The sequence below is a fragment of the Trinickia diaoshuihuensis genome (assembly GCF_003390925.1).
Classification (GTDB): domain Bacteria; phylum Pseudomonadota; class Gammaproteobacteria; order Burkholderiales; family Burkholderiaceae; genus Trinickia; species Trinickia diaoshuihuensis.
In genome coordinates this window covers 168,547-224,597 of sequence record NZ_QUBS01000087.1, presented here as the reverse complement: position 1 = coordinate 224,597, position 56,051 = coordinate 168,547, and the positions used below count along the sequence as shown (strand labels likewise).

Sequence of the window (56,051 nt, the reverse complement as noted above, 5' to 3'; positions counted from 1 at the left end):
AGCAACGGTAAGCAAGCGCGGCTCGACGGCGCCTACGTGGATTACGCGACCTCGGCGGTGACGTGGGGCGAGCCCGGCACGAACGGCCAGCACGCGTTCTTCCAGATGCTGCATCAGGGGCCGACGATCGTGCCGATCGACTTCATCGCCGTGCTCACGCCCGAGCATCCGCTCGTTGCCCACCATCCGAAGCTGCTCGCCAATTGCTTCGCGCAAAGCGAGGCGTTGATGCTGGGCCGCACCGAGGAGGAAGCGCGCAAGGTCGCGGGTCCAGACAAGCCCGAACTCGTCCCGCACCTCGTGTTCCCCGGCAACCGGCCGTCGACGACCCTGCTGCTCGATTCCTTGACCGCCCGCTCACTGGGTGCGCTGATCGCGTTGTACGAGCATAAGGTCCTCGTACAAGCCGCGGTTTGGAACATCAACCCGTTCGATCAATGGGGCGTCGAGCTTGGGAAGATTCTCGGCAAAGTCGTCGAAGCGGATTTGACGAACCCGGCGTTCGACGCCAAGCGGCACGACTCCTCCACCTCGGCGCTCATCGAGCGCGCGCGCAAGGCCGCGGGCCGCGGCTAAGCACCCTGCCGGCCGGGTCCGACGACGCGGCCGGCTTCGATCGTGATCCGGCGCGCGCAGCGGCGCGCAAGCTCGATATCATGCGTGACGAGGACGAGCGTCGCGCCATGCGCCGCGTTCAGCTCGAACATCAAGTCGATGACGGCATGTCCCGTGGCGGCGTCGAGACTGCCCGTGGGCTCGTCCGCGAAAAGAATCGCGGGCCGCGTGACGAACGCGCGCGCCAACGCGACGCGTTGTTGCTCGCCGCCCGAGAGTAGCTTCGGGTAGTGCTGCATGCGCCCGCCCAAGCCCACGCGTTCGAGCAGCTCACCCGCGCGCGCGGTTGCCTCGTGCGCATCGACGCCGCCTTGCAATTCCAGCGGCAAGCGCACGTTTTCTAGCGCGGTCAGATGCGGCATCAATTGGAACGACTGAAAGACGAAGCCGATCGAGCCGTTTCTAAGCCGCGCGCGCTCGTCCTCCGACAATGCCGACAGGTCATGCCCGAGTAGGCGAACCGAACCCGACGTGGCATTGTCCAAGCCCGCGAGCAAGCCGAGCAGCGTCGACTTGCCCGACCCGGATGCCCCGACGATCGCCACGCTCGTCCCGGCGGCGACGTCGAATTCGATATCGTCGAGTATCGTCAGCTCGCCCGTTGCATCCTTGACCCGCTTGCATAAACTGCGCACTTCGATAACGGCATTGGTATTTTCTGGCATGAACAAGCGTCGCTGGATTTTCGGTACTGCGGCCTCGGCCGCGCTGGTGGCTTCAAGCCTCTTCGCGTTGACATCGACATCGCTGAGCGCCACGCCCGCGCGCGGCGCCGAAACGACTCGCCCCGTCATCGTCGTGCTGGGCGACAGCATCTCGGCCGAATACGGGCTGCCTCGCGACACGGGGTGGGTCGCGCTGCTGCGCAAACGACTCGCGCAGGAGCGGATCGATTATAGCGTTGCGAACGCAAGCATCAGCGGCGATACGACTAGCGGGGGACGGGCACGGATGCCCGAGTTGATGGAACGGCTCAAACCATCGATCGTGATCGTCGAGCTCGGCGCGAACGATGCGCTGCGCGGCGTGCCGCTCGCGACGAGCGAGGACAACTTGCGCACGATCGTCGAGCAGGCGCAGCAAGGCCATGCCAAGGTCGTGCTGGTGGGGATGTATGTGCCGTCGAACTATGGACCGGCTTATACGCAGCGCTTTCACGCCATGTATGCCTCGGTCGCGCACGAAATGAATGTGCGCCTCGTGCCGTTCTTGCTGGCCGGCATCGAAAACCGGCCCGAAATGTTCCAATCCGATCAGATGCATCCGGCACAGCAAGCGCAGCCGGCATTGCTCGAGAACGTCTGGCCCGTGCTGGCGCCGTTACTGCGCAAATAACCGGTCGCCGCGTGCCGGCGACCGGTTATGTCCGGTCATTGCGAATCGGACTGCGACGACTCGAGCGAGCCGTACAACTTCACCTTCGAGCGCTGGCGCAGCGATGCCACGTATGCTTCCAGTTGCGTCTGCGCATCGACCTGCGCGAGCTCGCGCTCGGCCGCCGCGAGGCGCGGCGCGTCGATCGGCGCCGGCGGCACGACGGCGTTCACGCGATACACCGCGTAGCCGTCCTTGCCAAGATCGACGCCGACATAGGCCGGCAGTTTGGCGTCATCGGCCTTGAAAATCGCGCTCAGCGCGAGCGGCGACACGCCTTGCGGGTCGGTGCGCGACACCTTCTGCTCGGCGCCGAAACCGGCTGTCGATTTCGATTTTTGCAAGTCGGCCAGCTTGGCCTCGCCATCCTTGCGCGCGAGTTCGGCCGCTTGCTCGGCGACGTACTTCGCGCGCACGGCATCCTTGATCGAAGCGAGCGGCGGCGTCGCCGCGGGCTTGTAGTCGTTCACGTGCGCCGCGATCAGCGTGCTGTTTCCGACATCGATCGCCTGCGTGTTATTGCGATTCTTGATCGAATCGTCGGCGAAGACCGCGGCCAGGAACTTCGGATTGTTGAGCGGGCTATCCGGCGGCAGCGCGGGGTTCGGATTCGGCGTCACCGTGGCCGTTTGCACCGTCAACTTGTACTTGTCGGCGGCCGGCTTCAGGCTCTTGGCCTGTTCGTAGACGGTCGAGGTAAAGCCGTCGGCATCCTCGCTGAAGGCCTTGGCCGCAAACTGCGTCTTCAAGTCCTTGACGATCGCGTCCTTCACTTCGGCGAACGGTTTGGTCGCGGCGGGCTTGACGTCGGTTGCCTCGATGATGTGGTAGCCGAACGACGAATGCACGAGCGCGCCGACCTCGCCCTTGTTCAACGCCATGGCCGCCGTATCGAACGACTTTTCGCCGGTCAGCACGCCGCTCGTCGACCAGCCCAAATCACCGCCCTTCGCTGCGGAACCAGGGTCTTGCGACTCCTTTTGCGCGATCTGGGCAAATTGGTCGGGGTGCGCCTTGACCTCGGCCAGCACCGACTCGGCCTTGGCTTTCGCCTTGGCGTCGTCCGCGGGGCTCGCCGTCTTTGGGGAGGCGATCAGAATCTGGCTCACGCGAACTTCGCGCGGCGTGGTGTAGCGCACAACGTTTTCGTCGTAATACTTCTTCGCGTCCGCATCGCTCGGGGCGGCGCCCGTGGCGAGCGTGGCCGGCGACAAGACGAGATAGTCGATCGTCGCCGTGGCGGGCGTCGCGAAATCGGCGCCATGAGCCGCGTAGTAGGTCGCGAGCTGCGCATCGGTCGGCTGTACCTTCGATGCATAGTCGCTCGCGCGCAGCACGAGCGGCTGGACGGTGCGCTGCGCTTCGGCCAGTTGGGCGATGCGCTCGGCCAGCGACTTCGGCGTGAACGCCGTCGTCTCGATGCTTTGCGGAATTTGGTCGATCGCGAGCCCGTAACGCACGCGCTCGTCATACTGCTCGGGCGTCATGCCCTGCATGGCCAGCAGTTGCTTGTAGCGATCGACGTCGATCGAACCGTCGGGCTTGCGCAGCGAGGCGATCACGGGATCGGAGAGCAGCGCGCGGCGCACCGCGTCGTCGGACGCCGTCAGATAGGCGCGCTGCGTTTCATCGGCCAGCGCGCGTTGCTGAATCAGGTTATCGAGCAAGTCGCGGCGGCGAGCCGGCGTATCGAGGGTCTTGGCGTCGAACTTCGCGCCGAGAAACTGGCGTGCCTGGTCGAGCTGCTGCCGCATCGCGCTGTCGAACTCGGTGCGGGTGATCTTGTGTCCGTTGACGCTCGCGACGTTCGCACTTTCATCGAAAAAGCCGCGAAAGCCTTGTATGCCGAGAACGCCCAGCCCCGGCACGATGACCAGGACGAGTATGAGCATCATCAAGCGCTGATGGTTGCGAAAGAAATCGAGCATGCGTGACCGGTTACGTTGGACAAAACGCACAATAGTACAACAGGTGCGCATCGACTCGGCAATTTGAACCTGGGGCTGGCGCCGTTGACCGAGATCAACCCCGTCCGAGCCCGGTCCGCTATTGTCGAGGCATGGGCCCGCGCCCGAGCGGCGTGACCCGTTCGAGGGAGAAACGCCATGACCGCAACACCTTGGCTCACCTACGCGCCATCCGGCAAAGCGCCGATGCGGCCCGCGGGGAGCGAGCCGCGCGCCGCGATCGATCTGCCGCGGCCCGACCTGCGCTCGGGCGCCTCGTTGATGACGGCGCTCTCGTTTCGCGCGAGTACGCGCGAATTTCTGCCCCGCCCGCTCTCGCTCGCGACACTGGGCGAGTTGCTGTGGGCGGCCGACGGCTTGAACCGGCCGCTTTCGGGCGGGCGTACCGCGCCGTCGCCGCACAACGCGCAAGAGATCGATATCTACGCGGCGCTGCCTCAAGGGGTCTACCGGTACGACGCGCCCACGCATCGGCTCGTGCTCAAACGCGCCGTCGATGCGCGCGGGATGACCGGCTATCAGGACTTCGTCGGCGAGGCGCCGCTCGATCTCATCTACGTGGTGCGCGGCTCGAAACTGCTCGAGATGCCGGCCTCGCAGCGCGATACCTTCTCGGCCGTCACCGCCGGCGCCATCGCGCAAAACGTATCGCTTTACTGCGCTTCGGCGGGGCTCGCGACGGTCGTGCGAGGCTGGCTCGATCACAGGCTGCTGGCCGACGCCTTGAGCCTGAACGAGGATGAGACCCCTATCCTCGCGCAAACGGTAGGCTTGCCAGTCGATACCGGCGCTGCGCAAAATAGCTGAACGCGGCCTGCGCCGCACGCGGGGCCGGACCGCTCGCCCGCCGGCGCGTGTCATGCGCCGCGCAACTCTTGCACGCGGCCCTAGGCCCGAGGCGACGATGCTCTATCAATGGCTCGAAACGCAGCGCGCGCTCATGCGCTCGCTCGATGCGTGGACCGCGCTTGCCGCGGCCCCGTGGGGCGCGGCGCCCGCGCCTGCGGCCGAAGCCGAGATAGGCGCGCCCTACCATGGCGACGCGCGCCTGGCCAGCGTCGCGCTGCCCGGGTGCGATTGGATCTACCGGCTGCTGCAGGCCACGCCCGAGCCGCCGCCGTTTCATATCGAATCGGTGCAACTCGGGGAACGGCGGGTTCCGGTCAGCGAAGACGTCGTGGATCGCACGCCCTTTTGCGCGCTGCGGCGGTTCGAGCGACGGTTCGCTCCGGCTTGCGCTGACGACCGGTCCCCCGCCGCTCCGGACTCGGACAATCCCCGCCCGCGCGGCACGCCGTGCGTTCTACTCGTCACCCCGCTCGCCGGACACCACGCTGTGATGCTGCGCGAGACGGTAGAAACGCTGCTCGAGGACGCGGACGTCTACGTGACCGATTGGGCCAACGCACGCGACGTGCCGCTCGCCGAAGGCCGGTTCGGCTTGAGCGACTACGTGCTCGCCGTCGAGCGTTTCGTCCGCACGCTCGCGCCGCGCGGGCTACACATCGTGGCGATTTGCCAGGCAGCGCCGCCGGCGCTCGCGGCGTCCGCGCTCGCGGCGGCGGCCGATGAAACGTTCGCCCCGCTGACGCTCACCCTGATGGGCGGCCCGATCGACACGCGCCTGCATCCGACGATGATCGATCGCCTCGCGGCCACGCACGACATCGAATGGTTCCGGCATACCGTGATCGACGCCGTCCCGCCGCGCTATGCCGGCGCGGGGCGGCGCATCTATCCCGGCTATGTCCAGCACGCGGCGATCGTGGCCGCGCATCCGCATCGGCAAGTCGCCCTAGAGTCGCGCTATTGGACGAGTCGCCTATCGGGCGACCAAGCAGCCATTGCGGCGAGCCTGCGCTCGCTGAGGGAATACTCGGCCGTACTCGATATGGACGAGGATTATTTCCTCGACACCTTGCGCATCGTCTTTCAAGAGCAGCGCTTGGCGCGCGGCACCTGGTCGGTCGGCGCGCGCCGCGTGCGGCCCGAAGCATTGACCGCAACGGCGTTGTGTACGGTCGAGGGCGACCGCGACGACATTACCGGTGCCGGCCAGACGCATGCGGCGCACGAGATCTGCCAAGGGATTCCCGGTGCCATGCGCAGACGCATGACCGTCGGCGACTGCGACCACTACGACCTGTTCACGGGGCCGCGCTGGCATGAAGTCATTCATCCGGCGCTACGGGAATTCTGGGACGCGGCGTGCGATGCCGGTCACCCCTCGAAGACATAATCGCCCGGCGCATCGGGCAACCGGGCCTCCAGCGCCCTCGCCTTCACCGTCCCGCTCGATCGCTCGCCGAGCCATCGGGTCCAGCACGGCCACCACGAACCGTCGATCGGCGCATTCTCTGCCACGAACGCGTCGGGACTTCGATACGGCGCATCGGGCCATCGCGTCGCCACGCGATAGTGGCGGCCCGGATGCCCCGGCTCGGAGACGATGCCGGCATTGTGGCCGCCCGCCGTCAGCAAGAACGTCAATGCTTGATGCGTGAACAAATGCAGCTTGTAGACGGAACGCCAGGGCGAGACGTGATCGCGTTCGGTACCGACGACGAACAGCGGCGCCTCGATATCGACCAGCGCCAGCGGCCGGCCTTGCACGCAATACCGGCCCTCGGCCAAATCGTTGCCTAGAAACAGTTGCGTCAAGTACTGGCTATGCATGCGATACGGCATGCGCGTGGTGTCGTCGTTCCACGACATGAGGTCGCTCGACTTCGAGCGCCGCCCGAGCAGGTATTCGCTCATCATGCGCGACCAGATCAGATCGCGCGCGTTTAGGAGTTGAAACGCCGCGGCCATTTGCGCGCCGTCGAGATAGCCCTGCTCCCACATCAGCGCATCGAGCGCCGCGAGTTCGCTCGCGTCGATGAAGTTGCCCAACTCTCCGGGCTCGCTGAAATCCGTTTGCGCCGCGAGCAAGGTGACCGAGGCGAACGGATCGTCGACCGTATCGGGCGAGCGCTTCGCATCGCGCGCCAGCGCGGCGGCCCCGATCGACAGGAGCGTGCCGCCCAGGCAGTAGCCGACCGCATGGACACGTTCGCCGCGCGTGCGCTCGCGCGCGGTCCGCAAGGCCGCCATCAACCCTTGCTCCAAATAATCGTTCAAACCGAGATCGCGCGCCGCGCTGCCGGGATTGCGCCACGAGATCATGAAGACGGTATAACCCGCATCGACGAGATAGCGCACGAGCGAATCGTTCGGTTTCAAGTCGAGGATGTAGTACTTCATGATCCAAGCCGGCACGATGAAAACGCTCTCGCGCGCGACTTTCGCCGTCGTCGGCGTATATTGCAGCAACTCGCACAGCGGCCCTTGCCAGACGACCTTGCCCGGCGTCGTGGCCACATCGCGTCCGGGCTTGAACGCCGCTTTCGTCACTCCGCGCACGCCCATGAGCCGCGCGAGCCACTGTCCGTAGTCTTCCAGCCAATTGCGCCCGCCGAACGCGAAGTTGGCGCCGCCCGTCCGTAGTGCGGTCGTGAGCACCACCGGATTGGTCGCCGCGAAGTTGCTCGGTGCGAGCGCATCAAGCCATTGGCGCGCGAAAAACCTCACCAGCCGTTGATGATGCGGCTCCGCTCCGCGCACGTCCGAGCTCGCTTGCTCCCACCACGCCTGTGCCGCTTGAAACGTGTCGCGGTAGACGCTGAACGGCCAAGTACGCCAAGCGGGATCGGCGAAGCGGGGATCGGATCGATCATCGGCCGCGGGCGGGCGCAATGCGGCCACTCCCGGGATCCATTCGGGGCATGTGCGCAGCCCATCTTGCAACGCTTGCACGGCCAGCGCCGCGTTCTTGCCCGGCGAGACCGCCAGGTGCACCGCCCAGTCGATCCATGCCAGCAGCGCCGAAGCCGGCGAAAGCCCACCCGTCGCCGCGGCGATCATCGCGTGCGCGGCGCGATCGAGTGCATCGGCAGGCGTGGGCTGCGCCGCGTCACAGCCGCATACCGGCTCCGGTGGCATCGCGCCCTCGGAACCGGAACGCTCCGAGCGCAGCCGCGCATCCAAATACGCGATCGAGGCGTCGTCGCCATCGGCCTGCGCGATCTCGCGGCTCTCGCGCTCGTGGCGAATCGCCGGTAGGCGCGGCGGCGCGGCTTGTCCGTTCGTCGGTGCGCTCATTGCATGTGCATCCCGCCGTTGACCGCCAAATCCGCGCCGGTGATGAACGCGGCGTCGTCCGAGCACAGAAAGGCGACGAGCGCGGCGACCTCCTCGGGGCGACCCAAGCGCCCGACGGGAATCTGCGGCAACACCTTCTTCTCCATGACGTCTTGGGGCACCGAGGCGAGCATCGCCGTATCGAGATAACCGGGCGAGACCGTGTTGACGGTGACCCCATGGCGCGCGCTCTCGAGTGCGAGCGTACGCGTGAAACCGTGGATACCCGCTTTGGCCGATGCGTAGTTCGCCTGACCGTATGCGCCACGCGAACCGTTCACGGAACCGATATTGACGATGCGCCCGAAGCGGCGCTCCAGCATGCCCGCGAAGAATTGCTTCGTGACGTTGAAGAGCGCGTCGAGGTCGGTGTGCATGACCTCGTCCCAATCGTGCTTCGTCATTTTGGAAAACGTCGCGTCGCGGACGATGCCCGCATTGTTGATCAGTACGTCGACGGGTCCCAACTCTTCGAGCACGCGCCGCGCGCAACGCTCGCACGAATCGAAGTCCGCGACGTTCGATTCATAGGCATGGAAGCGGCGCCCGGCGTCCGCCTCGCGCGTGAGCCACGTCGAGACGTGGTCGTTATGCTCGGAATGCGACATCGCGACGGTCATGCCGGCGTCGTGCAGACGGCGGCTGATCGCGGCACCGAGGCCGCCCATCCCGCCGGTGACGAATGCAATGCGTCGAACTGGAGCGGCCATGGCTGTTCCTTGATGAGATAAGAATATATGCATGACGCGCCGGACCAAAGCGGTTGCCGCATCGGGCGCGCGGGCGATGAAGGGGCGTGCTCCACTCTAGAGGCCCCACACGGCGCGTGAGTTGATCGGCGTCAACGGGACCTGCCGCCGCGCCGACTAAAGTCCGGGCAAGATCGACCTAGACAAGGAGTGAAAAGATGCCCGAGCAGCATGCGGTTCTCGTCCTCAATGCCGGTTCGTCGAGCATCAAATTCGGCTTGTTCGATTGTTCGACGGGCGAAGCGAGCCGGCGCGCGCTCGCCGCCGGAGAAATCGACGGTATCGGCGGCACCGACGGTATCGACGGCCCGATGACGTTTGCGGTCGACGGCGCGGCTCCTCGTGCGCTCGCTCGCGACGAGGGCGACCCCTATCGCGCGGCGCTCGCGCCGGTCATCGACTGGCTTCGCTCGGCGTGGCCCCGCGTGCGCTTGGCCGCCGTCGCCCATCGCGTCGTGCACGGCGGCCAGCACTATTTAGCGTCCGTGTTGGCAAGCGACGAAGTGCTGAACGAACTACGTACGCTGATTCCGCTCGCGCCGCTGCATCAGCCGCACAATATCGACGCCATCGACACGTTGCGCGCGGCCTGTCCCGGAGTGCCGCAAGTGGCCGTGTTCGATACGGCGTTCCATCGCACGTTGCCGCGCGTCGAGCAGTTGCTGCCGTTGCCGCACGCTTGGTTCGACGAGGGCGTGCGGCGCTACGGTTTCCACGGACTGTCGTACGAATACCTGACGATCGCCCTGGCCGAGGCGTTCGGCGAACTGGCTCACGGCCGCGTCATCGCCGCGCATCTAGGCAGCGGCGCAAGCCTATGCGCGTTGCACGGACTCAAGAGCGTCGCGACGACGATGGGCTTCTCCGCGCTCGACGGCTTGATGATGAGCACCCGCTGCGGATCGATCGACCCGGGCGTCGTGCTGCATTTGATCGACGTGCGCGGCTTGTCGCACGAGGCCCTCGGCACGCTGCTCTATCACCATTCGGGACTGCGGGGCGTCTCTGGACTATCGGGCGATCCGCGCGTGCTGCTCGAGCAAGAAGCGCAGGACGTACGCGCAAGGGAAGCACTTGCGCTGTACGTCCATCGTATCGTGCGGGAGACCGGGGCCCTGGCCGCCGCGCTCGGAGGCCTCGACATGCTCGTTTTTACGGCCGGGATCGGCGAGCACAGCGCGCCCGTTCGCGCGCGCATCTGCGGTGCGCTTTCGCTGTTCGGCATCGAACTCGACGACGATGCGAACCGGGCCAACGCGCACGTTATTTCGCGCGCGACGAGCCGCGTGAAGGTCGTCGTCGAACCGACGAACGAAGCATGGATCGCCGCGCGTGCGGCTTGGGCGCTCGTTGGGGGACGCTCGCATCTCGGTTGATGTGGATCAGCACGCCTCGGTGCGTTGCCGCCGATCATGGAAGCATTAGTTCGGAACAAACCAAGAGGCAACCACATGTACACCCGCATTCTTGCGCCGATAGACGGTAGCGAAACCTCCGCGCGCGCATTCGATTCGGCCTTGCGCCTGGCGCGCGAATTCAACGCGCAGTTACTCCCGTTATACGTCGTCGATGTTCCGCTCGTTGGGGCGGACGCGCCGGGCTACGACCCGTCGATCGTGCGCGATGCGCTGTTCGAGGAAGGCTCGCGCGTCAATGCGCAAGCGCTCGTGAAGATGGAGCGTGAAGGCGTAACGGGCACGCCGAGGGTCGTCGAAACGAGCGCGCTCGGCGACGACGTCGCGCATAGCATCTTGCGCGTCGCCAACGAAGCGGGCGCGGATCTCGTCGTCATGGGGACGCACGGACGGCGGGGCTTCCGCCGGTTGATCTTGGGCAGCGTCGCCGAGCGCTTCCTGCGCATCGCATCGCGCCCCGTGCTTCTGATTCCGCCAAGCGACACGACAGCCCAAGCAACAGCCAAATAGACGGCCCAACATTCCGCCGAGTTGCCGCGCGCACCTTGCCGGCGCGCGCGGCTATCCCGCAAACATCAGAGGGTATCGGCCGGCTCGCTCCCTTCCGTATCCGGCGTGTGCCGCACGAGCAACACGGGCGTATGCGCTTTGCGCAGCAACGCTTCGGCGACGCTGCCGAGCAGCACGCGGCGCATCCCGTGCCTGCCATGCGTCCCCATCACGACCAAGTCCGCCTCGCATTCGTCGGCTGCGCGCGCCAGTACGTCGGCGATACCGTCGCCATAAGCGTCGAGCGCCCGTGCGGCGCCTGCCACACCGTGCTCGCGCAACAAGTCACGCGCCTCGTCGAGCGCAGCCGTGGCCGCATCGACTTGGGCCGCATCCGCCCCTTGCTCGGGCATATAGACCGCGCCCACGTCGACGAGCTGCGGCGCATGTTCTACCACGAATACGGCCACGATCTCCGCCCCGGAGGCCTGGGCGATCTTGATCGCTTCGTCGAGGGCCAGACGTGCGCCGCGACTACCGTCCACGGCAGCGAGAATCCGTTTGTACATGAGCTATCCTCCTGGGCCTGCGCCCGCGGTTGTTATGCTGACGGCATACAGTCTGGGGCCCGCGCCGAACGGCGGTCTTGACGGCGATCAACGGCTGCGTTTCCTCCTTTCCCACGCGTTGGTGTAGGACAACGCTTACAAAGCTTCCACAACGCTTACCGCACTTTCATACGCCGCCGATTTCTTTATAGCGTCCGGCCTCCGATACTGCCAATCAAGAGATGGACCTCTCGCGCCGCTTCGCGCTCGCGCGAGCCCCTTTTGAGGAGGTCGTATGCTGAACGAAACCACCTTCGCCGACGATGACGTAGCCACGGCGCCGGTCGCTTGCGGCAATTCGAAGAGCGGCGCACATCGTCCGGCGCAGCACTGCGCGGGCTACTCGATGCGCTCTGCCTGCATGCCGCAGACGCTGAACGCGCAGGAACTCACGCGCTTCGATTCGATCGTCAGCGCCACGCGCCTCATCAAGCGTGGCGATTCTCTCTATCGCGCGAACGATACGTTCCAGAGCATCTACGCGATCCGCTCGGGCTCGTTCAAGACCGTCGTCATGCACCGCGACGGCCGGGAGCAGGTTACGGGTTTTCATCTAGCGGGCGAGGTGCTCGGGCTCGACGGCGTGTGTACCGAACACCACAGCAGCGATGCGATCGCGATCGAAGACAGCAGCGTGTGCATCATTCCCTACGCGCTGCTCGAATCGATGTGCGCCGAATCGAAACGGCTTCAGCAGCAAGTGCTGCGCATGATGAGCGGCGAAATCGTTCGCGAATCGTCGCTCATGATGCTGCTCGGCACGATGAGCGCCGAACAGCGCGTTGCCGCCTTCTTGCTCAATATGTCGAGCCGGATGAAAGCGCGCGGCTACTCGGCCGCCGAGTTCAACTTACGCATGACCCGCGAGGAGATGGGCAACTTTCTCGGGATGAAACTCGAGACCGTGAGCCGCATGTTCTCCAAGTTCCAGCGCGACGGCCTCGTCCAATCGCACGGCAAGCAAATCCGCATCGTCGATCTCGACCAATTGGGGCGCGTATGATCCCCGCCCGCCCCTGCGAACGGATCAATTGCTCACGGCGAGCACCGCCGCGCCTGCGAGCCGCCCTTCTCGCAGGTCGGCCAACGCGCGATTCGCTTCAGCCAGCGGGTAGACCGTGGTCGCGATGTCGAGCGCGATTGCACCGGCGAGTTGCATGAATTGCCGGCCGTCTTCGCGCGTCAAGTTGGCCACGGAGACGATGCGGCGCTCGCCCCACAGCATCGCGTAGGGGAACGACGGAATGTCGCTCATGTGGATGCCGCCGCAGACCACCACCCCGCCCTTGATCACCGCGCGCAATGCCGCGGGCACGAGCGCGCCGACCGGCGCGAAAATAAGCGCGGCGTCGAGCGGTGAAGGAGCCTGTTCGTCACTGCCGCCGGCCCACGTCGCGCCTAGTTTGCGCGCGAGCGCCTGCGCCGCCGTATCGCCCGGACGCGCAAACGCATACACCTCGCGGCCCTCATGACGCGCGACCTGCGCGACGATATGCGCGGCCGCGCCGAAGCCGTAGATGCCGATGCGCTTCGCATCGCCGGCCATCGCCAGCGTTCGATAGCCGATGAGCCCCGCGCAGAGCAGCGGCGCCGCTTCTATATCGGAATAGCGCGCCGGTAGACGAAAGCAATACCGGCTGTCCGCCACCGTACGTTGCGCGTACCCGCCGTCGATCGTGTATCCGGTAAAGCCCGGCGCATCGCACAAGTTCTCCTTGCCGCGGGCGCAAAACGGACAATGGCCGCACGAATGCCCGAGCCAAGGCACGCCGACGCGCTCGCCCAGTGCGAAATCGGTAACGCCCTCGCCCAGTCCCGCCACGACGCCGACCACTTCGTGGCCGGGAATGAGCGGGGTCTTCGGGTACGTCAATTCGCCGTCGACGACGTGCAGGTCGGTACGGCATACGCCGCAGGCGCGCACGTCGATCAGCACCTGCCCTCGCCCCGGCCGCGGCTCGGGCACGTCGCGCAGTTGCAACTGCCGGCTCAGTCCATAGAAGACCATCGCTTGCATCTCGCTGCCTCCTTAACCAAGCGAACCGAGCGGCCGTTTTCCCGCCTCGTCTCGCGTTCGTGGGCTGCCGTTCATTTGAGCGCATTTCGTCTGGCTTGTGTTGACCCAGCGCAAAGCGCCCACGGCATGCTCGCGTCACCATCGATCGTGACCGGTGCGGTGCCATCGCCGCGGCACCCACGACCCGCATTCCTCGAGGAGACATTGCGATGGATACCCAGACTCACGACGCTTGGTCCGTGGATGCGAGCGAGCTCGCCGCGAACGCCACCCCGGCCGAGACGCTGCGCTTCGCCCTGCGTTATGCCGTACTGGCGCCGTCGAGCCATAACACTCAGCCGTGGCGTTTCATCGTCGACGGCGAAACCGTCACGCTGAACGCGGACCGGCTGCGCGCACTGCCCGTGGCCGACCCGTACGACCGGGAGCTCATTATTAGTTGCGGCGCGGCGCTGTTCAATCTACGCGTCGCTCTGAGCCGCTTCGGCCTCGCCTATGCGATCACGCTGTTTCCGTCTCGGGCCGATCCCGACACGCTCGCCACGCTCAAGCTTGTTCCGGGCGGGCATGTCGACACGGGCCTCACGGCCCTGTTCGATGCAATCACGGCGCGCGTAACGACGCGTCTGCCGTTTTCGGATGAACCGATCGCGCCGGAGATCCGCGAACGGCTCATCGAGGCGGTGCAGGCCGAGGGCGCCGAGCTCGCCTGCGTCCATACGCACGAGGCCCGCATGCGACTCGCCGAATGGATCGCCGAAGCCGATCGCCGGCAATTCGACGATCCGCGCTTTCGCCGCGAACTCGCGGGATGGATCCACTCCAGCCGCCGCGACGACGGCATGCCTGCCTATGCCGGCGGCATCAGCACCCTGCTCGACTTCGCGTCGCCGCTCGTCTCGCTCGCGATTCGCACGTTCGATATCGGCGGCGGCGTGGCGGCCGCGCATCAGGCGCTTGCCACCGGCTCGCCGTTGATCGCCTGCATCGCCACGGGCTTTGATGACGCGCCGGCCTGGCTCAGCGCCGGCCAAGCGCTCGAGCGGCTCCTTCTCACGGCCGTGACGCAAGGGTTGACCGCGTCGTATCTGAACCAGCCGATCGAACTGGAAACGATGCGCGAACGGTTGCGCGCCACCATAAATATCGACGGCGCCCCGCAGTTGCTGCTGCGGCTCGGGCGCGGCCCGCGCATCGGCCATGCGCCTCGGCGCGCGCTGACTGACGTTGTTTCCTAAAGCGTCCGCGCCGCGCTTTTCGAAGACCGGCGGTGCCTCGCCCCCGTGCTGGCGCCGTCGCGCCTTACGCGTTGTAGAACCGGAAATAGCCGCTATGCAGCAGCACGGGCTTCTTGCCGATTTCCGCCAAAAGCTCGCGCGCGGCCCGTTCGATTTCGCGACGATGCCGATCGAATGCGGTCAGGAGGTCTTGTTCGCGCAGCGACGCGGCGCCGAAGTGATCCTCGAGCGCCTCGGCAGTGATCGCGCATTGCACGCGTTCGTCGTCGACGATCGCCGGGAACGCGAGCACGAGATCCCGGCCGCAATATTCGGCCGGCTCTTGCGGAAAGCTGATCTGCATGTCTGTCACCTCGAAGAACGCGGCCCGGTTGCGAAGCCGCCGTCGAGTTCAGGATAGTCGATGCGGCGGCCGGCGCGGCTTGACTTGGGTCAACCCGGTCCGCGCGCCGTGCTCCTAGACTGTTTTTAAAGCGATGCACGCGGAGAGTGGAGCAATGAAGGCGTATTTACGCACGGTGGTAGCGGGCGTGGCCGTATGCGCGGGTTGCGCGGCAGCCGCGAGCGGCGCGCTTGCTCAACCGCCCGAACCTACCGCGCTCATCGATCAACAGCATTGCATGTTCTGCCATACGGTCGACAAGCCGTTTCTCGCGCCGTCGTTCCGCCAAATCGCGGACCGGTACCGCGACCGGCCGCACGCGAGCGCGATGCTCGAGGCGAAGCTCAGACATGGCGGCAAAGCGCATTGGGGCGACATGGCGATGCCGCTGCCGGCGGAGCGCGGCGGCCCGCTTTCGGCCGATGATGCGCATACCCTCGTGCAATGGGTGCTGAGTCAGTAAACACTGCAATTTCGATTCAACCGGCCTGATACGCAGTGCAAGAGCGAGGACACTACGATGCGCATCACGATCCATCTCAGCACGTTCGAGGAAACGAATCCCTGCGCCTACGCGATCGTTTGGATCGATCGCGACGCACAACGCTGGTCGAGAGAAAGCCATTTCGGGCTAGAACTTCCCGCATGGGGCGTCGTCCACACGCACCCCAGCGTGACGCTGCTGTGCGGTCCGCATGACGGAGCGCCGCTGTGCGAACTGGACGGGCTCGAACTCGGCGGCGAGGACGGCCCGTTCGAGGGCGAAGCGGGCAGCGCGCGCTTGTGCAGCGACAAGGCGCGCGGCCATTGGCATGTTCAATGCATCGACGAGGAGGCTGCCGTCCCCGAGCACAGCCTATTCGCCGACGAACAGGGGATGTGAGCGCGCTGGCGCGCGTCTTGTCGACCTACTCGGCCTGCACCGTCCGTTGCAGTTGTTCGCCGAGACCGGCGATGCCTAGGCGCATCGTCTGCCCCGCCTTCAAATAGACCGGTGCCGGTTTGATGCCGAGGCCGACGCCCGGCGGCGTACCCGTGGAGATGACGTCGCCCGGTTGCAAACTCATGCAGCGGCTCAGGTAGGCGACAACCTGCGCGACGCCGAAAATCATCGTCCGCGTATTGCCGTTCTGATAGCGGTGGCCGTCCACCTCGAGCCATAAGTCGAGCTGCTGCGGGTCGCTCACCTCGTCGCGCGTGACGAGCCACGGACCGATCGGGCCGAACGTATCGAAGCCCTTGCCCTTGTCCCACTGCCCGCCGCGCTCGATTTGCCACTCGCGCTCTGAAATATCGTTGACGACGCAATAGCCCGCGACGTAATCGAGCGCATCGGCCGCATCCACGTACTTACAGGCTTTGCCGATGACGACGCCGAGTTCGACCTCCCAGTCCGTCTTCGTCGAACCGCGCGGGATTTCGATATCGTCGTTCGGGCCGACGATCGCACTCGTCCATTTATTGAAGACGACGGGCTCCGTCGGTACCGGCAAATTCGATTCGGCCGCATGGTCCGCGTAGTTCAAGCCGATACAGACCATCTTGCCGACGCGCCCCACGCAGGCACCGAGCCGCACGCCCTGGGGCACGCGCGGCAGCGCGGACGTGTCGAGCCCGCGTAGCCGGGCAAGACCCGCCTCGCCCAGCACGTCGCCCGCGATGTCGTCGACGACGGCCGAGAGATCGCGGATCACGCCGTCGGCGTCGAGCAACCCGGGCTTTTCCTGGCCCTTGGGGCCGTATCGAAGAAGTTTCATGCTTTATCGCTCAGTTCCAAAGATAGCTAATCGAAGCACCGGCCATTGCCGGCGCTCCATGACTCAGTTCGACCACCCGCCGTCGATCAGATGAATCTGCCCCGTCGTGAAGCCCGCCTCGTCCGATGCGAGGTAGGCGGCGAGCGCGGCAATTTCCTCGGGCCGGCCGATGCGCCCCATCGGCTGGCGGGCGACGAACGCCGCCTCGACCTCGGCCACCGTTTTGCCCTGCGCCCTCGCTTGTTCCTCGATGCGCGCCGCGAGCGAGGGCGAAGCCACGGTGCCCGGACAGATCGCATTGCACCGTATGCCGCGCGTCACGAAATCGGCGGCCACGGATTTCGTGAGACCGATAACGGCCGCCTTCGTCGTACCGTAGACGAAGCGGTTCGGCACCCCTTTGACGCTCGAGGCCGCCGACGCCAGATTGACGATCGAGCCCGCGCCCCGCTCCAGCATCGCGGGCAGAAACGTCCGTATTGTCCGATACATCGACTTGACGTTCAGATCGAACGAAAAATCCCAATCGGCCTCCTCGCATTCGAGGATACTGCCCGCGTGAACGAAACCCGCGCAATTGACGAGGATGTCGATGGGACCGACGGCCTCGGCCAACGCGGCAATCGCGGCTGCATCGCGTACATCGAGCCGGCGCGATTCGAACGGTGCATCGGCGAGCAACTCGGGGCGCACGTCGGTCGCGATTACGCGCGCGCCCTCCTGCGCCAATCGTTCGGCGCAGGCGCGGCCGATGCCTTGGGCACTGGCGGTGACGAGCGCCGTCTTGCCCAGCAGGCGCGAGCTCGGCGGCTCGGGAAAGTTCGTGGCGGTGGCGGTCATTGCGTGCGGGGCTCCATGAAAAGAACAACCTTCGAATACCGTAAGCCAAAAAATGCCGATGTGGGTCGATCCTGAGCCCGGTTACGCGCCCGGCGTCGGCGCGCGCGGATCCAACAAGCCTTCCTCGCGCAGCGAGCGCCACAGGCCGACCGGAATCGAAGCCGTGAAAGCGGCGGCGTTTTGCTCGAACTCGCGCGCGCTGCTTGCGCCCGTCAATACGCTCGCCACTGCGGAGTGCGCATACGGAAATCGCAGAGCCGCGCTCGGCAGCGCCACGCCGTGGGCGTCACAGACGGCCTCGATCCGTGCGACGCGTTCGACCACGGCAGCCGGCGCCTCGCCGTAATTGAACTTGAGCGCGCTCGATTCCGCGCCCGGCGACTCGCGCAAATGCCGCACGCCGCGGGCGAGAATGCCTGAATTAAACGCGCCGCCCACCAGAAGCGAGACGCCGCGACGCTCGCACTCGGGCAGCAATACATCGAGCGTGTTTTGCTCGAGCAGCGTATAGCGCCCCGCGAGCAGCGCGCAATCGATGTCGAATTCGCGCATCGCGTCGAGTATGGCGGCCTCTTCGTTCACGCCGAGCCCGACAGCTTGCACGGCCCCCGACGCACGCAGCGCATCGAGCGCCTTGAAACCGCCCTCGCTCAGTTGCCGCCAGTAGTGGCTGTTGCGCTCGCCATGGGTCGCTATGCCGATATCGTGTACGAGCAAGATATCGATGCGCGCCACGCCTAGCCGCTGCAGACTATCGTCGAACGAACGCATGATGCCGTCGTACGAGTAGTCGTATTCGGGCGAAAACGGCAACGGATGCGCCCAGCCGTCGCGCGGCGCGCGGGCGCTTTCGCCGCGATCGGGCCGCATGAGCCGGCCTGCTTTGGTCGACAACACGTAGCTCTCGCGCGCGCGTTCCCGCAGCGCCGCGCCGACAACATGCTCGCTCTTCGTATAGCCGTAGTAAGGCGCCGTATCGAAAAACCGGACGCCGGCGTCCCAGGCCGCCTCGAGCGTCGCGCGGGCGTCGGCCTCGGAGACGTCGCGGTACAAACCGCCCAAGCCCGCGGTGCCGAGCCCGAGCGCCGTCGCCTCGAGCGAGGTCCGCCCGATACGGCGCCGCTGCCCCACTTGTACCGCCGCGCCCGCGCTCATGCGCTCACCCGCGCGGTCGTGGCCGGTACGATCGGCAAGCAATCGGGGCCGATCGGATCGAACGCCTTGTAAGTCAATATGAACTCCTGATGGCCGAGCATTTCCGACTTGGACCGCGCGCCGCGCCCCAACGCGAGCGTGAGATGGAAAATTTCGCGGCCGACTTCGTCGAGCGATGCCCGTCCTTCCAAGATTCGCCCCGCATCCACGTCCATGTCGCCCGACAAGTTGCGGTAGGTCGCCGGATTCGCGCAAATCTTGAGGACCGGCGAGACCGCCGATCCGACCACCGAGCCGCGCCCGGTCGTGAATAGGATGAGGTGGCAGCCGCACGCGATGAGTTCGCCGATCTCCGCGTTGTCGCTGATATTCGGGAAACCGAAGCGCGGCTCGCCGTCGGGGACGACATCGAGCAAGTACAAGCCCGCGGTCGGCGGTATGTCTCCCGGTTTGACGATGCCCACGATGGGCGACGCACCGCTTTTGGCATAGGCGCCGAGCGACTTCTCCTCCTGCGTCGTGAGCCCGCCGTCGGCATTGCCCACGGCAAAACTCCCATGGCCCATGATCGTGTAGTAGCGCGCCGCTTTTTCGACGCAGGCGACGATCGCCTCACCCAATCCCGGCCGTGCCGCCCGCGTCTTCATATGATGCTCGCAACCCACGAGTTCGCCGGTTTCCTCGAAGACGCACGCCGCGCCGCGCTCGATCATGGCGTCGAACGCACGCCCGACGGCAGGGTTGGCCGTAATCCCGCTCGTGCTATCGGACCCGCCGCAGACGGTGCCGACGATCAGTTCGTCGAGCCGCATCGGGACGGGGCGCATCCGCGCGAGCTCGGCCCGCGCCGCGCGTACCCAGTCGACGCCGCGCGCGATCGTCGCACGCGTCCCGCCACGCTCCTGAATCGTCAGCACCTCGACCGGCCGGCCGCTCTCGCGCACGATCTCGGCCAGTTGAAGCTTGTTCATGCTCTCGCATCCGAGCGACACGAGGAGCACGGCGCCCACGTTCGGATGCGTCGCGATACGCGCGAGCATCTTTTGCGCATAAGCGTTCGGATAACAGCCGGGAAATCCGATCAGGTGCACCTCGGGCGGCGTATCGTGGGCGTTGCGCTGCTCGAACACGTCGTCCGCCACACCGGCTTCGTCATCGAAATCGGCGAGACGCGGCGCGAACTGCGAGACGATCGCGCTCGCGACGTGATGGGCGCACTCGACGAGATACGCGACGGCAACGACGTTGCGGATGCCTTTGCGCCCATCGCGGCGCGGGTATCCAAGCAGCGGTGCGCTATCGGAGTGAATGTCGTGCATGAACGTGTCGGTGGATAGATCGAGGGGCTCTCAAGGTTTGTCGCGCTTGACGTAGGTATGGCCCGCATCGAGCGTGTACGTCGGCAGATAGTCGCTTTCCAGATTGTGCGTATGCAGGTGCTCGCCTTTGTCGACCGCGCATGTCACGTGGCCGATCGGCGCGCCGTAGCGCAGGACCTTTTCGCCGGCCCGCAATGCGCGCCGCGCGAGCTTGTGCCCCAGCGCGATCGCGCCGGCCAATACGACCGTTTCGCCCTCCACCTCGAGCGCGGTGCCGGCGGCAAGCGTCGTCGCGGCGATGAGGCAATTGTCCTCGGGCGAAAGCAGCAGGAGTCGCGGATCGAGCGTCATCGAGCGTCACTCCTGACTGCCGGCGACGCGCGCAAGCGCTTCGATACGAAATGGATTGAACGAACTGCCCAATGCCCGGCGCGAACCGGTTCGATGCTCGGTGTGATAGTCGTCTCCTGGTCCGAATGGCGCTTTCGCGCGGCTTCGATCTCCATGCTTAGCTGTATTGCGCCGGCAAGACGCAACGGGACGGGCCGATGCGGCCCGATCTTTTCGTCGTCTCCGAGGCGGCTTGGTTATGCTGCTGCTTTTGGCTGAGCAGGTGCCCCGTGGGCTTCGCTCCGCTCGTCCTGCCGGTGCATCGGCGAGAAATATCCTGGATGCACTCGTTCATGGATGAACTTATTATTCATATACGGACATATGACCGTCAAGCATGGCGTTCGCCCGTGTTTTCCCTTAAGTACCCCATGCTACGAGGCTGAGCCCCAGTGAAATCCGCGAAATCTCCTCAATCGGCCGACACCGCCATCGACGCAGCGCTCGATGAAGCGGACCGTTACCGTGCTCCGGCGCTCGACAAAGGGCTCGACATCCTCGAGCTGTTGTCCGAACAAAAGGACGGGCTGACGCGAGCCGAGATCATGAAAGCGCTGGGCCGCAACGCGAGCGAGATCTACCGCATGCTCGAGCGGCTCGTGGCGCGGCAATACGTCGTGCGATCGGCGGGCGGCGACCGCTATTCGCTGAGCTTGAAGCTGTTCGCGCTGGCGCACCGCCATCCCCCGATGAACCGCTTCATTGCGGCGGCGCTGCCCGTCATGCAGGCGTTTGCGGACGAAGCCGAGCAGTCGTGCCACCTGACTGTGTACGACCGCGGCAACTTGCTCGTCATTGCGCAAGTCGACGGCCCCGGAACGTGGGGGCTGTCGATTCGCCTCGGCTCGCACGTGGGATTGATCGATACGGCGTCGGGCCAGGTCATGCTCGCCTTCCAAAGCGAGGCCGAGCGTGCGCATATGCTCGCGGAACACACGAAGGTCAAGGGCGAAATCGCGCTCGACGAACGCGCGCTCGCCGCGACGTTGACCTCCATTCGCACGCGCGGTCATTTGCGCAAGGACAGCGCGCAGACGTTTGGCGTGACCGACGTTACCTTCCCGATCCTCGGCCCGGCCGGTCATGCGATCGCGTCGTTGACGACGCCCTACATGCGGCGCATCGACGAATACGTCGCGCCCTCGCTCGATCAAGTGACGACGATGCTCGAGGCCGCCTCGGGCAAACTGTGCATGCATGAACCGCGCTAGCCGAGTGCGGCAGCCGCGCCGTTTTGCCGCATCGATCGATGCTTCAGTTTCGACGGCGCGCGGCCGTTAATCGAAGCGTAAACTCCCCTCCGGCATCACCGCATCGCAGACGCATATCGCCGATCAGCCCGCTATGAAACCAGCCCCATTGAACGAAGCAGCCGCCCTCGACGCCTCGAGCGTTGCCCCGCTCGACCTGTTCGATCTCACGCCCACCTCGCTGTGGCTCGAGGACTACAGCCGCTTGCGCGCGTTATTCGATACGTGGCGCAACGATGGCGTGAACGACCTGCGCGCGTTTTTACAAGCCGACACACGGCGCGTTGCGCAGTGTTCCGCCTGTATCCGCGTACTCCGGGTCAACCGCCGCACGCTCGATCTGTACGGTGCGCGCGACTTCGAAGAACTGTCGGCGCGCCTGGCCGACGTCCTGCGCGACGACATGCTCGAAGCGCATATCGAAGAGCTCGAACAGATGTGGTCGGGCAGTCTCTCGTTCGAGAGCAAGAGCGTGAACTACCGGCTCGACGGCCGCCGTTTGGACATCATGCTCAAGGGCGTGATCATGCCGGGGCATGAAACGACGTGGGACCGCGTGCTGGTCGCGATCGACGACATCACCGATCTCGAAGACGCGCGCCGGCGCGCCTTGTCCAGTCATCGATATGCGCAAGGGCTCTTCGAGCACGCGCCGGTGTCGTTGTGGATCGAGGATTTTCGCCGCATCAAGGCGCTCATCGACGAAGTGCGCGAGCAAGGCATCACCGATTTCCGCACGTTCACGGACGTGCACCCCGAGTTCGTCGAACGCTGCATGGAAGAAATCGTCGTGCTCGACGTAAACCGCTACACCATCGACTTGTTCAAGGCAGACGATAAGGCCGCGCTGCTCGGCCGCTTGCCCGAGGTCTTTCGCGACGACATGCGGCCTCACTTTCGCGAGCAATTGATCGATCTTTGGGAGGGACGCCTCTTCCAGCAGCGCGAAGTCTTGAACTACTCGCTCGACGGCAGCGAAGTGCATTTGCACTTGCAGTTTTCGGTTTTCCCCGGCCACGAGCACGAATGGGATCTCGTGCTGCTTGCATTGACCGACATCACAGCTCGCAAAAAGGCCGAAGCGTACCTCGAATACCTCGGCAAACACGATGTGCTGACCAAACTGAAGAATCGCTCGTTCTACGTCGACGAATTGAACCGGCTCGAACGCAAGGGCCCGTTCCCCGTCAGCGCGATCATCGTCGATTTGAACGACTTGAAAACGGTCAACGACCAACTCGGCCACGCCGCCGGCGACGGGTTGTTGCGCCGGGCCGGCGAAGTGCTCGCCAAGGCGATTCACAAGCCCTATCAGGCCGCGCGGATCGGGGGAGACGAGTTCGCCGTGTTGCTGCCGGGCGCGAACGAGCGCGAAACCGAGGTCGTCGCCGACGGCATTCGCCAGATCATCGAGCTGAACAACCAGTTCTACTCGGGCCCGACGCTGAGCTTTTCGATGGGCTGGGCCACCTGCGAACGCGGCGACCGGCTCGAAGACATGCTGCGCGAGGCCGACGCGGCTATGTACGAGGACAAACGCCGGCACCACGCACCGGAGACCCAACCCGAGGCTTGACGCGAAGAAAGATGCACGAACCGCTTGACTCTCTACCTACTAGTAGATAAAGTACACCTCATGGAAACGACGAAGACAGTCCGCGAGCAAATCCTCGATCACGCCATCACGCTGATGATGCTGCGTGGCTACAACGGGTTTAGCTATCGCGACCTATCCGATCTCGTCGGCGTGAAGACCTCGAGCATTCATTACTACTTTCCATCGAAAGACGATCTGGTGCTCGAAGCCGTTCAGGTCTATACGCGGGAAGTGCAAGACGCGGTGCAAACGATCGACGCCGGCTTGCCGGCGCAGGCAAAGCTGGCGACATTCGCGAAGATGTTCGGCCGCACGCTCGGCGACGGCGACCATATTTGCCTATGCGGCATGCTGGCCGCCGATATCGAAACGTTGCCGGAGCCCGTGCGTCTGGCGGTGCAGGCGTTTTTCAGGGCCAACGAGAGTTGGCTGACTCAGGTCTTTGCCGAGGGCGCCCGCAACGGCACCCTCGCATCGAGCGCCTCGCCTGAACAAGCGGCGCGCGCGTTTTTCGCGGCGCTGCAGGGCGCCGGGCTCGCCAGCCGATTGTTTCGCAGTAAGAGCCGCCTGGAGGAAGTGGAAGCGTCGTTCAAGTTGTCGAGACCGGCGTAGGAGCGAGAACCTTTGAGAGGGCGTATTCGACGCCCTTTTCGTTGACTCGGATATCTATCTCCTAGTAGATAGATTTGAAGTACGATGACCGTAGTGAAGCAGTTCGCAGCAACCGGCAGTTTTTTAGGAATGGCCTATCCTGAACCGGCTAGGCCGGCCCACCCACCAACAGTCGAATTTTGATAGGAGTTGCACCATGTCGATCGAAAAAGTTCTCTACCGTGCTCATGCTCGTGCCACGGGCGGCCGCGATGGCCGCGCGGTGGTTCCCGATAGCGGTCTCGACCTGCGCTTGACCACGCCGCGCGAATTGGGTGGCGCGGGCGGCGACGGCGCGAACCCCGAGCAATTGTTCGCGGCCGGCTATAGCGCCTGCTTCATCGGCGCCATGAAGTTCGTGGCGGCGCGCGACAAGATTGCTTTGCCGCAAGACGTTTCGATCGAAGGCAGCGTCGGCATCGGCGCAATTCCGAACGGTTTCGGCATCGAAGTGGAATTGAAGATTTCGCTGCCCGGCATGGACCGCGCGAACGCACAAGCGCTCGTCGAAAAAGCGCACCAAGTGTGCCCTTACTCGAATGCGACCCGCAACAACATCGACGTCACGCTGACGCTCGTCTAACGCGCGCATGTAGAAAAAAGCCCAGGCCGCGGTGGCCTGGGCAAACACCACCGGGATACCCAGCGGCTCGGAGAAATTCGGCTACCCTTGCCTGGCTCGCCTATGCGCCGGGCCGTTTGCGTTGGGTGCCGCGCAAATTGGGCGATGCGTGTGAAACGCATCGCCCAATCGCGTTGACCACTGTAAGACCGATCCTTAGTTGTGCTGATAGATCGGCGGCGAGTACGTGCTGACAGCACCGTTCGTCGCACTGTGTCCCGCTTGCGACGTGCCTTCGGTGCTCGGCCCGTAGCCGCTCGTATCGGCCGCGCCTTGACCGGCGCTCACGCGTTGCTCCGCGGCTTGAATGTTTTCCGGGTAATGCTGCCAATCGCGCGGGTTGTATCCGGCTTGTTCCAAACGCACCAAATCCGCGCGCACTTGGTCGCGCGTCAGCGGTTGATTCGATTGTGCGAACGAAGATGCCACAGGAGCGACGAGCGCGACGGCGACGACGAGTTGTTTGATGAGCGTATTCATGATGACAACCTCCGACTACTGTTATAAGGGGCTGCGAACACAGTCGTGTGCAGCGGGTGAATGCAGTGTAGGCTTAGGGTCTTCCCTGATAAAGACGGTTTTCCGGAATTCATTGGTGCCGCTGGGATAACAATCGACAGGCGTGTGCGGAACGCATTGCGCATTGCGCAACGGTCCGATCGATGGCGATTGCGTTGGGATAAAAGAACGATACGAAACGGAGGTAGGTCATGGACCGCTTCTTTGCAATGAAGGTATTTACGCGCGTCGTGGAGTCTCGCAGCTTCGTGAAGGCGGCTGAATCGCTGCAATTGGCGGCGCCGCAGGTCTCGCGTACCGTGCAGGCGCTGGAAGCGCATCTCGGGGCGCGCTTGCTGAATCGCACGACGCGCAGCATCAGCGTCACGGATGACGGCGAGGCCTACTATCAGCGCAGCATTCGCGTGCTCGCCGAGGTGGACGAGATGGAAGCCGAACTCACGCACGCGAAACTCAATCCCAAGGGGCGGCTGAAGGTGAATCTGCCCGCGCTGATTGCGAAGATGATCATCATCCCCGCCCTGCCCGACTTCTTCGAACGCTATCCCGACATCGAAATCGAAATGGGGCTGAGCGATCGGCAAGTCGATATCGTGGAAGAAGGAGTCGATTGCGTGATTCGCACAGGCGAGCTAGAGGACTCCGGGCTCGTCGCCCGCCGTATCGGCAACATGCGCCGCATCACCTGCGCCTCGCCGAGTTATTTGGAAAAATACGGCGAGCCGAAAACGATCGCCGATTTACACAACCACATCGGCGTGAACTACGTCTCGAGCAACACGGGCCGTGTGCGTAGCTGGGACTATCTAGTGGGCGGCGTCGTCGAGACCGTGGACATGCGCGGGTTGATCGCCGTCAACGATGTCGATGCTTATATTTCGTGCGGCCTGCATGGGCTCGGGTTACTCAAGAGCGCCGTCTATCCGCTGGCGCCGCATCTCGAACGCGGCGAGCTGATCGAAATTCTCAAAGACTACTGCTCGCCACCGCGAGCGATCTCGATCATGTATGCGCGCAACCGGCACTTGCCGAGAAAGGTGCGCGTATTCGCGGATTGGGTGGCCGAGGTGTTTGCGCGAGAGCCTCTGATGCAAACCACGGGTCGAACGAAAGCGAGCGTAGGGGCACAGGCGGCATAAGTGTCCGGGCGCGGCTGCCTTACTGCCGGGTGCGGCCGCGCCCAAGCCCGGCAATGCGTCTATATCGTCTGCTCGCGCGACGCCGCGCCTGCCCATTGCCCCAGGAACGCTGCGATCCTTTCTTCGATATGGCTTTCGACGGTCCGCAAGCGGAGCAAGGCAATACCCCCTTTTTCTAGGATGCTGTTCTTTAGCGCGTCGCGCTCGGCTTGCTCCGCGGTGTCATGGGTGCCGCCGTCCACCTCGATTACGCCCAACGGCGTCTTCCCCACCTTGAAATAGACGACGAAATCGCAGCTCGCGCGGTTTTTCATGAATGCGCGTTCGCGCGGCGTGAGCGCGACGTTGGCGGACGAGACCAATTGAATCAGCGGCACCTGCGCGTGGTACGTCATCGACCGATGCGCCTCGATCGAAAGCGCATCACGCAGTAGCTGCGCCGCAATTTGCTCGGACTTGAATTTAGAGTCGCTTGGGCGCAACCCTGCGTTGAGGCGTTCGAGTGATCGATCGTACTCCTTGTAAAGCAGATCGAATGCCGACACGACCGGCGCACGAAGCACGTGCTGCTCGTGTGCGTAATACGCCATGTAGCGCACCAACGCGGCGATATGTCCGTGGTTGCGAGCAAAAACGTCTTCGCCCGTCACCAGCGTAAATGTGTTCTTCGCTCTGGACACAGCCACGTTGACCAAGTGCGGATCGTCGACGAAATCCAAGCGGACCTGGCTCGCGCGTTTCTTGTCCAGTACTGTCGAAAACACGATTTCGTCGCACTCTCTCCCCTGAAACTTGTGGACGGTATGGTTCACGAAATCGTCCGGCAAGTGCTCGCGCGACAGCGCGACTTGCGCGTTGTACGGCGCGATGAATCCCCTGCTGTTCTCGCCGTCCCATACTGTCTCGCCCGATCGGTCGAGCGTCGCCAACAACGAGTCCAATTCGCGCAGGTTTGTGTTGCCTCGCGCGTGATTTCCCTTTGCGGTGACAAGCAGCTTCAACGCCGGTTCACCGGCATCGCGTGTCATCGGGATCAATTCATTGCCGTAGAATTGCTGATTGCAGAACTGAATGATCTTCGGGTGGCAGCGATAGTGTTCTTTCAACAATGTCATCGGGACCGCCCCGTCGAACAGGCTCACACACGAATCGAGCAAACTGTATTTATCGCAGTCGTAGAACTCGCCGGGGGGCTCGATACCTAGCTTTGCCGGAATGTGAGGAAGCTGTTTCCTATCCCCGACGATGATCAGATTCCTCGCGCACCCCAACGCCAACACGCCGGGCACGATATCTTGCTGCGATGCTTCGTCGACGATGATGTAGTCCAGCATGGCGCCGGTGCGAATCGAGTTGACGATAGAGTGCGTGCTGCTGCCGATAACCGGATAACGTTTGAGAAATTCATTGAACTTTTTGCGGTAATTCAGCGAATCGAACACTTTGTCGCCTGCGATATGCCGATGAAGATAGTGCTTCAGATAAAGCATCGACCCGCGCCGGAGTTCGTCCAGTAAAACATCGAAATCACCCTCTTTCAGTGCCTGCTCATGAACCGCCAATGCCGCTCGCTTTTCCCGCAATGCCTTTTCATAGAACTCTAGCTGCAACGCATAGATCGCGGATCTTCGCTGCTCCGCATTGCCGAATGGTTTGGTCCGAAAAATCCCGAAGTTCAAGAGCAAATCGACTCTATCCTTCAGCTTGATCCGATTCTCGGCGAGGTACGTTAGGTAGGCCATCAAGTCCGCGCTTTTACGCGGCGAGAGCCTGTACTTTTCGAGCGAGACAGGCGTGCTCTTCACGTTTTCTCGTTGCCATTGCTGCAAGTACCGGTACTCGACCGTGAGTTCGTCGATCGCCGCTTGCAAGCGCGCCGCCTCGTTCTGCGCCTGCAAAAGGCGTTTCAGCTTATGCAGGACCGATTGAATGGCGCTCGAGCTAGGGGGCGCCTCGGGCGGCTCGACGGGCACCGCGGCCAACTCGGCGAAGAAATCGGCTCGGTTTTCGGCATTGCCCAGTTTGGCGACGAGGTACTCGAGACCTGCCTTCTCGAGTTTTTCATAGACGTTCTCTACCGCCGCATTGTTGTTCGACACGATAGCGACGCACTTGCCGCGCAGGACGATATTGGCGACGATGTTTAATATCGTTTGCGTCTTGCCGGTACCGGGCGGCCCCTCGATTATGCTGATTTGCGATGCGAAAGCCTGCTCGACGGCTCGCAACTGGCTCTCGTTCACGCCGAACGGGTAGATAAGAGAATCGTCCCGCTGTTCGCGCCGTCGATTTTGGAGCGTGCAGTACGCGCTCAGTGCGCTGTCCTCGTGCGGGAGCACCGTCTCTAGTTGCCGCAGGACGTTGGCGGCGATCTCTTTAGCAGCATGGGTTTTCGCCTCCTGCACGCGAGCCGTCGCCACGGCGACAAAGTAGCTGAACGGCGCCTCACGCTTGAATGACGCTTCCCGCATGAGGACCATGCCCTCGGCAGGCATGAGGTAGCTTTTTGGGTTTCCGGGGTACTGGACGACGGCATATTTGCCGCCGTAGATCACCACCTTTTCGACGGCATCAAATACCGAACTCCCTTTCTTTGCGAGGAGTTGGCCTTGCGCCACCTCGGTAGGGATGATTTGGCATTCGCTCAGCGGACGGGAGTATGGCTTTCCGGACGGAAAACGGCATGTCAACATCAACTCACATTTATCGCCCCACCAAAGCTTCCAATCGCTGATTTGATCCGTCTTATCTTTCCCGTCGACATAGATGGATGTGTACCGCCTCTGAACGGGCACCGCTTGATCGATCTGCATGACAGTTTTTTATTTTTCCGGACATTGATACGCCTTGCGCGCGTGGCTTCAATTGGCATCGGTCCTGTCAGCGCGCTTGCGGCATTCCAACTCATCAATAAATTCAAGCCAGCCGTTCGTCAACCTGTCAGGTTTCGCGGGCGCACGGGTATTGGCAATACGGACGACGGATGGAGGGAGCCGCGGCGGCCGCCACCGCGCGAGGCGCAGCGCGAGCGCGTTGATGAAGCGGCACCGGCGGATAGGCGACGAGCACATGCCGCCGCAAAGACGGCGCACAACAAAAAACCCGCGGAGCCATAATGCCCACGCGGGTTTTCGGGTGCTGAGCTAGATCGCGGAGGACCCGGCATGTTTCGCTCGCGAACGATGGTGGGTGCTGAGAGGCTCGAACTCCCGACCTACGCCTTGTAAGGGCGCCGCTCTACCAACTGAGCTAAGCACCCGTTCGCTTGCTGATTTCGCCTGGGTTGAGAACGCTTAGACATCCACAACCAGCGAGCCCGCTAGTTTAGCGCATCTTTCAGCGCTTTACCAGGCTTAAATTTCGGGACCTTCGCCGCCTTGATTTTGATGGCCGCGCCGGTGCGCGGATTGCGGCCGGTGCGCGCCGTGCGCTTGCCGACCGCGAACGTGCCGAAGCCGACCAGCGTAACCGTGCCGCCCTTCTTCAGGGTGCCTTTCACGCCGCCGATCAAGGCGTCCAGCGCGCGTCCCGCCGCCGCCTTCGATAAATCCGCTTGTTCCGCGATGTGGTCGATCAGTTCCGTCTTGTTCATCCGAATCCCCGATGATGATTGTTTCCCAACATCTGAATGGGCCGTTAGCCGGCCGTAAGAAAGCGCAGTCGATGCTGCGCTTGTCCCATTAAAAGTAGCCGAAACGGGAGTGTCAACGGGGGTTGTGCCTGATTCGCGCGTGGCGGGAATCGATAGACGCGAATAAACAAAAGAAAACCGCGAGTAACGCATCACGCATCACTCGCGGCTTTTTACGGCGCCGCTCGAAGGCGGCTGTCAGAACTGATCAATGCTTGACGACTTCGCCCGCTCCCGCGTCCTTCGACGCTTCGGCAACCGGCGCGGCCTTCACTTCTTCCTCGGCCAGCGGCTCGGGCGACCGTTCGAGCGCAAGCTCCAGCACCTTGTCGATCCAGCGAACCGGCACGATCTCGATCGCGTTCTTCACGTTATCGGGGATATCCGCCAAATCCTTGACGTTCTCCTCGGGGATCAGCACGAGCTTGATGCCGCCGCGATGCGCCGCCAGCAACTTCTCCTTCAACCCGCCGATCGGCAACACTTCGCCGCGCAGCGTGATTTCGCCCGTCATCGCCACATCGGCTCGCACGGGAATACCCGTGAGCACCGACACGAGCGCCGTCGTCATCGCGATACCGGCGGACGGACCGTCCTTCGGCGTCGCGCCTTCGGGCACGTGGATGTGGATGTCCTGCTTCTCGAACGCTTCGTCCTTCACGCCAAGACGCCGCGAACGCGAGCGCACGACCGAACGTGCCGCTTCGACGGATTCCTTCATTACGTCGCCGAGCGAACCCGTGCGAATGACGTTGCCCTTGCCCGGCATCACCGCGGCTTCGATCGTCAGCAAATCGCCGCCGACTTCCGTCCATGCGAGGCCCGTAACCTGACCGATCTGGTTTTCCTTCGCGGCCAGACCGAAGTCGTACTTGCGCACGCCGAGGAAGGTATCGAGATTGCCGCCATCCACCTTCACGGCGCCCTCCGCCTTCTTCAGCAGCAACATCTTCACGACCTTGCGGCAGATCTTCGACACTTCACGCTCGAGCGAACGCACGCCCGCCTCACGCGTGTAGTAGCGGATGATGTCGCGAATCGCGGCTTCGGTGACCTCGATCTCGCCGTCGCGCAAACCGTTGTTCTTCTTCTGCTTCGGGAGCAGATAACGTTGCGCGATGCTGACCTTCTCGTCTTCCGTGTAGCCCGACAGCCGGATGACTTCCATCCGGTCGAGCAGCGGCGGCGGGATGTTCAGCGAGTTCGACGTAGCCACGAACATCACATCCGACAGATCGAAATCGACCTCGACGTAGTGATCGGCGAACGTATGGTTCTGCTCCGGATCGAGCACTTCGAGCAGCGCCGACGACGGATCGCCGCGGAAATCCATCCCCATCTTGTCGACTTCGTCGAGCAAGAAGAGCGGATTGCGCACGCCCACCTTCGTGAGACTCTGCAAGATCTTGCCCGGCATCGAACCGATGTAGGTCCGGCGGTGACCGCGGATCTCGGCTTCGTCGCGCACGCCGCCGAGCGCCATACGCACGAACTTGCGATTCGTCGCGCGCGCGATCGACTGACCCAGCGACGTCTTACCGACGCCCGGAGGCCCAACGAGGCACAGAATCGGCGCCTTCACCTTGTCCACGCGCTGTTGCACCGCGAGGTACTCGAGAATGCGCTCCTTGACCTTTTCCAGCCCGAAGTGGTCTTCGTCGAGCACGCGTTCGGCGTTCGACAGGTCGTTGTTGACCTTGCTCTTCTTGCGCCACGGCAAGGCGATCAGCGTGTCGATGTAGTTACGCACGACGGTCGCTTCGGCCGACATCGGCGACATCAGCTTGAGCTTCTTCAGCTCCGAATCGGCCTTCTTCTTGGCTTCCTTCGGCATACGAGCGGCTTCGATGCGCTTCTCGAGCTCCTCGAGATCGGCGCCTTCTTCGCCTTCGCCGAGTTCCTTCTGAATCGCCTTGACCTGCTCGTTCAGGTAGTACTCGCGCTGGCTCTTTTCCATTTGGCGCTTGACGCGGCCACGGATGCGCTTTTCGACCTGAAGAATGTCGATTTCGGCCTCGAGCTGGGCGAGCAAGTGCTCGAGCCGTTCCACGACCGGGAACATCTCGAGGATGTGCTGCTTTTGATCGAGCTTGAGCGGCAGGTGCGCCGCGATCGTGTCGGCCAAACGGCCGGCTTCGTCGATGCCCGCGAGCGACGTGAGAATCTCCGGCGGGATCTTCTTGTTCAGCTTCACGTATTGATCGAACTGAGAGACGATCGCGCGGCGCAGCGCTTCGGTTTCGGCGCTATCCGCGTGGTCGGGCTCGAGCGGCATTACTTCGCAGGAAAACTGCGTTTCCTGCTCTTCGATCGAAAGCGTCTTCGCGCGCTGCAAGCCCTCGACGAGCACCTTCACGGTGCCGTCGGGCAACTTCAGCATCTGTAGGATGTTGGCGATACACCCCACCTCATACATGTCTTTTTCCGTCGGCTCATCCTTGGCCGCGGTCTTTTGTGCGACAAGCATGATGTGCTTGCCGCCCTCCATCGCAACCTCGAGCGCCTTGATGGACTTCGGCCGCCCCACGAAAAGAGGGATCACCATGTGCGGGAAAACGACGACGTCGCGCAATGGCAGCAACGGGAGCGTTATGCGCTCTTGAGGGAGGAGTTGGGTTCCTGACATTTCATTTCCCCATGAGTGGAATCAGTTCGTTCGGTAGTTGAGGCCCGCGGTACGAATTGCAAGCCTGCGCGTGTGGGAAAAGTTCGATGCGTTCAGAAGTAGTCAGTATTACCCACAAGATAAACGAAAAAAGCCGTTCACGTCTCCATGAACGGCCATTCCCGCGAAAGCTTTAGGGCCAATCAATTCGAGCCCGCTACCTTAGGCGCTTCTTCATAGATGAGCAGAGGCTTGCCGTCGCCATCGATGACGTTATCGTCGATGATGACCTTGCTGACCCCTTTCATCGCCGGCAATTCGTACATGACGTCGAGCAACGCCTGTTCCAGAATCGAACGCAGGCCGCGCGCACCCGTCTTACGCCGAATCGCCTTGCGCGCCACGGCTTGCAAGGCTGCCGGGCGAATTTCGAGCTCGACGCGCTCCATCGCGAACAGCTTGTTGTACTGCTTCACGAGGGCGTTCTTCGGCTCGACCAGGATCTTCATCAGCGCCGCTTCATCGAGCTTGCCGAGCGTCGCCACGACGGGCAGACGGCCGATCAGTTCGGGGATCAACCCGAATTTGATCAAATCCTCGGGCTCGACTTCGCGCAGCACCTCGCCGGCGTCGCGCTCCTGCTTGCTCTTTACGCTTGCACCAAAACCGATCCCGGTCTTTTCCGTACGGTCGGTAATGACTTTCTCCAGGCCGTCGAACGCTCCGCCGCAGATGAAGAGAATGTTCGTCGTATCGACCTGAATGAAGTCTTGGTTCGGATGCTTGCGCCCGCCTTGCGGCGGCACCGACGCCATCGTGCCCTCGACGAGTTTGAGCAGCGCCTGCTGAACGCCCTCGCCCGACACGTCGCGCGTGATGGACGGGTTGTCCGATTTCCGGCTGATCTTATCGATTTCGTCGATGTAGACGATCCCGCGCTGCGCTTTTTCGACTTCGTAGTTACAGTTTTGCAGCAGCTTCTGAATAATGTTCTCGACGTCTTCCCCGACGTAGCCGGCTTCCGTCAGCGTCGTTGCGTCGGCGATGACGAACGGCACGTTCAAAAGCCGCGCGAGCGTCTGCGCGAGCAACGTCTTGCCCGAACCCGTAGGCCCGATCAGCAGAATATTGCTCTTCGAGAGCTCGACGTCATCCTTCTTGTCGAGATGCTTGAGCCGCTTGTAGTGGTTGTACACCGCCACGGCCAGGATTTTCTTCGCGCGCTCCTGCCCGATCACGTACTGATCGAGGATATCGCGAATCTCTTGCGGGCTCGGCAGGTCGGATTTCGACAAGCCTGCGTCCGTGCCTGCTCCCGCGGCTTCGTCGCGAATGATCTCGTTGCACAGGTCGATGCATTCATCGCAGATGAACACCGACGGGCCGGCAATCAGCTTTTTGACCTCATGCTGGCTCTTGCCGCAAAACGAGCAATACAACAGCTTTTCGCTGTTCGAACCTTTTTTGTCCGCCATGGATATACGAGCCTCCGGACACTCGAATGACTGGCACGCCGCTTGCCGCCCTACCGCAGGGTCGGATCAAATCGGCTGGCCGGCGCGACGGCATACGCGTGTGGCGATGACGTCGGCGCTCAGACCTATTATCGACCATTTATAACATCGCTTGAGTCAGCCGTCGCACCTACGGGGAAACTACCGGGCAGCGCCGGCCGGCGTGCCATGCGTCAGGGGCGCTTTTGGAGCACCTGGTCGATGAGCCCGTAAGCCTGTGCGTCCTCGCCCGACATGAAATTGTCGCGGTCGGTGTCGCGCGCGATACGCTCCACCGGCTGTCCCGTATGTTGAGCGAGCAACTGATTGAGCCGTTCCTTCAAATACAGAATCTCGCGAGCCTGGATTTCGATATCGGACGCCTGGCCGCGCGCGCCGCCGAGCGGCTGGTGAATCATCACGCGCGCGTTGGGCAGCGCGAAGCGCTTGCCCTTCGCACCCGATGCCAGCAAGAACGCGCCCATACTGGCCGCGAGCCCCATGCACAGGGTCGAGACGTCGGGCTTGATGAACTGCATCGTATCGTAGATCGCCATCCCGGCCGATACCGAGCCGCCCGGGCTGTTGATGTACAGGCTGATGTCCTTGTCGGGATTCTCGCTCTCGAGGAACAGCAACTGAGCCACGACGAGGTTAGCCGTTTGGTCGTTCACTTCGCCGACCATGAAGACCACGCGCTCCTTGAGCAGGCGCGAATAGATATCGTACGAACGCTCGCCGCGGCCGCTCGTTTCGACGACGATCGGAACGAGCCCCAGCGCTTGCGCCTCGAAATCGCGCGGCGCGTGGGAAGCCAACGTGTCCAACAGTTGAGCGCGAGAGATCATGCAATGGATCCTTGTTCGGAATGGGTCTTGAAACGGCAAGGAAGACCGCCCGCCGCGACGCGATAAACCTGCCGCGGCATGAAAAACGGCGTGCAGCCGTCGCCTCGACAGCCCGCACGCCGTTTCGGGCGATGCTTTACGCTTGCGCCGAGGCGCTCGCCAGTGCTTCGAAGCTGACTTCCTTGTCCGTCACCTTCGCCTTGCCGAGCACGAATTCGACGACGTTGCTTTCAACGACGTACGCTTCCATTTCGGCGAGGCGCTGCTTGTTCGAATAATACCAGCGGATCACTTCCTTCGGGTCTTCGTAGCTCTTAGCAAATTCCTCGACTTCCGCTCGGATTTGCTCGGGCTTCGCCTCGAGGCCGTTCTGCTTGACGAGTTCGGCCAGCACGAGGCCCAGCTTCACGCGACGCTCGGCCTGTTCCTTGAACATCTCGGCCGGAATCGGTGCATCCGCCGCGTTGGGCACGCCGCGTTGCGCGAGGTCTTGGCGCGCCATTTCGACGAGGCGTTGCTGGTCTTGCTCGATCAGCGCGTTCGGCACGTCGAGCTCGGAGACCTTCAACAGCGCATCCATCACTTGGTTCTTCACCAAGGACTGCGTGCGGCGCTTCGCTTCGCGCTCGAGGTTTTCCTTGATCTCGGCGCGCATCTTCGTCAAATCGCCGTCGGCAATGCCGAGCGTCTTCGCGAATTCGGCGTCGACTTCGGGCAGGTGCGGCCACTCGATCTTCTTCATCGTGATCGTGAACTGCGCCGTTTTACCCGCGACTTCCTTGCCGTGGTAGTCGTCCGGGAACTTCAGATCGAACTCGCGTTGTTCGCCGACGGACAGACCCGTCGCGGCTTGCTCGAACTCGGGCAGCATGCGGCCTTCGCCGAGCACGAATGCGAAGTCTTCCGCGGTGCCGCCTTCGAACGCGACGCCATCGAGCTTGCCCACGAAATCGACCGTCACGCGATCGCCGTTCTTGGCCGCGAGATCCGCGCCGCCGTCGCCGTGCTCGCCGGCCTCGCCGCGCGCGTGGTAGTGCACGCGCTGCTTACGCAGGATGTCGAGCGTGCGATCGACTTCGGCTTCCGTGATTTGCGTGACCGAGCGCTCCACTTCGGCGCTCGCCAGGTCACCGATCTTCACTTCCGGATAAACCTCGAACGTCGCATCGAACGCGTACGTATCATCGGCCGCACCCTCTTTCGGGCTGAAGCTCGGCTGACCGGCCACGCGCAGATTTTCGGCGCGGCTGATGTCGAAGAATTGCTTGCCGACCTTGTCGCTCAGCACTTCGGCTTCGACTTGCCCGGCGTACTGCTGCGTCACCATCTTCAGCGGCACCTTGCCGGGGCGGAAGCCCGGCATGCGGACGTTCTTCGCGAGTTGGCGGATGCGCGAATCGATTTCCTTCTGCACGGTGTCTTTCTGCAGGGAAATCGTCACACGGCGTTCAAGCTTGCCGAGGTTTTCAACAACGTTAGCCATGGCTTCAATCGTCCTAAATTATTCAAGCGAATCGGTTATCTTTCGCCGTGCCCACGTGCCTGCGCCTCGCCTAGGGGGGTCGCAATCACCGCCCCAGGCTGCCTGAATCTCGCCGCCTACGGCACGGTTTGGATCGGAAGAATCGGACATTCTAGCAAACTATTGATAGCTGCAACCCCGATTTAGGACCGGCGAGCGCCCTGGGACACATCCGCCACACCCGTTGCGCCATTCGTCGCAACGATCGCCGCCGCTAACGCGCGGCCGTTCGCATTGCCCCCGGGCAATCCCTGACATGCGCGCGCGCATATCCAACGGCGCGCGCGCACTGATAAGCTCGTACTCGAGCACACCTCTTAAAACCGAGCGCCCGCGCATCGATCGCACCGCGCCCCTCCCTCGGAGACACCATGCCCGGCAGCACACCTACCGTCGTCATCGCCCCCGATTCGTTCAAAGGCTCATTGAGCGCGCAAGCGGTTGCCGAGGCCATCGCAGACGGCGTGCGGCGCGCGCTGCCCGATGCGAGCGTGCGGCTGTGCCCGATGGCCGACGGCGGCGAAGGCACGCTCGACGCGATGCTCGCGCGCGGCGGCGAGCGGCGCATCGTGCGCGTGCGCGGCGCCGCGCAGGCCGAACGCGAAGCCGCCGTCGGCGTATTGCCCGACGGTAGCGCGGTCATCGAGACGGCCGAGATCGTCGGCATCACCGATGCGGTGGCGATGCAAACCGATGTCGAGGCGCGCAGCACGCGCGGGATGGGCGAAGCCGTCCGGTTGCTGCTCGATGCCGGTGTGCGGCGCTTTTTTATCGCGCTTGGCGGCAGCAGCACGAACGACGGCGGCGCGGGGCTGCTCGCCGGCTTGGGTTTGAAACTGCTGGACGCCGATGGGCGGGCGCTCGAGCCGACGCCCGAGGGGCTCGCCAAGCTCGCGCGCGTCGACGCATCGGGACTCGATTCCCGGCTCGCGCAGACATCGTTCGTCGCCATGTCGGACGTCGACAACCCCTTGACCGGCGAGCATGGCGCGACGGCCGTCTTCGGGCCGCAAAAAGGCGTCACGCCCGAGCGCGCCGGCGCGCTCGACGCGGCCCTTGGTCACTTCGCGGAACTCTCGCAACGCGCGCTGGGCCGCGAGGGACGCTCCCTCCCCGGCGCGGGCGCCGCCGGCGGACTCGGCTTCGCGCTGCATCTGCTCGGCGCGCGCTTCGAGCCCGGCGCGGAAGTCGTCGCCGCGCAAGTGGGGCTCGACACGGCGCTCGACGGCGCACATTGGCTGATCACCGGCGAGGGCCGCTCCGATGCGCAGACGCTGCGCGGCAAGGCACCGTTCATCGCGTGCCGTCATGCGCGCGCGGCCGGCGTGCCCGCCACGTTGCTCTCGGGCGGCGTCGATCCAAACGCGCTCGCGCGCCTGAGCGAGCATTTCTGCGGCTGCTTCTCGCCCGCGCCGGGACCGATTTCGCTCGATACCGCCATTCGTGATGCGGCTCGCCTGTTGGCCAATGAAGCCGAACAATTGGCGCGCCTGAAGTTCTGCGCTTGACGATGGCCCGCGCTCCGCGTATCAGCGCGGGGCGCGGGCCGACACCGGGGAAAGACCGCGTTGACCGGCCCCGCCCGATGCGGCAACAATCAATGCCCGACGCCTCTTTCCCGCTCACTCTCGACGAGATCGATACGACCTATGAAGGCCGCCGCCAAAGCCGGGCTCGAACAGTTTTTGACTTATCGCATGCACGTGCTGAACAAGCTCTCGGATCGAGGCATCAGCGAACGCTATCAAACGAAGCTCGGCATTACGCTGCCCGAAGCGCGCGTCATCGCCTCGGTCGGTTCGTTCGGGCCGTTTTCGATCATGGACTTGGCCAAGCACGCGAACCTCGACAAGAGTCAGGCGAGCCGCGCGGCCGAGGCGCTGATCCAACGCGGACTCATCGCCCGCGCGCCCAGTGCCGCCGACGGACGCTCCGTCGTGATCTCGTTGACGCCTGAAGGCCGTGCGCTCTTTCGCAAAGTGATGCCGATCGCGCGCAAGTGGAACGCCGATCTATTCGCCTGTCTCGACGCTTCCGAAGCGCAAGTGCTCGGGCGAGCGCTCGACAAGGTGATCGCGCATGCGTTGTCCGAAAGTCAGTAGCCAGGAAATTGCGGCGCGCGCGCGGATGGGTTAGAATCTCGCGCTTACGCTTTCGGTCATGCAGCGCGCCGCTACTCGCGGCGCCATGAAAGCAAGCCACACATCGAAGCCCTGCTGCTTCGGCGCGAGGATGGCGAAATTGGTAGACGCACCAGGTTTAGGTCCTGACGCCAGCAATGGTGTGCGGGTTCGAGTCCCGCTCCTCGCACCATCTCTTTCATCGGTTCATACCCGCATTGCGCTCACCGGCAAACGGCCTTAGGCCGCGCTTGCCGGTGAGCCCATGTCGTTCGCGCCGCCCGCCTGTCGATCATCCGAACGTTCCGGCCCCACCCAGGCCCCATCTCGCGCGGTGCGCCGCTTTCCATCCAATTGGTTGTGCGCGCAACTAGTTTGGACTATGCTGACTCCATCCCGCTTGCGCCCAGCGCTCAGGAGATGGCCATGAACGAAACCGAACGCGCACTGCGCGTCCAATTGGCTGGCACCTATCGCATCTTCGCCATGCTCGGCTGGACCGAGCTTATCTATAACCACATCACCGTGCGCGTGCCGGGTCCGGGCAAGCAATTCCTGATCAATCCGTTCGGCCTGCATTATTCGGAGGTCACCGCGTCGAATCTGCTCAAGATCGACCTGGACGGCAACCTCGTCGAGCCGTCGGCGCACCGATTCAACCCGGCCGGCTTCGTGGTGCACGCAGCGATCCATCGCGCGCTCGCCGACGCGCATTGCGTCATGCACACGCACACGACAGCGGGCTTAGCCGTCGCCTGCTCCGAGCAAGGGCTCGAAAATACGAATTTCTACTCGGCGCAGATCGAGGGCATGGTTGCCTATCACGACTTCGAAGGGATCACCGTGCGCGCCGACGAGGGTCCGCGGCTCGTGGCCGATCTCGGTACGCGCCGCCTCATGATCTTGCGCAATCACGGCCTGCTGGCGATCGGCTCGACCATTGCGCAGACCTTCGCGCGGCTATGGACGCTCAATCGTGCCTGCGAGATCCAACTGGCCACCGCGGCGCTCGGCAACGCGCGCCCGGTCGCCCCGGAGGTCGCGGCCCGCTGCACGCACGACGCGCTGCAGTTCGATCCCGCTCATGGCGCGGGACAAGATGTGCTGGACGCCCTGCTGCGCCAGGTGGATAAGATCGATCCGTCATACAAGGAGTAAGCGAATGGACCTGCATGATCGGGACGGCGCGCGGCCCGTGCGCACTTGCGTCGTCGGCGCCGGCGCGATCGGCGCATTGCTGGCGGCCGCGCTGGCGCAGGCGGGCCACCGCGTATCGGTCTTGGCGCGAGGCCGTACGTTGTCGGCAATCCGGGCGCACGGCATTCGAATCGTGGCAGAAGGTCAGCCCGATCGCATCGTGCCAGTGCAAGCCGACGACGACACGAACGCGCTCGGCGCGCAAGACATCGTCGTCGTCGCGCTCAAAGCGCAAGCCCTGCCGGCTCTTGCGCAATCGCTGCGTCCGTTGATCGGTCCTGAAACGCTCGTCGTCAGCGCGATGAACGGGCTGCCGTGGTGGTTCTCGCAAGGGCTCCGGGGGCTCCCGCAAAACGAACCGCTGCACGCGGTCGATCCGGGCGGCAGGGTATCGGCCGTGCTGCCCGCGGCACGCTCGATCGGCTGCGTGGTTCATTTGTCATCGGCCGTCATCGAGCCGGGCGTCGTCAAGCGCGGGCGCGGCAATCGCCTCATCGTGGGCGCCGCCCACCCCGGCTCCATCCAGGCCGCGCGCGCGTTCGCCGGCGCGCTTGCGCGAGGCGGTTTCGATGCGAGCGCAACCGACGATATCCGCAACGAAATCTGGGCCAAGCTCTGGGGCAACATGAACATGAATCCGCTGAGCGCATTGACGGGCTCGACCGCCGATCGTCTGCTCGACGATCCGCTCACCCACTCGCTCGCATTGCGGATGATGGAGGAAGCCGACGCGATCGGCCGGCGGCTCGGACTCTCGACAGGCATGTCGGCGCCACAACGCGTTGCCGTCACGCGTGAACTCGGTGCGTTCAAGACCTCGATGCTGCAAGATTTAGAAGCGGGACGTCCCTTGGAGATCGATCCGATCCTCGGCGTATTTCCGGAACTGGGCCGGCGGCTCGACGTGCCCACGCCGTTTTGCGACGCGGTGCTCGGTCTCTTGCGTCAACGCGCCGCGACGAGCGGACTCGCCGATCGATAGCCGGATCTCGCGGACGGGTATCGATTTACAGGTCCAATTGCTCGTAAGCCTCGCGCCCGGCCCGCATCAGATCGCGCCAAACGGTGGATGGGCACGCATGGCCGGTCGCGTGACGTTCGAGGAGTGAATCGCACACGGCCGACAGGCGCCGGATGGCAATCATCGCGTCGCTTTCGGCATCCTCGTGGGCTTGCAATGCCTGATTCGCGTTGCGGGTGGCCTGCGCCAGGGCCTGCCACTGACTGTCTTCGACGCGCAGGCCGTGCGCGCCAAGCTGCGCGGCCGCGCCCGAGACAAGGTACAGCGCTTTGAAGGCGGCGCGCACGGGAGCCGCGCAAATGCCGTTCTGATCGATCACGGTCGATGGCATAGACGAAAGTGCAAGATGACAGGCCGAGAGCGCGCAAACGTTGGCGCGATGTGGGGGCGCGGATGCCGACCGGCATGGCTCCATGGGATTACGGCGTCCCGGCCCCAATACTTTAGATACGCGTAAACCCGAACTGCCACCGGCCTCCCACCGCTCCCACCGCTCCCACCGCTCCCACCGCTCCCACCGCTCCCACCGCTCCCACCGCTCCCACCGTTCCTCGCCCTCCTCCCCCTCCTCGCTCGTCCCGGGGCGTCATGCCCGCTTTGCTAAGTTTGCCGAATTTCGATAACAGCCGGAAATATGGCTCCCTACTATCGATCCCTATGCCGCTTGGCGTTTGCCGCCCGTCTTCACCGGAGAGAGATCCATGACGCCCGATCTGAATATCGCCCCCGCGCGCGCGGTCACCCACCATGAACTCAAGCAGACGCTCGGCACCTGGCAGTTGTGGGGAATCGCCGTCGGGCTCGTGATCTCGGGCGAGTACTTCGGCTGGAGCTACGGCTGGGCCAGCGCCGGAACGCTGGGGTTCTTGGTCACCTCGGTTTTCGTGGCCGCGATGTATACGACGTTCATTTTCAGCTTTACCGAGTTGACGACGTCGATTCCGCACGCGGGTGGACCGTTCGCCTATGCGCACCATGCCTTCGGGCCATTGGGCGGCTATATGGCCGGCATGGCGACACTCGTGGAGTTCGTGTTCGCGCCGCCCGCCATCGCCCTCGCGATCGGCGCCTATCTGCATGTGCAGTTTCCGGGACTCGAGCCGAAACACGCCGCGCTTGGCGCCTACCTCGTGTTTATGGCTTTGAATATCGTCGGCGTGCAAATCGCCGCCGCGTTCGAGCTCTTCGTCACCTTGCTCGCCATCTTCGAGTTGTTCGTATTCATGGGCGTCGTCGCGCCCGGGTTCAATTGGAGCCACTTCACCCAAGGGGGCTGGGCCGGCGCGCAAGGTTTCAAATTGGGCGCGTTCCACGGCATGTTCGCCGCCATTCCCTTCGCGATCTGGTTCTTCCTCGCGATCGAAGGCGTGGCCATGGCCGCCGAGGAAGCGCGCAACCCGAAGCGATCGATTCCGATCGCCTATGTCGCCGGGATTCTCACGCTCGTCGCGCTGGCGCTCGGCGTCATGATCTTCGCCGGCGGCGCAGGCGACTGGACACGCCTTGCAAACATCAACGATCCGTTGCCGCAAGCGATGAAGTACATCGTGGGCGAACACAGCGGCTGGATGCATATGCTCGTCTGGCTGGGACTCTTCGGGCTCGTCGCCTCGTTTCACGGCATCATCCTCGGTTATTCGCGCCAGATTTTCGCGCTCGCGCGTGCGGGTTACCTGCCCGAATGGCTGGCCAAGGTCCATCCGCGCTTTCGAACGCCGCATCGCGCGATCGTCGCGGGCGGCGTAATCGGCATCGCCGCCATCTACAGCGACGAACTCGTTCAGTTCGCCGGGCAAACGCTCACGGCCAATATCGTGACGATGTCCGTGTTCGGCGCGATCGTCATGTACATCATCAGCATGGCGGCCTTGTTCAAGCTGCGGCGCGCCGAGCCCGCGCTCGAACGCCCGTTTCGCGCCCCTCTGTTTCCCTATTTCCCCGCGTTCGCGCTGGCCGCGGCCGTCGTCTCGCTCGTCACGATGGTCTACTACAACCAACAAGTCGCGCTCGTATTTGCGGTCTTCGTCGCACTGGGCTACGGTTATTTCCTGACGACGCGCCGGCGGCGCGAGCTTGCCCCCGCCGACGCGCTCATCGAAGACTGAGCGCCAAGTCCGCCCGGGCACGACGGCCGCGGTCGTGCCCGGCATCGAAGGGAGTCATTCGCATGAGCTACAAGGAGACAGTCGGCGCACGCGTCTATCGCTTCGCCGATTTGAAAACCATGCTTGCCAAGGCGAGCCCGCAACGTTCCGGCGACGAGCTTGCCGGTTTGGCCGCCGACACCGAGGAGGAGCGCGTGGCCGCCAAGCTGGCGCTCGCGGCCACGCCGCTACGCGCGTTTTTGAACGAAGCGGTGATCCCCTACGAACAAGACGAGGTGACGCGGCTCATCGTCGACGAGCACGACGCCGAGGCGTTCGCCGAAATCGAACACCTGACCGTGGGCGATTTTCGCGATTGGCTGTTGTCCGATGCGGCCGATACGTCGGCGCTGATTCGCATCGCCCCGGGGCTGACGCCCGAGATGACGGCGGCCGTCTCCAAGCTCATGCGTAATCAAGATCTGATTTCGGTGGCACGCAAACGGCCCGTCGTCACGCGCTTTCGCAATACGATCGGACTGCCCGGCCGCCTATCCGTGCGACTGCAACCGAACCATCCCACGGACGACGTCAAAGGCATCGCGGCCTCGATGCTCGACGGCCTCATGTACGGCTGCGGCGACGCCGTCATCGGCATCAATCCGGCCACCGACAGCTTGGCCGCCATTACGACCTTGCTCGTCATGATCGACGAGTTTCGCGAACGTCACCAGGTGCCGACGCAATCGTGCGTGCTGACCCACGTCACGAGCACGATCGCCGCGATCGAACGCGGCGCGCCCGTCGATCTCGTGTTCCAATCGATCGCCGGTACGCAAGCGGCGAACGCGAGCTTCGGCATTTCGCTCGATTTGCTGCGCGAGGCGCACGACGCCGCGCGTTCCCTGCGCCGCGGCACCGTGGGCGATAACGTCATGTACTTCGAAACGGGTCAAGGCAGCGCGCTCTCGGCGGGCGCGCACCACGGCGTCGATCAGCAAACCTGCGAAGCACGCGCCTATGCCGTGGCCCGGCGCTTCGAGCCGCTGCTGACCAATACCGTGGTGGGTTTCATCGGCCCCGAATACCTCTACGACGGCAAGCAAATCACGCGCGCCGGGCTCGAGGATCATTTTTGCGGCAAGCTGCTGGGTGTGCCGATGGGCTGCGACATCTGCTACACGAATCACGCGCAAGCCGACCAAAACGACATGGACGCCTTGCTCACGCTGCTCGGCGTGGCAGGGGTCAATTTCATCATGGGCATACCCGGCGCGGACGACATCATGCTCAATTATCAAAGCACGTCGTTCCACGACGCCTTGTATTTGCGCGACGTTCTCGGCCTGCGCCGCGCCCCCGAATTCGAGGCGTGGCTCGAATCGATGCGCATCACCGATGCGAGCGGCGCCTTGCTGCCGGCTTCGCCGCGTCAACCGTTACTGGAGAGCGCATCGGCCTGGGTGGGGGCCGCATGACTCGGTTCGTCGCCCCCGATCCATGGCACGCGCTGCGCGGCTTCACACGCGCTCGCATCGCGCTCGGCCGCACCGGCCACGGGTTGCCGACCGACGCCCTGCTGGCGTTCGAGCTTTCGCACGCGAAGGCGCGCGATGCCGTGCATCAGCCGTTCGAGATCGAACCCTTGCGCGCGGCGCTGAACGCCGAAGGCCTCGCGACGCTCGACGCGCACAGCGCCGCCGCCGATCGCGCGCAGTACTTGCGCCGGCCCGACCTTGGGCGGCGACTCTCGCGCGAGAGCCGCGCCGCATTGGAGCAGGCGCGCGCCGATGCGCCCGAACTCACGTTCGTCGTCGCCGATGGGCTATCGGCGTTCGCCGTCGCCCATCATGCGCTGCCCGTACTCGTCGCCGCGCGGGCGAAGCTTAGCGGGTGGCGTATCGGTCCGGTCGTACTCGCGCGGCAAGCGCGCGTGGCGCTCGGCGACGAAATCGGCGAGGTGCTCGGCGCCGCCATCGTCGCCGTGCTCATCGGCGAGCGGCCCGGTTTGAGTTCGCCCGACAGTCTGGGCATCTATCTCACCTACGGGCCTCGCGTCGGGCGCACCGACGCCGAACGCAATTGCATTTCGAACGTCCGTCCCGAGGGACTCGGCTACGAGCACGCCGCGCACAAGCTCCACTATCTGCTGACGCAAGCGAAGCGCTTATCGCTGACGGGCGTGGCGCTCAAGGACGAGAGCGACGTACTCGACGCACCTGGCGTAGCTCTTGCATCTGAGCGGCCATGACGCCGATTCCCGACCTCACGATGCCCTTCTCCGATGCGCCGCACCGTGCCGGAGCCGGCAGCGCCCAGCCGCTGTGCATGTCGATCGCACACGATGCGGACGAGCACGCGCGCAATCTGCACGGTTGGCATCAGACCTACGATCAACTGAGCGCGGGACGCTTCACGGGTACGCTCGTGGAATTGTTCCTCGATCGCATGACCGTGTTTCACGAAACGACGAGCCACACTTTGCGGCAAACCTGCGAAGTGAAATCGGATGCTTATTGGTTCGGCATCCCGGTTTGCGACGCGGGGGCCGGACGCATCGACGGACAGCCGATCGGCGAACACGCGCTCGCCTTGCGGCCAGGCGGCGTCGAGTTCGAACTGCTCACGCCCGCGCATCACGAATTCTTCGGCATCGTCGTCAAAGGCGACGTGTTGCGCCGCTACGCATCCGACGTCGAGCATCTCGGGCTCGGGCAGCCGCTATCGGACGCGTCCGTCGTACCGATCGGCGCCGCGCGCAAGGCGCGGCTCGTGGCGTCGCTGCGCGCGATCCTCGAACGAAGCGCGCGCCGCGGCACGCCACCGTCGGCGTTCTTGCGCAATCAACTGCAATCGTCGGTGCTCGAGGCGTTATTCGATCTGTGCGCGACACCATCTCGCCTCGAGTGCGCATCGATTCAGCGATCGACGTATCGCCGGCGCCTTGCGCTCGTCATGGACGCGCGCGACTATGCGATCGCCCATCGCGACAGGCCGATCGGCGTGCCCGAGCTATGCGAGCAACTGCACGTGAGCCGGCGCACGCTCCAATACTGCTTTCAAGACGTCGCGGGGCTCTCGCCCGTTGCCTACTTGCGCGCCCTGCGCTTGAACGGCGCCCGCCGCGACCTGGCCGACGCCGGTCATACGGCGCCGCATCCCCACACGGTGCAAGATATCGCCACCGCGTGGGGGTTCTGGCATTTCAGCCAATTCTCCGCCGACTATCGGCGCCTGTTCGGCGTGCGTCCCTCCGACACGCTCAAAGGCGGACATCCTCTCGCTTGAGTTGATTTGCCTCAACCGCGCACGCGGCTGTGGAATCGATACTGGCCATCTCTGTCAACCGAATAGGAGCCGGAGATGGCCCGAGTCATGAAAGCTGCCGTCGTGCATGCATTTGGCGAACCGTTGAGCATCGAGGAAGTCCCGGTGCCAACACCCGAGCCCGAACAGGTGCTCGTCAAAATCGAAGCCTCTGGCGTCTGCCATACCGATCTGCACGCAGCGGACGGCGATTGGCCCGTGAAACCCGCGTTACCGTTCATTCCCGGGCATGAAGGCGTAGGCTACGTCGCCGCGGTCGGCTCGCGCGTGAAGCACCTGAAAGAAGGCGATCGCGTGGGCGTGCCCTGGCTCCACACCGCCTGCGGCCATTGCGAGTACTGCCAGACGGGTTGGGAAACGCTGTGCCACGATCAGCAAAACACCGGTTATTCCGTCAACGGCAGCTACGCCGAGTATGTCGTGGCCGACCCGAACTATGTCGGCCACTTGCCGGCCAATGTCGCATTCGACGAAATCGCGCCCATCTTGTGCGCCGGCGTCACGGTTTATAAGGGGATTCGCGTCACCGATACGCGGCCGGGGCAATGGATCGCGATCTCGGGCGTGGGCGGACTCGGGCACGTCGCCGTGCAATACGCCGTGGCCATGGGCTTGCATGTCGTGGCCGTCGACGTCGCCGACGAAAAACTCGAACTCGCACGCAAGCTCGGGGCAACGCTGACCGTGAACGCGGCGACGCAGGATCCGGCCGCCGTCATCCAGAAAGAAATCGGCGGGGTGCACGGCGTGCTCGTGACCGCCGTTTCACGCAGCGCCTTCGCACAGGCCTTGGGAATGGTTCGGCGCGGCGGGACGATCTCGCTGAACGGCCTGCCTCCGGGCGACTTTCCGCTGCCGATTTTCTCGACCGTGCTGAACGGTATCACCGTGCGCGGCTCGATCGTCGGTACGCGGCGCGATCTGCAAGAATCGCTCGAGTTCGCGGCCGAAGGCAAGGTGCGCGCGCACATTCATCGCGACCGCCTCGACAATATCAACACGGTGTTTGCCGCGCTCAAGGAAGGCAAGGTCGATGGGCGCATCGTGCTGACGGGGTATTGAACGTCGAGCTTTCGGGTTGCTCGCGCGGCCCGGGCATGCCTGGGCCGCTTAGCCCCGCCGTCATCGCACGGACATAGTCGTCCCTGCCGTCCCTTCGACGAGCGCGGCGACGTCGGTCAATGCGCCTATGGCGGCGCGCCGTCCCGTGCGCTGGGCGAACCGCGCCGCGGCCTCGACCTTCGGTCCCATCGAACCCGCCGCAAACGTCCGCTCGCGCAATATGCTCGGATCGAGATGCCGCAACAACGTGGCGCTCGGCGTGCCCCAATCGGCGAATACGCCCTCGACGTCGGTCGCGATGACGAACACGTCCGCGTCGATCTCCTCGGCCACGAGCGCCGCGCTGCGATCCTTATCGACCACCGCTTCGATCCCGCGCAACGTGCCGTCTTCCGCGGCAACCACGGGGATGCCGCCCCCGCCGGCGCAAATTACGATCGCATGCTGATCGAGCAGCCAACGCAGCGGCGCCCATTGCACGAGACGCTGGGGGCGCGGGCTCGGTACGACGCGCCGATACCCCGTGCCGTCGCGCGCGATGGCCCATCCCTTCGCTTTGGCCGCCTCGAGCGCGGCGGCGTCGGTCAACATCGCGCCGATCGGCTTGTCGGGGTGATCGAACGCCCGATCGTTAGGATCGACTTCGACCATCGTGAGCAACGTCGCGCATGCCCTCGCCTTCGGCAGCCGGTTGCGCAATTCCAGTTCGAGCAGGTAACCGATCATGCCTTCGGTCTCCGCATCGAGGACGTCTAGCGGAAAGCCCGCGCTCGTACGGGCCTCCCGCTCCTGAGACGCCAACAGGCCGACCTGCGGGCCGTTGCCGTGCACGATCACCACCTCGTTGCCTTCGGCCACCTGCGCGAGTTGCTCGGCCGCAAGCCGAATATTCGCCCGTTGCGCCTCGGCGCTCAATGCCTCTCCGCGCTTTAACAGCGCATTGCCACCCAGGGCGATTACGATCCGCATAATGTCGTTCCTTTAGCCGCGCTCACATCGCCAGCGTCGCGACCAAGATCGCCTTGATCGTATGCAGCCGGTTCTCGGCCTGATCGAAGACGATCGATGCCTCCGATTCGAACACCTCGTCCGTCACTTCCACGCCGTCGCGCAACCCGTAAGCGTCGGCAATCTGCTTACCGACGTGCGTGTTCGCGTCGTGAAACGCCGGCAAGCAGTGCATGAACTTCACGCGCGGGTTGCCGCTTGCGGCCATCAAATCGGCATTGACTTGGTAGGGAAGCAATTGCTCGATACGTTCGCCCCATTTCTCGAACGGCTCGCCCATCGACACCCAAACGTCCGTATAGACGAAGTCGGCGCCTTTCACGGCGTCGCGCGGTACGTCGGTCAGCGTGAGCCGCGCCCCCGTGCCGGCCGCGATCCGGCGGCACTCGTCGACGAGCGCATCGTTCGGCCACAAGTGGCGCGGCGCGCACAAACGCACGTCCATGCCGAGCTTGGCGCCCACGATCATCAACGAGTTGCCGGTGTTGTTGCGGGCATCGCCCATATAGCAATACGCGATGTCGTGCAGCGGTTTGTCGCTGAATTCGTGCATCGTCATGACGTCGGCGAGCATTTGCGTCGGGTGGAACTCGTCTGTCAGTCCGTTGTAGACGGGCACGCCGGCATAGCGCGCCAACTCCTCGACGATTTCCTGGCCGAAGCCGCGATATTCGATCGCGTCGTACATGCGGCCGAGCACGCGCGCCGTGTCCTTCATCGACTCCTTATGGCCGATTTGCGAGCCCGTCGGGTCGATATAGGTCACATGCGCGCCTTGATCGTGCGCGGCGACTTCGAAGGCGCAGCGCGTACGCGTCGAGGTCTTTTCGAAAATCAGCGCGATGTTTTTTCCCGTCAAGCGCGGCATTTCGACGCCGGCGTACTTGGCACGCTTCAGGTCGCGTGAAAGATCGAGCAGATAGCGGATCTGACGCGGCGTGTATTCCATCAACGACAAATAACTGCGATTGTGAACATTGAACATTTCGTTTCCTTGGCCAATGGCCTGGTGGTTCGATGCGGCGGCCCGCGTCAGAGGTCGATCGGATCGCGTTCGATCGGGCAACTCATGCAATGGCTGCCGCCGCGTCCGCGGCCGAGTTCGCCGCCCGGGATTTCGATGACCTCGACTCCGGCTTGGCGCATCTTGCGATTCGTGTAGACATTGCGGTCGTACGCGAGCACGACGCGCCGGTCGAGCGCCAAGACGTTGTTGCCGTCGTCCCACTGCTCGCGCTCGGTTTCGTAGGTATCCCCGCCCGTCGTCAGCACGCGCAGCGAGCCGATCCCGAGCGCGCCCGCCACGACCGAAAGGAACGGCTCGGTATGGCGCTCGTAGCGAATCCGGCCCGGCTCGTCGCCGGGGTAAAGGCTCGTGCACTGAATGCCTTGCGCCACGTCGGGATAGATGCTGACGAAGTCGACGTCGATGAACGAAAACACCGTATCGAGGTGCATCGACGCGCGGGCCTTCGGCAACTGGCAGGCGATGACGCGTTTGGCCGCATGCGCGGCGAATAGGCGGCGCGCCACCTGCGTCACCGCTTGTGGGCTCGTGCGCTCGCCCATCCCGATCAGCACGACGCCCGCTCCGATCGGCATGACGTCGCCGCCTTCGAGCGTTTGCGCGCCGTGATCGACATCGGGATCGCCCCACCACGTCCGCACATGACCTGCGAACCGAGGATGAAAACGATAGACGGCCGCGAGCAGCAGCGTCTCTTTGCGCCGAGCCGGCCAATACATGGGGTTCAACGTGACGCCGCCGCACACCCACGAACTGGGGTCGCGCTGAAAGATCAGGTTCGGGAGCGGCTGAACGACGAAATCGGAGCGTTCGAGGTAACCGCCGAAGAGACCTCGGGCGTCGAACGGCAGTTGCGCTTTCGCAATCCCGCCGATGAGACAATCGGCCAACTGCTGCGCGGGCATCTCCTCGAGCCATAGCCGCAATTCGCGCAGCATGCCGGTGCCGACTTCCTCCTCGACGATGCGCCGGTCGAGAACCCAATCGCGCGCTTCGCGATCGAGCAGTACCTGCGAGAGCAGATGATGAAACTCGAGCACTTCGATGTCGCGCTCGCGCATCGCGCCGACGAACACTTCATGATCCTCGATCGCGCGATCGACCCAGATGACGTCGTCGAACAACAAACTGCCGCAGTTGGCCGGCGTCAAGCGGCGATGCGCGAGGCCGGGACGGCAGACCATCACCGTGCGCAATTTACCGGCCTCGGAATGGACTCCAAGCGTCATGCGTTTCTCCTCGATCAAGCTTGAATGACATACGTATGTAAGAGGCGGCCTCAGCCGAGCGTGACCTTGCCTGCCAGAAACAACGACAGCGCGGCGATGGCAACGAGCACGAGCAGCACGGCCGCGGCTTTCTCGCGCGGCGCCAGCACGGCTTGCTCCGGCGCATGCTCACGGCGTGCCCACCAAAACACGGGGATGCCGATGGCAAACAAAATCGTCGACATCAGCAGGAATTGCGGACCCGCGGCATAGAGCAGCCATACCGAATAGACGGATGCGAGCACGCCGGTCCAAATCGACTGACGGGCGCTCTCGCCTTGCGTCGCGCGGTAGCTGGGCTGCGTCGCATAGCGCCACAGAAACAACGCGCTGAAGAGGTAGGGCGGCAAGATCATGACGCCCGTGATGGAAACGAGCCAATTCCACGCGTTATGGGCGAACAGGACGACGAACACGGCCGCTTGCATCGTCGCGCTGGAAAGCCACAGCGAAGGCGCCGCCGCGTGCCGGCGGTTTTCGCGGGCGAGAAACTTCGGAAACACGCCGTCTTTCGCCGCTTCGTAAGGCAATTCGGCAACGAGGATCGTCCACGCTAGCCAGCAACTGAACAGCGACAGCATCAACGCGATCGAGATAAACACCGCGCCCCACTGGCCGACCGCCGCTTTGAGCACATACGCGGCCGACGGCGACGCAAGGCCGGACAACTGCGCCTGATGCATGACGCCGAACGGCAGCGCCGACAGCAGAAAGTACAGCGTCGTACAGGTCAAAAGGCCGAGGAACGTCGCCCTGCCGACCTGCGACGGTTTTTCCGCGCGATCGGAAACGACGACGGCACCTTCGATGCCGATGAACACCCATAGCGTGACGAGCATCGTGCTCTTCACTTGCCCGAGGATGCTGCCGAGATGTTGTTGTTCGCCCCAGAAATCGTAGGTGAACAGGTTGGCCTTGAAGGCCACGACCATCGTGCTCAATGCGACCAGAATCGCCCCGATGTTCACCACGCTGGCCATGACGTTCATGATGGCCGCGCGCTTCACGCCCGAGAGCACGATGAAATTCATGACCCAAACGAGCGCCGAGGCGCCGAGGATCGCCGGCCAATTATTGCCGCTGCGAAATACCGGTATGAATACGCCCAGCGTTTGCATGAACAGAATTGCAAATGCAATATTGCCGAAAGCGGCCGAAAGCCAATAGCCCCATGCCATCTCGAAGCCGGCGAATGCGCCGAATCCCTCGCGGGCATATGAATAGATGCCGGCTTTCAGATCGGGGCGCTTATCGGCCAGCGTACGAAACGTATTGGAAAGAAAGAACATTCCCGCCAGCGTGATGACCCACGCGACGATTACCGCGCCGAGTCCGGCGCCCTGGGCCATGTTTTGAGGTAGATTGAATGCGCCTCCGCCGATCATCGAAGCCACGACGACGCCCGTCAGCAGCGTCACGCCGAGCCGGCGCGTGTTCGGTTGCGCCCTTGTGGCGCCGGCCGCCGCCGTGGGGGCCACTGCCGCGCCGGGCAAATCATTGGGTCTGTCCATCCCATTTCTCCTAATTGGCGTTGGTCTGCTCTGGAGTGTATGGGGGCATTCCCTTACTCGATTGATCGGGATCAAGCCGTCCGCGAATGTTTGGCATAACTTGTCATTCGAACATGACTGCCATCGGCAAGCGGATTTTTTCAATACGACCTTTCACCTTTCAACTCAATTGCACCGATGCATATTCGAGAAATCCAGGCGAAAATCAAAAGCATAGGCACGACGCGTAAAATCACGCGCGCAATGGAGATGTTGGCCCGCGCCAAGGCGCCGGCCGCGCGCAAGCGTGCGAGTTCGTTTCGTCCCTACGCGGAACACATGCGCGCGATCGCGCTGCATATGCAAGCGGCCAACCCCGAATTCGTCTCACCGTTTCTGCGTAAGCAAGTGCCGGTGCGCCGCGTGGGCTTGATCGTCGTCAGTACCGACCGCGGGTTGTGCGGACCATTGAATAGCCGCTTGCTGCTGCAATGCGTCGATCGGCTCGCCGCCTGGGACCGGGACGGCGTGGCCGCGCGCGTGAGCGTGGTGGGCGCCCGCGGCATGGCGCCGCTCGCGCGTTGCGGCGCGGACATCGTCGCGCATAGCGGCGCGCTCTCGCAGGAACTGCATTTCGAATCGTTCTTCGGCACCATTTCGATACCGCTGAGCGAGTTCTTGCTCGGGGAGTTGGACGAAGTCCATATCGCCTATAACCGTACGACGCGCGCGCCCGAGTTCGAACCGCGTATCGACCGCATCTTGCCGCTCGACGCCCTGCTCCATCCGCCCGGCAATGGGGCTGCGCCCACGCCCGACTATCTCTATGAGCCCGATGCCGGGGCCGTCATCGAGACGCTGCTGCTGCGCTATGTCGAAGCGTTCGTCTATCAAGCGGTCGCGGAGAACAGTTCTTGTGAGCAGTACGCGCGCATGATGGCGATGCATACCGCGACCGAAAACGCCGATCGTCTCATTCACGACCTGACGCGCGTCTATCAAAAGACGCGTCAAGCGCAAATCACCACCGAATTGTGCGAGATCATCGCGGGAGCCGCGGCGCTATGACGGACAACACCTCGACTGCGCATCGCCTCGACGGTCTGCAAGTGGACATCGTCAGCGTGGAGGCCGAAATCTATAGCGGCACGGCCTCGTTCGTCGTCCTGCCGGGCGAGGCTGGGGAACTTGGCGTCTACCCCGGACATATCCCGCTGCTCACGCGGATCAAGCCGGGCGTGATTTCGCTTTGGGATGGCGCAGAGGAACCGGTGCACCGCGTCTTCGTCGCCGGCGGGGTGGCCGAAGTACGGCACGAAGGTGTGACCGTTCTCGCCGACCATGCCTTGCGCACGCCCGAACTCGATGCGGCCAGGGCCGGCGATGCGCGGCGTCAAGCCGCCGTCTTGCGGGCGCGCTATCCGTCGAAGCCCGAACACACGTTCGACTTCGCGGCGGCGAAGGCCGAATTGGCCGACGAGTTACGCCGCTTCTTTCTGCTGGCCTTCCGCAAACCCAAGTATTGACGGCTCCCCGCCACTGTATCGCTTCAGCAGACGACCGATCCGCCCGCGAAGCGGCGCGGGTCCGCATGCTCGCATGAAATCGTCGTCCCGGCCGTGCCCTCGAGGAGCCGATCCACATTGGCGAATGCCCCGATCGCCGCTCGCCGTCCCGTCCGTTCGGCGAAATGCGCGGCTGCGCGCAGCTTCGGGCCCATCGCTCCTGCCGTATCGGCGAATTCGCGCAACGCGTGCGGATGACCGTGACGCAACAACTTCGAATTGGCTGTGCCCCAATCGAGGAACACGCCGGCCAGCTCCGTCACGATGACGAAAAGATCCGCCTCGATCTCCTCGGCGATCAACTCGGCGGCACAGTATGGATCGACGACGGCCTCGACGCCGTGCCACGCCCCATCCTCGCGCGCCACGACGGGTACGATTCCGCCCGGGCAAATTACAACGGTCCGTGCCTCGATCAAGCGGCGCAACGCGTCCGAGTGCGGCACGCGCAACGGCGACAGATTCGGCACGACGCGCCGATACCCGACGCGGTCCTTGGCGATGGACCAGGCATTCGCCCGCGCGTCGGCGACGGCCTTTTCGCCGACGATGGCCGCGCCGATCGGTTGATTCGGATGCGCGAAGGCGGGATCGGCCGGGTCCACTTCGACCATCGGCAGCCAGGTCGCGCATGGCCGCGCGCTGGCCAGGCAATGTCGCAATTCGAGGTCGAACCGGCTTAGCGGATCGCCATCGATCCGTGCCGGCGAATCGTTACGTGAAAAGCCCGCGCCCGGCATGTCTGCGAAGTGCGCGTGTTCATGCACGAGTACCACGTCGTTGCCGTCGACGACGGCCGCCAGCCGCGCGGCGGCTGCCCGCGCCACATGGCAATCCTGCTCGCCTCGCTTGCGCAGCGCATTGTCCGCCAATGCGATCACCATTCGCATAGTCCCGTTCCTCCCGATTGATCGTTCGACCGGATACCCACCCGGCGCCTCGAAATCCAAGGCGTAGATATAAAGGAAGTCCGAGCCGGCGACTGCGCCCTCACGCACATCCGGCGGCAATCGACACTGGGTACGTCGGATGAATCGACGAGGCGCCCCCCGGCCGCCTTCAAGCCATCAACGCAATCGTCTTGCGAAACCGCGCGAGCGAAAGTGCGAATAGAACAGACCCGATCAGCGCCAACGCCAGGAACGGCTGCCAAACGGCATCGAGCCCGCCGCCGCGATAGAGGATTGCCTGCCCCAATTCGACGAAATGCGTGGTGGGAGCGGCAAGCATGATCTCGCGCACGATAAACGGCATGCTCTCGCGCGGCGTGACGCCGCCGGAGAGCAATTCCAGCGGAATCAAAACGAGCACCATCAGCATGCCGAACTGCGGCATGCTGCGCGCGAGCGTCGCGAGAAAAATGCCCATCGACGTGGCGGCGAACAAATGCAGTGCAGCGCCGGCCATAAACAACGCGGTCGAGCCGTGAATCGGCACATGCAGGGCGCCGCGCACGACGAACGTCAGCGACGCCAGCGCGGCAATCAGCACGACGAGCCCCATCGACCACACCTTCGCGAGCATGATTTCGAGCGGCGTGACGGGCATGACGAGCAGATGTTCGATCGTGCCGTGCTCGCGCTCCCGAATCAACGCGGCACCCGTGAGAATGATCGAGAGCATCGTCACGTTGTTGATGATCTCCATCAGGGAGCCGAACCACGCGTGCTCGAGATTCGGATTGAAGCGCACGTGCATGGCCAAATCGACGGGCGGCGGCGTATTGCCGCGATAGCGCGCGACGAAGTCCGATATTTCGCCGCTCGCGATTTGCTGCACGTATCCGCTGCCCGTGAAGGCCTGGCTCATACGCGTCGCATCGACGTTCAACTGAATTTGCGTCTGCCGCCCGGCCAGTACGTCGCGTTGGAAATTCGGCGGAATATCGAGCGCGAACGTGAAGCGGCCCAAATCGAGTCCGTGGTCCACGTCGGCCGTACCCACCAGCATCGGCGGATTGAATTGCGGCGGAAAAAACGCCGAGACGATGCGCGCCGAGAGCGGCGACGCGTCCTCGTCGACGATCGCGATCGGCGCCAGGTGCAGCGTTTCGGGCTGTGCGGTGGCGGCCGCGTAGATCGATACCGTGAACGTATAGACGATCAAAACCAGCATCGTCACGTCACGGGCAAGGCTCCAAAGCTCTTTGACGCCCAAGCGATAGATCGTCGATACCGCACGCATTCATGCCTCCTGCTTGCGCAGCAGCGCGATCGTCGCGCCTAGGACGACGGGAATCGCGAGCAGCAACGGCAAGAAATGCGCGCGCAGATCGGCAAAACCCAATGCTTTGTTGAAGACGCCGCGGCTGACCGCGAACATATAGGTCGCCGGGTAGATTTTGCCTACCCAGCGCCCCGCTCCTTCCATCGACGAAACGGGATTGATGAGGCCGCAAAATTCCACCGCCGGAATCAGAGTGGCGATCAACGTAAAGAACAAGGCGGCGATCTGGCTGCGCGTGAACGTCGATGCGAGCAAGCCGAATCCCGTCGAGACGATATTGAA

At 63.7% G+C, this 56,051-nt stretch carries 54 protein-coding genes and 2 tRNA genes (2 of these 56 only partly in view); 28 read left to right on the top strand and 28 right to left on the bottom strand.

Translation table 11 applies throughout. The annotated features are described in order from the left end of the window. Positions 1-576: the 3' portion of a glucose-6-phosphate isomerase gene (gene pgi, locus DXT59_RS25610; RefSeq protein WP_116140489.1), read on the top strand. The gene continues 1,056 nt to the left of window position 1, outside the view; only the last 576 of its 1,632 coding nucleotides appear in the window; the start codon falls outside the window, past its left edge; the stop codon is at positions 574-576. Here the strand turns inward: pgi and DXT59_RS25605 are convergent. Then, on the bottom strand, positions 573-1,280 hold the full coding sequence (locus DXT59_RS25605; protein WP_116140487.1) for an ABC transporter ATP-binding protein: 708 nt from the start codon (positions 1,278-1,280) through the stop codon (positions 573-575). The genes pgi and DXT59_RS25605 overlap by 4 nt on opposite strands. Between DXT59_RS25605 and DXT59_RS25600 the strand changes: the two genes are divergently transcribed. Next, the gene (locus tag DXT59_RS25600; RefSeq protein WP_116140485.1) at positions 1,279-1,950 is read left to right on the top strand and encodes an arylesterase; all 672 of its coding nucleotides are present in this window, start codon (positions 1,279-1,281) and stop codon (positions 1,948-1,950) included. The genes DXT59_RS25605 and DXT59_RS25600 overlap by 2 nt on opposite strands. A gap of 35 nt (positions 1,951-1,985) precedes the next feature. On the opposite strand, the gene DXT59_RS25595 is transcribed toward DXT59_RS25600, so the two are convergent. Continuing rightward, the gene (locus DXT59_RS25595; RefSeq protein ID WP_116140483.1) at positions 1,986-3,917 is read right to left on the bottom strand and encodes a SurA N-terminal domain-containing protein; all 1,932 of its coding nucleotides are present in this window, start codon (positions 3,915-3,917) and stop codon (positions 1,986-1,988) included. A 177-nt stretch (positions 3,918-4,094) separates the two neighbouring features. Here DXT59_RS25595 and DXT59_RS25590 point away from each other — a divergent pair, with 177 nt between their 5' ends. Together DXT59_RS25590 and phaZ are read left to right on the top strand one after the other, a co-directional pair. After that, the gene (locus DXT59_RS25590; RefSeq protein ID WP_116140481.1) at positions 4,095-4,763 is read left to right on the top strand and encodes a nitroreductase family protein; all 669 of its coding nucleotides are present in this window, start codon (positions 4,095-4,097) and stop codon (positions 4,761-4,763) included. 97 nt (positions 4,764-4,860) lie between these two features. Then, positions 4,861-6,195 (top strand): polyhydroxyalkanoate depolymerase, encoded by a 1,335-nt coding sequence (gene phaZ, locus DXT59_RS25585; protein ID WP_116140479.1) that lies wholly within the window; start codon positions 4,861-4,863, stop codon positions 6,193-6,195. Here the strand turns inward: phaZ and DXT59_RS25580 are convergent. After that, complete coding sequence (locus DXT59_RS25580) at positions 6,177-7,940, bottom strand: PHA/PHB synthase family protein (RefSeq protein ID WP_116140760.1); 1,764 nt, start codon at positions 7,938-7,940, stop codon at positions 6,177-6,179. The two genes, phaZ and DXT59_RS25580, sit on opposite strands and share 19 nt — an antisense overlap. Positions 7,941-8,095: 155 nt before the next feature. Further along, positions 8,096-8,848, bottom strand: coding sequence for an acetoacetyl-CoA reductase (phbB, locus tag DXT59_RS25575; protein WP_116140477.1), 753 nt, complete (start codon positions 8,846-8,848; stop codon positions 8,096-8,098). A 197-nt stretch (positions 8,849-9,045) separates the two neighbouring features. Here phbB and DXT59_RS25570 point away from each other — a divergent pair, with 197 nt between their 5' ends. Beyond that, a complete protein-coding gene (locus tag DXT59_RS25570) occupies positions 9,046-10,263 on the top strand; it encodes an acetate/propionate family kinase (protein WP_116140475.1) in 1,218 nt (405 codons plus the stop codon). A 75-nt stretch (positions 10,264-10,338) separates the two neighbouring features. Then, complete coding sequence (locus DXT59_RS25565; protein WP_116140473.1) at positions 10,339-10,812, top strand: universal stress protein; 474 nt, start codon at positions 10,339-10,341, stop codon at positions 10,810-10,812. Positions 10,813-10,877: 65 nt separating this feature from the next. Here the strand turns inward: DXT59_RS25565 and DXT59_RS25560 are convergent, their stop codons facing one another. Next, positions 10,878-11,360, bottom strand: coding sequence for a universal stress protein (locus DXT59_RS25560; RefSeq protein WP_116140471.1), 483 nt, complete (start codon positions 11,358-11,360; stop codon positions 10,878-10,880). A gap of 274 nt (positions 11,361-11,634) precedes the next feature. On the opposite strand from DXT59_RS25560, the gene fnr reads away from it, so the two are divergent. Further along, positions 11,635-12,402: a fumarate/nitrate reduction transcriptional regulator Fnr gene (gene fnr / locus DXT59_RS25555; protein WP_116140469.1), complete on the top strand. Its 768-nt coding sequence runs from the start codon at positions 11,635-11,637 to the stop codon at positions 12,400-12,402. A gap of 24 nt (positions 12,403-12,426) precedes the next feature. On the opposite strand, the gene DXT59_RS25550 is transcribed toward fnr, so the two are convergent. Then, on the bottom strand, positions 12,427-13,416 hold the full coding sequence (locus DXT59_RS25550) for a zinc-dependent alcohol dehydrogenase family protein (RefSeq protein WP_116140467.1): 990 nt from the start codon (positions 13,414-13,416) through the stop codon (positions 12,427-12,429). Between the two features lie 209 nt (positions 13,417-13,625). Here DXT59_RS25550 and DXT59_RS25545 point away from each other — a divergent pair, with 209 nt between their 5' ends. Continuing rightward, positions 13,626-14,654 (top strand): Acg family FMN-binding oxidoreductase, encoded by a 1,029-nt coding sequence (locus DXT59_RS25545; protein WP_116140465.1) that lies wholly within the window; start codon positions 13,626-13,628, stop codon positions 14,652-14,654. A gap of 64 nt (positions 14,655-14,718) precedes the next feature. Here the strand turns inward: DXT59_RS25545 and DXT59_RS25540 are convergent, their stop codons facing one another. Then, the gene (locus DXT59_RS25540; protein WP_162878241.1) at positions 14,719-14,997 is read right to left on the bottom strand and encodes a DUF1488 family protein; all 279 of its coding nucleotides are present in this window, start codon (positions 14,995-14,997) and stop codon (positions 14,719-14,721) included. A 154-nt stretch (positions 14,998-15,151) separates the two neighbouring features. Between DXT59_RS25540 and DXT59_RS25535 the strand changes: the two genes are divergently transcribed. Beyond that, positions 15,152-15,499, top strand: coding sequence for a c-type cytochrome (locus DXT59_RS25535; RefSeq protein ID WP_116140461.1), 348 nt, complete (start codon positions 15,152-15,154; stop codon positions 15,497-15,499). A gap of 57 nt (positions 15,500-15,556) precedes the next feature. Next, positions 15,557-15,919, top strand: coding sequence for a DUF3564 family protein (locus DXT59_RS25530; RefSeq protein WP_116140459.1), 363 nt, complete (start codon positions 15,557-15,559; stop codon positions 15,917-15,919). A 25-nt stretch (positions 15,920-15,944) separates the two neighbouring features. Here the strand turns inward: DXT59_RS25530 and DXT59_RS25525 are convergent, their stop codons facing one another. The 5 genes from DXT59_RS25525 to DXT59_RS25505 all read right to left on the bottom strand — a co-directional run bounded on the left by DXT59_RS25525 (position 15,945) and on the right by DXT59_RS25505 (position 20,458). Beyond that, positions 15,945-16,793: an ureidoglycolate lyase gene (locus DXT59_RS25525; protein WP_116140457.1), complete on the bottom strand. Its 849-nt coding sequence runs from the start codon at positions 16,791-16,793 to the stop codon at positions 15,945-15,947. A gap of 63 nt (positions 16,794-16,856) precedes the next feature. Continuing rightward, positions 16,857-17,633 (bottom strand): SDR family oxidoreductase, encoded by a 777-nt coding sequence (locus DXT59_RS25520; RefSeq protein ID WP_116140455.1) that lies wholly within the window; start codon positions 17,631-17,633, stop codon positions 16,857-16,859. An 81-nt stretch (positions 17,634-17,714) separates the two neighbouring features. Beyond that, complete coding sequence (locus DXT59_RS25515) at positions 17,715-18,788, bottom strand: aldo/keto reductase (protein WP_116140758.1); 1,074 nt, start codon at positions 18,786-18,788, stop codon at positions 17,715-17,717. Next, positions 18,785-20,107, bottom strand: coding sequence for a UxaA family hydrolase (locus tag DXT59_RS25510; RefSeq protein ID WP_116140453.1), 1,323 nt, complete (start codon positions 20,105-20,107; stop codon positions 18,785-18,787). Before DXT59_RS25510 ends, DXT59_RS25515 begins: the two co-directional genes overlap by 4 nt. Positions 20,108-20,137: 30 nt before the next feature. After that, a complete protein-coding gene (locus DXT59_RS25505; RefSeq protein ID WP_116140451.1) occupies positions 20,138-20,458 on the bottom strand; it encodes a UxaA family hydrolase in 321 nt (106 codons plus the stop codon). A 431-nt stretch (positions 20,459-20,889) separates the two neighbouring features. Between DXT59_RS25505 and DXT59_RS25500 the strand changes: the two genes are divergently transcribed. From DXT59_RS25500 to DXT59_RS25485, 4 genes are all read left to right on the top strand, one after another. Then, positions 20,890-21,708 (top strand): IclR family transcriptional regulator, encoded by an 819-nt coding sequence (locus DXT59_RS25500; protein WP_116140449.1) that lies wholly within the window; start codon positions 20,890-20,892, stop codon positions 21,706-21,708. Between the two features lie 133 nt (positions 21,709-21,841). Beyond that, entirely contained in the window at positions 21,842-23,323 is a 1,482-nt protein-coding gene (locus DXT59_RS25495; RefSeq protein WP_116140447.1) for a sensor domain-containing diguanylate cyclase, read from the top strand. 60 nt (positions 23,324-23,383) lie between these two features. Continuing rightward, entirely contained in the window at positions 23,384-23,956 is a 573-nt protein-coding gene (locus DXT59_RS25490; protein ID WP_116140445.1) for a TetR/AcrR family transcriptional regulator, read from the top strand. 196 nt (positions 23,957-24,152) lie between these two features. Beyond that, the gene (locus DXT59_RS25485) at positions 24,153-24,578 is read left to right on the top strand and encodes an organic hydroperoxide resistance protein (protein ID WP_116140443.1); all 426 of its coding nucleotides are present in this window, start codon (positions 24,153-24,155) and stop codon (positions 24,576-24,578) included. 195 nt (positions 24,579-24,773) lie between these two features. Here the strand turns inward: DXT59_RS25485 and DXT59_RS25480 are convergent, their stop codons facing one another. After that, a complete protein-coding gene (locus DXT59_RS25480) occupies positions 24,774-25,097 on the bottom strand; it encodes a DUF4148 domain-containing protein (protein WP_116140441.1) in 324 nt (107 codons plus the stop codon). Positions 25,098-25,327: 230 nt separating this feature from the next. Here DXT59_RS25480 and DXT59_RS25475 point away from each other — a divergent pair, with 230 nt between their 5' ends. Next, positions 25,328-26,275 (top strand): LysR family transcriptional regulator, encoded by a 948-nt coding sequence (locus DXT59_RS25475; RefSeq protein ID WP_116140439.1) that lies wholly within the window; start codon positions 25,328-25,330, stop codon positions 26,273-26,275. A gap of 59 nt (positions 26,276-26,334) precedes the next feature. Here DXT59_RS25475 and DXT59_RS25470 read toward each other — a convergent pair whose 3' ends face one another. Continuing rightward, positions 26,335-28,770, bottom strand: coding sequence for an AAA domain-containing protein (locus DXT59_RS25470; RefSeq protein WP_240324670.1), 2,436 nt, complete (start codon positions 28,768-28,770; stop codon positions 26,335-26,337). Between the two features lie 303 nt (positions 28,771-29,073). On the opposite strand from DXT59_RS25470, the gene DXT59_RS30805 reads away from it, so the two are divergent. Then, a complete protein-coding gene (locus tag DXT59_RS30805; RefSeq protein ID WP_162878240.1) occupies positions 29,074-29,391 on the top strand; it encodes a hypothetical protein in 318 nt (105 codons plus the stop codon). Positions 29,392-29,458: 67 nt separating this feature from the next. On the opposite strand, the gene DXT59_RS25465 is transcribed toward DXT59_RS30805, so the two are convergent. The 6 genes from DXT59_RS25465 to tig all read right to left on the bottom strand — a co-directional run bounded on the left by DXT59_RS25465 (position 29,459) and on the right by tig (position 36,335). Next, positions 29,459-29,534, bottom strand: a tRNA-Val gene (locus DXT59_RS25465). Positions 29,535-29,594: 60 nt separating this feature from the next. After that, positions 29,595-29,867: an HU family DNA-binding protein gene (locus DXT59_RS25460; RefSeq protein ID WP_116140435.1), complete on the bottom strand. Its 273-nt coding sequence runs from the start codon at positions 29,865-29,867 to the stop codon at positions 29,595-29,597. Between the two features lie 247 nt (positions 29,868-30,114). Then, the gene (lon, locus tag DXT59_RS25455; RefSeq protein WP_116140433.1) at positions 30,115-32,532 is read right to left on the bottom strand and encodes an endopeptidase La; all 2,418 of its coding nucleotides are present in this window, start codon (positions 32,530-32,532) and stop codon (positions 30,115-30,117) included. A 182-nt stretch (positions 32,533-32,714) separates the two neighbouring features. After that, positions 32,715-33,986 carry an ATP-dependent Clp protease ATP-binding subunit ClpX gene (gene clpX / locus DXT59_RS25450; protein WP_116140431.1) on the bottom strand — a complete coding sequence of 424 codons (1,272 nt, stop codon included), beginning with the start codon at positions 33,984-33,986 and terminating at the stop codon, positions 32,715-32,717. A gap of 212 nt (positions 33,987-34,198) precedes the next feature. Next, positions 34,199-34,852, bottom strand: coding sequence for an ATP-dependent Clp endopeptidase proteolytic subunit ClpP (gene clpP / locus DXT59_RS25445; RefSeq protein WP_116140428.1), 654 nt, complete (start codon positions 34,850-34,852; stop codon positions 34,199-34,201). A 136-nt stretch (positions 34,853-34,988) separates the two neighbouring features. Next, on the bottom strand, positions 34,989-36,335 hold the full coding sequence (tig, locus tag DXT59_RS25440) for a trigger factor (RefSeq protein WP_116140426.1): 1,347 nt from the start codon (positions 36,333-36,335) through the stop codon (positions 34,989-34,991). Positions 36,336-36,745: 410 nt separating this feature from the next. Here tig and DXT59_RS25435 point away from each other — a divergent pair, with 410 nt between their 5' ends. The 5 genes from DXT59_RS25435 (at position 36,746) to DXT59_RS25415 (ending at position 40,673) form a co-directional block, all read left to right on the top strand. Continuing rightward, the gene (locus tag DXT59_RS25435) at positions 36,746-37,882 is read left to right on the top strand and encodes a glycerate kinase family protein (protein ID WP_116140424.1); all 1,137 of its coding nucleotides are present in this window, start codon (positions 36,746-36,748) and stop codon (positions 37,880-37,882) included. Positions 37,883-38,023: 141 nt separating this feature from the next. Beyond that, the gene (locus DXT59_RS25430; protein WP_116140422.1) at positions 38,024-38,476 is read left to right on the top strand and encodes a MarR family winged helix-turn-helix transcriptional regulator; all 453 of its coding nucleotides are present in this window, start codon (positions 38,024-38,026) and stop codon (positions 38,474-38,476) included. Between the two features lie 124 nt (positions 38,477-38,600). Then, a tRNA-Leu gene (locus DXT59_RS25425) sits at positions 38,601-38,687 on the top strand. Between the two features lie 227 nt (positions 38,688-38,914). Then, complete coding sequence (locus DXT59_RS25420) at positions 38,915-39,652, top strand: class II aldolase/adducin family protein (protein ID WP_116140420.1); 738 nt, start codon at positions 38,915-38,917, stop codon at positions 39,650-39,652. Between the two features lie 4 nt (positions 39,653-39,656). Beyond that, the gene (locus DXT59_RS25415; RefSeq protein WP_116140418.1) at positions 39,657-40,673 is read left to right on the top strand and encodes a 2-dehydropantoate 2-reductase; all 1,017 of its coding nucleotides are present in this window, start codon (positions 39,657-39,659) and stop codon (positions 40,671-40,673) included. Between the two features lie 25 nt (positions 40,674-40,698). Here the strand turns inward: DXT59_RS25415 and DXT59_RS25410 are convergent, their stop codons facing one another. Continuing rightward, the gene (locus DXT59_RS25410; protein WP_116140416.1) at positions 40,699-41,043 is read right to left on the bottom strand and encodes a hypothetical protein; all 345 of its coding nucleotides are present in this window, start codon (positions 41,041-41,043) and stop codon (positions 40,699-40,701) included. 370 nt (positions 41,044-41,413) lie between these two features. Between DXT59_RS25410 and eat the strand changes: the two genes are divergently transcribed. The 5 genes from eat (at position 41,414) to adhP (ending at position 47,185) form a co-directional block, all read left to right on the top strand. Beyond that, positions 41,414-42,817, top strand: coding sequence for an ethanolamine permease (gene eat, locus DXT59_RS25405; RefSeq protein WP_116140414.1), 1,404 nt, complete (start codon positions 41,414-41,416; stop codon positions 42,815-42,817). Positions 42,818-42,879: 62 nt separating this feature from the next. After that, the gene (locus DXT59_RS25400; protein WP_116140412.1) at positions 42,880-44,274 is read left to right on the top strand and encodes an ethanolamine ammonia-lyase subunit EutB; all 1,395 of its coding nucleotides are present in this window, start codon (positions 42,880-42,882) and stop codon (positions 44,272-44,274) included. Further along, on the top strand, positions 44,271-45,047 hold the full coding sequence (gene eutC / locus DXT59_RS25395; protein ID WP_116140410.1) for an ethanolamine ammonia-lyase subunit EutC: 777 nt from the start codon (positions 44,271-44,273) through the stop codon (positions 45,045-45,047). The genes DXT59_RS25400 and eutC overlap by 4 nt, the downstream gene beginning before the upstream one ends. Beyond that, positions 45,044-46,084 carry a helix-turn-helix domain-containing protein gene (locus DXT59_RS25390; RefSeq protein WP_116140408.1) on the top strand — a complete coding sequence of 347 codons (1,041 nt, stop codon included), beginning with the start codon at positions 45,044-45,046 and terminating at the stop codon, positions 46,082-46,084. Before eutC ends, DXT59_RS25390 begins: the two co-directional genes overlap by 4 nt. A gap of 75 nt (positions 46,085-46,159) precedes the next feature. Then, the gene (gene adhP / locus DXT59_RS25385; RefSeq protein ID WP_116140406.1) at positions 46,160-47,185 is read left to right on the top strand and encodes an alcohol dehydrogenase AdhP; all 1,026 of its coding nucleotides are present in this window, start codon (positions 46,160-46,162) and stop codon (positions 47,183-47,185) included. A gap of 60 nt (positions 47,186-47,245) precedes the next feature. Here adhP and DXT59_RS25380 read toward each other — a convergent pair whose 3' ends face one another. From DXT59_RS25380 to DXT59_RS25365, 4 genes are read right to left on the bottom strand one after another with little or no spacing between them, the layout of a single operon-like run. Beyond that, positions 47,246-48,154: a carbamate kinase gene (locus DXT59_RS25380; protein WP_116140404.1), complete on the bottom strand. Its 909-nt coding sequence runs from the start codon at positions 48,152-48,154 to the stop codon at positions 47,246-47,248. A 22-nt stretch (positions 48,155-48,176) separates the two neighbouring features. Further along, positions 48,177-49,178 (bottom strand): ornithine carbamoyltransferase, encoded by a 1,002-nt coding sequence (locus tag DXT59_RS25375; RefSeq protein ID WP_116140402.1) that lies wholly within the window; start codon positions 49,176-49,178, stop codon positions 48,177-48,179. Between the two features lie 47 nt (positions 49,179-49,225). Next, a complete protein-coding gene (locus DXT59_RS25370; protein ID WP_116140400.1) occupies positions 49,226-50,449 on the bottom strand; it encodes an arginine deiminase in 1,224 nt (407 codons plus the stop codon). Positions 50,450-50,499: 50 nt separating this feature from the next. After that, entirely contained in the window at positions 50,500-51,999 is a 1,500-nt protein-coding gene (locus tag DXT59_RS25365; RefSeq protein ID WP_116140398.1) for a basic amino acid/polyamine antiporter, read from the bottom strand. A gap of 243 nt (positions 52,000-52,242) precedes the next feature. Between DXT59_RS25365 and atpG the strand changes: the two genes are divergently transcribed. Further along, entirely contained in the window at positions 52,243-53,046 is an 804-nt protein-coding gene (gene atpG, locus DXT59_RS25360) for an ATP synthase F1 subunit gamma (protein ID WP_338065193.1), read from the top strand. Further along, positions 53,043-53,504 carry an ATP synthase F1 subunit epsilon gene (gene atpC / locus DXT59_RS25355; RefSeq protein WP_116140394.1) on the top strand — a complete coding sequence of 154 codons (462 nt, stop codon included), beginning with the start codon at positions 53,043-53,045 and terminating at the stop codon, positions 53,502-53,504. Before atpG ends, atpC begins: the two co-directional genes overlap by 4 nt. Before the next feature lie 23 nt (positions 53,505-53,527). On the opposite strand, the gene DXT59_RS25350 is transcribed toward atpC, so the two are convergent. The 3 genes from DXT59_RS25350 to rbbA form a co-directional block, all read right to left on the bottom strand. Continuing rightward, positions 53,528-54,433: an amino acid kinase family protein gene (locus tag DXT59_RS25350; protein ID WP_116140391.1), complete on the bottom strand. Its 906-nt coding sequence runs from the start codon at positions 54,431-54,433 to the stop codon at positions 53,528-53,530. Positions 54,434-54,602: 169 nt separating this feature from the next. Continuing rightward, entirely contained in the window at positions 54,603-55,727 is a 1,125-nt protein-coding gene (locus DXT59_RS25345) for an ABC transporter permease (protein ID WP_116140389.1), read from the bottom strand. Then, positions 55,728-56,051: the 3' portion of a ribosome-associated ATPase/putative transporter RbbA gene (gene rbbA / locus DXT59_RS25340; protein ID WP_116140387.1), read on the bottom strand. It continues 2,454 nt past the right edge of the window; only the last 324 of its 2,778 coding nucleotides appear in the window; the start codon falls outside the window, past its right edge; the stop codon is at positions 55,728-55,730.

Excerpts from the sequence above, each read along its gene's own strand:
- DXT59_RS25605 (WP_116140487.1), bottom strand. The coding sequence starts at position 1,280 with ATGCCAGAAAATACCAATGCCGTTATCGAAGTGCGCAGTTTATGCAAG.
- DXT59_RS25560 (WP_116140471.1), bottom strand. The coding sequence starts at position 11,360 with ATGTACAAACGGATTCTCGCTGCCGTGGACGGTAGTCGCGGCGCACGT.
- DXT59_RS25510 (WP_116140453.1), bottom strand. The coding sequence starts at position 20,107 with ATGCACGACATTCACTCCGATAGCGCACCGCTGCTTGGATACCCGCGC.
- DXT59_RS25345 (WP_116140389.1), bottom strand. The coding sequence starts at position 55,727 with ATGCGTGCGGTATCGACGATCTATCGCTTGGGCGTCAAAGAGCTTTGG.
- DXT59_RS25435 (WP_116140424.1), top strand. The coding sequence starts at position 36,746 with ATGCCCGGCAGCACACCTACCGTCGTCATCGCCCCCGATTCGTTCAAA.
- DXT59_RS25380 (WP_116140404.1), bottom strand. The coding sequence starts at position 48,154 with ATGCGGATCGTAATCGCCCTGGGTGGCAATGCGCTGTTAAAGCGCGGA.
- phaZ (WP_116140479.1), top strand. The coding sequence starts at position 4,861 with ATGCTCTATCAATGGCTCGAAACGCAGCGCGCGCTCATGCGCTCGCTC.
- eat (WP_116140414.1), top strand. The coding sequence starts at position 41,414 with ATGACGCCCGATCTGAATATCGCCCCCGCGCGCGCGGTCACCCACCAT.
- DXT59_RS25540 (WP_162878241.1), bottom strand. The coding sequence starts at position 14,997 with ATGCAGATCAGCTTTCCGCAAGAGCCGGCCGAATATTGCGGCCGGGAT.
- atpC (WP_116140394.1), top strand. The coding sequence starts at position 53,043 with ATGACGGACAACACCTCGACTGCGCATCGCCTCGACGGTCTGCAAGTG.
- DXT59_RS25430 (WP_116140422.1), top strand. The coding sequence starts at position 38,024 with ATGAAGGCCGCCGCCAAAGCCGGGCTCGAACAGTTTTTGACTTATCGC.
- DXT59_RS25570 (WP_116140475.1), top strand. The coding sequence starts at position 9,046 with ATGCCCGAGCAGCATGCGGTTCTCGTCCTCAATGCCGGTTCGTCGAGC.
- DXT59_RS25545 (WP_116140465.1), top strand. The coding sequence starts at position 13,626 with ATGGATACCCAGACTCACGACGCTTGGTCCGTGGATGCGAGCGAGCTC.
- clpX (WP_116140431.1), bottom strand. The coding sequence starts at position 33,986 with ATGGCGGACAAAAAAGGTTCGAACAGCGAAAAGCTGTTGTATTGCTCG.
- DXT59_RS25370 (WP_116140400.1), bottom strand. The coding sequence starts at position 50,449 with ATGACGCTTGGAGTCCATTCCGAGGCCGGTAAATTGCGCACGGTGATG.
- DXT59_RS25565 (WP_116140473.1), top strand. The coding sequence starts at position 10,339 with ATGTACACCCGCATTCTTGCGCCGATAGACGGTAGCGAAACCTCCGCG.
- DXT59_RS25390 (WP_116140408.1), top strand. The coding sequence starts at position 45,044 with ATGACGCCGATTCCCGACCTCACGATGCCCTTCTCCGATGCGCCGCAC.
- DXT59_RS25475 (WP_116140439.1), top strand. The coding sequence starts at position 25,328 with ATGGACCGCTTCTTTGCAATGAAGGTATTTACGCGCGTCGTGGAGTCT.
- DXT59_RS25400 (WP_116140412.1), top strand. The coding sequence starts at position 42,880 with ATGAGCTACAAGGAGACAGTCGGCGCACGCGTCTATCGCTTCGCCGAT.
- eutC (WP_116140410.1), top strand. The coding sequence starts at position 44,271 with ATGACTCGGTTCGTCGCCCCCGATCCATGGCACGCGCTGCGCGGCTTC.
- lon (WP_116140433.1), bottom strand. The coding sequence starts at position 32,532 with ATGTCAGGAACCCAACTCCTCCCTCAAGAGCGCATAACGCTCCCGTTG.
- DXT59_RS25550 (WP_116140467.1), bottom strand. The coding sequence starts at position 13,416 with ATGCAAGCGATGGTCTTCTATGGACTGAGCCGGCAGTTGCAACTGCGC.
- DXT59_RS25590 (WP_116140481.1), top strand. The coding sequence starts at position 4,095 with ATGACCGCAACACCTTGGCTCACCTACGCGCCATCCGGCAAAGCGCCG.
- DXT59_RS25420 (WP_116140420.1), top strand. The coding sequence starts at position 38,915 with ATGGCCATGAACGAAACCGAACGCGCACTGCGCGTCCAATTGGCTGGC.
- atpG (WP_338065193.1), top strand. The coding sequence starts at position 52,243 with ATGGAGATGTTGGCCCGCGCCAAGGCGCCGGCCGCGCGCAAGCGTGCG.
- DXT59_RS25530 (WP_116140459.1), top strand. The coding sequence starts at position 15,557 with ATGCGCATCACGATCCATCTCAGCACGTTCGAGGAAACGAATCCCTGC.
- tig (WP_116140426.1), bottom strand. The coding sequence starts at position 36,335 with ATGGCTAACGTTGTTGAAAACCTCGGCAAGCTTGAACGCCGTGTGACG.
- DXT59_RS25595 (WP_116140483.1), bottom strand. The coding sequence starts at position 3,917 with ATGCTCGATTTCTTTCGCAACCATCAGCGCTTGATGATGCTCATACTC.
- clpP (WP_116140428.1), bottom strand. The coding sequence starts at position 34,852 with ATGATCTCTCGCGCTCAACTGTTGGACACGTTGGCTTCCCACGCGCCG.
- phbB (WP_116140477.1), bottom strand. The coding sequence starts at position 8,848 with ATGGCCGCTCCAGTTCGACGCATTGCATTCGTCACCGGCGGGATGGGC.
- fnr (WP_116140469.1), top strand. The coding sequence starts at position 11,635 with ATGCTGAACGAAACCACCTTCGCCGACGATGACGTAGCCACGGCGCCG.
- DXT59_RS25375 (WP_116140402.1), bottom strand. The coding sequence starts at position 49,178 with ATGTTCAATGTTCACAATCGCAGTTATTTGTCGTTGATGGAATACACG.
- DXT59_RS25580 (WP_116140760.1), bottom strand. The coding sequence starts at position 7,940 with ATGCCACCGGAGCCGGTATGCGGCTGTGACGCGGCGCAGCCCACGCCT.
- adhP (WP_116140406.1), top strand. The coding sequence starts at position 46,160 with ATGGCCCGAGTCATGAAAGCTGCCGTCGTGCATGCATTTGGCGAACCG.
- DXT59_RS25485 (WP_116140443.1), top strand. The coding sequence starts at position 24,153 with ATGTCGATCGAAAAAGTTCTCTACCGTGCTCATGCTCGTGCCACGGGC.
- DXT59_RS25495 (WP_116140447.1), top strand. The coding sequence starts at position 21,842 with ATGAAACCAGCCCCATTGAACGAAGCAGCCGCCCTCGACGCCTCGAGC.
- DXT59_RS25480 (WP_116140441.1), bottom strand. The coding sequence starts at position 25,097 with ATGAATACGCTCATCAAACAACTCGTCGTCGCCGTCGCGCTCGTCGCT.
- DXT59_RS25470 (WP_240324670.1), bottom strand. The coding sequence starts at position 28,770 with ATGCCTGCCGAGGGCATGGTCCTCATGCGGGAAGCGTCATTCAAGCGT.
- DXT59_RS25525 (WP_116140457.1), bottom strand. The coding sequence starts at position 16,793 with ATGAAACTTCTTCGATACGGCCCCAAGGGCCAGGAAAAGCCCGGGTTG.
- DXT59_RS25350 (WP_116140391.1), bottom strand. The coding sequence starts at position 54,433 with ATGCGAATGGTGATCGCATTGGCGGACAATGCGCTGCGCAAGCGAGGC.
- DXT59_RS25365 (WP_116140398.1), bottom strand. The coding sequence starts at position 51,999 with ATGGACAGACCCAATGATTTGCCCGGCGCGGCAGTGGCCCCCACGGCG.
- DXT59_RS25410 (WP_116140416.1), bottom strand. The coding sequence starts at position 41,043 with ATGCCATCGACCGTGATCGATCAGAACGGCATTTGCGCGGCTCCCGTG.
- DXT59_RS25520 (WP_116140455.1), bottom strand. The coding sequence starts at position 17,633 with ATGACCGCCACCGCCACGAACTTTCCCGAGCCGCCGAGCTCGCGCCTG.
- DXT59_RS25505 (WP_116140451.1), bottom strand. The coding sequence starts at position 20,458 with ATGACGCTCGATCCGCGACTCCTGCTGCTTTCGCCCGAGGACAATTGC.
- DXT59_RS25600 (WP_116140485.1), top strand. The coding sequence starts at position 1,279 with ATGAACAAGCGTCGCTGGATTTTCGGTACTGCGGCCTCGGCCGCGCTG.
- DXT59_RS25490 (WP_116140445.1), top strand. The coding sequence starts at position 23,384 with ATGGAAACGACGAAGACAGTCCGCGAGCAAATCCTCGATCACGCCATC.
- DXT59_RS25460 (WP_116140435.1), bottom strand. The coding sequence starts at position 29,867 with ATGAACAAGACGGAACTGATCGACCACATCGCGGAACAAGCGGATTTA.
- DXT59_RS25535 (WP_116140461.1), top strand. The coding sequence starts at position 15,152 with ATGAAGGCGTATTTACGCACGGTGGTAGCGGGCGTGGCCGTATGCGCG.
- DXT59_RS25515 (WP_116140758.1), bottom strand. The coding sequence starts at position 18,788 with ATGAGCGCGGGCGCGGCGGTACAAGTGGGGCAGCGGCGCCGTATCGGG.
- DXT59_RS25415 (WP_116140418.1), top strand. The coding sequence starts at position 39,657 with ATGGACCTGCATGATCGGGACGGCGCGCGGCCCGTGCGCACTTGCGTC.